53 protein-coding genes (2 of these 53 running past the window's edge) are annotated in these 57,671 nt (G+C 34.5%); 33 read left to right on the top strand and 20 right to left on the bottom strand.

Features of this window, described 5'->3' with window-relative positions:
- Nucleotides 1–350: the beginning of a patatin-like phospholipase family protein gene (locus H4O20_RS10500; protein ID WP_185099227.1), read on the bottom strand. The gene continues 1,885 nt to the left of window position 1, outside the view; the window shows 350 of its 2,235 coding nt (coding positions 1–350); it begins with the start codon at nt 348–350; its stop codon lies beyond the left edge, outside the window.
- 32 nt (nt 351–382) lie between these two features.
- Nucleotides 383–2,185: an excinuclease ABC subunit UvrC gene (uvrC, locus tag H4O20_RS10495; protein ID WP_185099226.1), complete on the bottom strand. Its 1,803-nt coding sequence runs from the start codon at nt 2,183–2,185 to the stop codon at nt 383–385.
- 131 nt (nt 2,186–2,316) lie between these two features.
- Here uvrC and H4O20_RS10490 point away from each other — a divergent pair, with 131 nt between their 5' ends.
- The 6 genes from H4O20_RS10490 to H4O20_RS10465 all read left to right on the top strand — a co-directional run bounded on the left by H4O20_RS10490 (nt 2,317) and on the right by H4O20_RS10465 (nt 7,087).
- Nucleotides 2,317–3,189, top strand: a complete 873-nt coding sequence (locus H4O20_RS10490; RefSeq protein WP_185099225.1) for a RimK family alpha-L-glutamate ligase — start codon at nt 2,317–2,319, stop codon at nt 3,187–3,189.
- Nucleotides 3,190–3,335: 146 nt separating this feature from the next.
- Nucleotides 3,336–3,761 carry a RimK/LysX family protein gene (locus H4O20_RS10485; RefSeq protein ID WP_139854078.1) on the top strand — a complete coding sequence of 142 codons (426 nt, stop codon included), beginning with the start codon at nt 3,336–3,338 and terminating at the stop codon, nt 3,759–3,761.
- Complete coding sequence (gene rimK, locus H4O20_RS10480; protein WP_139854077.1) at nt 3,758–4,630, top strand: 30S ribosomal protein S6--L-glutamate ligase; 873 nt, start codon at nt 3,758–3,760, stop codon at nt 4,628–4,630. Before H4O20_RS10485 ends, rimK begins: the two co-directional genes overlap by 4 nt.
- A 2-nt stretch (nt 4,631–4,632) precedes the next feature.
- The gene (locus H4O20_RS10475; RefSeq protein WP_185099224.1) at nt 4,633–5,646 is read left to right on the top strand and encodes a succinylglutamate desuccinylase/aspartoacylase family protein; all 1,014 of its coding nucleotides are present in this window, start codon (nt 4,633–4,635) and stop codon (nt 5,644–5,646) included.
- Nucleotides 5,647–5,876: 230 nt separating this feature from the next.
- The gene (locus tag H4O20_RS10470; RefSeq protein ID WP_139854075.1) at nt 5,877–6,332 is read left to right on the top strand and encodes a DUF4168 domain-containing protein; all 456 of its coding nucleotides are present in this window, start codon (nt 5,877–5,879) and stop codon (nt 6,330–6,332) included.
- A 188-nt stretch (nt 6,333–6,520) separates the two neighbouring features.
- Complete coding sequence (locus H4O20_RS10465) at nt 6,521–7,087, top strand: 5-formyltetrahydrofolate cyclo-ligase (RefSeq protein ID WP_139854074.1); 567 nt, start codon at nt 6,521–6,523, stop codon at nt 7,085–7,087.
- Between the two features lie 54 nt (nt 7,088–7,141).
- Here H4O20_RS10465 and H4O20_RS10460 read toward each other — a convergent pair whose 3' ends face one another.
- From H4O20_RS10460 to H4O20_RS10445, 4 genes are all read right to left on the bottom strand, one after another.
- A complete protein-coding gene (locus H4O20_RS10460) occupies nt 7,142–7,741 on the bottom strand; it encodes a lipoprotein signal peptidase (RefSeq protein ID WP_185099223.1) in 600 nt (199 codons plus the stop codon).
- A 305-nt stretch (nt 7,742–8,046) separates the two neighbouring features.
- Nucleotides 8,047–8,430 (bottom strand): TraR/DksA C4-type zinc finger protein, encoded by a 384-nt coding sequence (locus H4O20_RS10455; protein WP_139854072.1) that lies wholly within the window; start codon nt 8,428–8,430, stop codon nt 8,047–8,049.
- A 3-nt stretch (nt 8,431–8,433) separates the two neighbouring features.
- The gene (gene ileS, locus H4O20_RS10450; RefSeq protein ID WP_185099222.1) at nt 8,434–11,865 is read right to left on the bottom strand and encodes an isoleucine--tRNA ligase; all 3,432 of its coding nucleotides are present in this window, start codon (nt 11,863–11,865) and stop codon (nt 8,434–8,436) included.
- A gap of 219 nt (nt 11,866–12,084) precedes the next feature.
- Nucleotides 12,085–12,603 (bottom strand): hypothetical protein, encoded by a 519-nt coding sequence (locus tag H4O20_RS10445; protein ID WP_185099221.1) that lies wholly within the window; start codon nt 12,601–12,603, stop codon nt 12,085–12,087.
- 404 nt (nt 12,604–13,007) lie between these two features.
- On the opposite strand from H4O20_RS10445, the gene H4O20_RS10440 reads away from it, so the two are divergent.
- The 13 genes from H4O20_RS10440 (at nt 13,008) to H4O20_RS10380 (ending at nt 26,875) form a co-directional block, all read left to right on the top strand.
- Nucleotides 13,008–15,101 carry a thioredoxin family protein gene (locus tag H4O20_RS10440; RefSeq protein ID WP_185099220.1) on the top strand — a complete coding sequence of 698 codons (2,094 nt, stop codon included), beginning with the start codon at nt 13,008–13,010 and terminating at the stop codon, nt 15,099–15,101.
- Between the two features lie 20 nt (nt 15,102–15,121).
- Nucleotides 15,122–16,612: an aminotransferase class V-fold PLP-dependent enzyme gene (locus H4O20_RS10435; protein WP_185099219.1), complete on the top strand. Its 1,491-nt coding sequence runs from the start codon at nt 15,122–15,124 to the stop codon at nt 16,610–16,612.
- 58 nt (nt 16,613–16,670) lie between these two features.
- Nucleotides 16,671–17,561, top strand: coding sequence for a DUF6268 family outer membrane beta-barrel protein (locus tag H4O20_RS10430; RefSeq protein ID WP_185099218.1), 891 nt, complete (start codon nt 16,671–16,673; stop codon nt 17,559–17,561).
- Between the two features lie 107 nt (nt 17,562–17,668).
- A complete protein-coding gene (locus H4O20_RS10425; protein WP_139854065.1) occupies nt 17,669–18,022 on the top strand; it encodes a hypothetical protein in 354 nt (117 codons plus the stop codon).
- Nucleotides 18,023–18,146: 124 nt separating this feature from the next.
- On the top strand, nt 18,147–18,680 hold the full coding sequence (locus H4O20_RS10420; RefSeq protein ID WP_139854064.1) for a YSC84-related protein: 534 nt from the start codon (nt 18,147–18,149) through the stop codon (nt 18,678–18,680).
- A 165-nt stretch (nt 18,681–18,845) separates the two neighbouring features.
- Nucleotides 18,846–19,934, top strand: a complete 1,089-nt coding sequence (locus H4O20_RS10415) for a sensor histidine kinase (RefSeq protein WP_185099217.1) — start codon at nt 18,846–18,848, stop codon at nt 19,932–19,934.
- An 8-nt stretch (nt 19,935–19,942) separates the two neighbouring features.
- The gene (locus H4O20_RS10410) at nt 19,943–21,259 is read left to right on the top strand and encodes a sigma-54 dependent transcriptional regulator (protein WP_139854062.1); all 1,317 of its coding nucleotides are present in this window, start codon (nt 19,943–19,945) and stop codon (nt 21,257–21,259) included.
- Between the two features lie 400 nt (nt 21,260–21,659).
- Complete coding sequence (locus H4O20_RS10405) at nt 21,660–22,955, top strand: Glu/Leu/Phe/Val dehydrogenase (RefSeq protein WP_139854061.1); 1,296 nt, start codon at nt 21,660–21,662, stop codon at nt 22,953–22,955.
- A 114-nt stretch (nt 22,956–23,069) separates the two neighbouring features.
- Nucleotides 23,070–23,471 carry a GreA/GreB family elongation factor gene (locus H4O20_RS10400; protein ID WP_306785647.1) on the top strand — a complete coding sequence of 134 codons (402 nt, stop codon included), beginning with the start codon at nt 23,070–23,072 and terminating at the stop codon, nt 23,469–23,471.
- A gap of 93 nt (nt 23,472–23,564) precedes the next feature.
- Nucleotides 23,565–23,945: a hypothetical protein gene (locus H4O20_RS10395; protein WP_139854059.1), complete on the top strand. Its 381-nt coding sequence runs from the start codon at nt 23,565–23,567 to the stop codon at nt 23,943–23,945.
- Nucleotides 23,946–23,975: 30 nt separating this feature from the next.
- Nucleotides 23,976–25,109 carry an NAD(P) transhydrogenase subunit alpha gene (locus tag H4O20_RS10390; protein ID WP_185099216.1) on the top strand — a complete coding sequence of 378 codons (1,134 nt, stop codon included), beginning with the start codon at nt 23,976–23,978 and terminating at the stop codon, nt 25,107–25,109.
- A gap of 3 nt (nt 25,110–25,112) precedes the next feature.
- On the top strand, nt 25,113–25,421 hold the full coding sequence (locus H4O20_RS10385; protein ID WP_139854057.1) for an NAD(P) transhydrogenase subunit alpha: 309 nt from the start codon (nt 25,113–25,115) through the stop codon (nt 25,419–25,421).
- A 65-nt stretch (nt 25,422–25,486) separates the two neighbouring features.
- Nucleotides 25,487–26,875 (top strand): NAD(P)(+) transhydrogenase (Re/Si-specific) subunit beta, encoded by a 1,389-nt coding sequence (locus H4O20_RS10380; RefSeq protein ID WP_185099215.1) that lies wholly within the window; start codon nt 25,487–25,489, stop codon nt 26,873–26,875.
- Nucleotides 26,876–26,970: 95 nt separating this feature from the next.
- Here H4O20_RS10380 and H4O20_RS10375 read toward each other — a convergent pair whose 3' ends face one another.
- Both H4O20_RS10375 and H4O20_RS10370 read right to left on the bottom strand, forming a co-directional pair.
- A complete protein-coding gene (locus H4O20_RS10375) occupies nt 26,971–27,912 on the bottom strand; it encodes a YeiH family protein (RefSeq protein WP_139854055.1) in 942 nt (313 codons plus the stop codon).
- A 53-nt stretch (nt 27,913–27,965) separates the two neighbouring features.
- Nucleotides 27,966–29,072 (bottom strand): mechanosensitive ion channel family protein, encoded by a 1,107-nt coding sequence (locus H4O20_RS10370; RefSeq protein WP_185099214.1) that lies wholly within the window; start codon nt 29,070–29,072, stop codon nt 27,966–27,968.
- 265 nt (nt 29,073–29,337) lie between these two features.
- On the opposite strand from H4O20_RS10370, the gene H4O20_RS10365 reads away from it, so the two are divergent.
- Entirely contained in the window at nt 29,338–31,356 is a 2,019-nt protein-coding gene (locus tag H4O20_RS10365) for a cation:proton antiporter (protein WP_185099213.1), read from the top strand.
- A gap of 97 nt (nt 31,357–31,453) precedes the next feature.
- Nucleotides 31,454–32,278, top strand: coding sequence for an SDR family oxidoreductase (locus tag H4O20_RS10360; RefSeq protein WP_185099212.1), 825 nt, complete (start codon nt 31,454–31,456; stop codon nt 32,276–32,278).
- Nucleotides 32,279–32,497: 219 nt separating this feature from the next.
- On the opposite strand, the gene H4O20_RS10355 is transcribed toward H4O20_RS10360, so the two are convergent.
- Nucleotides 32,498–33,244, bottom strand: a complete 747-nt coding sequence (locus H4O20_RS10355) for an SDR family NAD(P)-dependent oxidoreductase (protein WP_185099211.1) — start codon at nt 33,242–33,244, stop codon at nt 32,498–32,500.
- Between the two features lie 287 nt (nt 33,245–33,531).
- Here H4O20_RS10355 and H4O20_RS10350 point away from each other — a divergent pair, with 287 nt between their 5' ends.
- Complete coding sequence (locus H4O20_RS10350; protein WP_185099210.1) at nt 33,532–35,625, top strand: amino acid carrier protein; 2,094 nt, start codon at nt 33,532–33,534, stop codon at nt 35,623–35,625.
- Nucleotides 35,626–35,757: 132 nt separating this feature from the next.
- Here H4O20_RS10350 and H4O20_RS10345 read toward each other — a convergent pair whose 3' ends face one another.
- From H4O20_RS10345 to H4O20_RS10320, 6 genes are all read right to left on the bottom strand, one after another.
- Nucleotides 35,758–36,948: an MFS transporter gene (locus tag H4O20_RS10345; RefSeq protein ID WP_185099209.1), complete on the bottom strand. Its 1,191-nt coding sequence runs from the start codon at nt 36,946–36,948 to the stop codon at nt 35,758–35,760.
- Between the two features lie 104 nt (nt 36,949–37,052).
- Nucleotides 37,053–37,691 carry an HdeD family acid-resistance protein gene (locus tag H4O20_RS10340; RefSeq protein WP_185099208.1) on the bottom strand — a complete coding sequence of 213 codons (639 nt, stop codon included), beginning with the start codon at nt 37,689–37,691 and terminating at the stop codon, nt 37,053–37,055.
- A 218-nt stretch (nt 37,692–37,909) separates the two neighbouring features.
- Nucleotides 37,910–39,301: an NAD(P)-binding domain-containing protein gene (locus H4O20_RS10335; RefSeq protein ID WP_185099207.1), complete on the bottom strand. Its 1,392-nt coding sequence runs from the start codon at nt 39,299–39,301 to the stop codon at nt 37,910–37,912.
- Nucleotides 39,302–39,569: 268 nt separating this feature from the next.
- On the bottom strand, nt 39,570–39,986 hold the full coding sequence (locus tag H4O20_RS10330) for a DUF2141 domain-containing protein (RefSeq protein ID WP_185099206.1): 417 nt from the start codon (nt 39,984–39,986) through the stop codon (nt 39,570–39,572).
- Between the two features lie 227 nt (nt 39,987–40,213).
- On the bottom strand, nt 40,214–41,020 hold the full coding sequence (locus H4O20_RS10325) for an META domain-containing protein (protein ID WP_185099205.1): 807 nt from the start codon (nt 41,018–41,020) through the stop codon (nt 40,214–40,216).
- Nucleotides 41,021–41,224: 204 nt separating this feature from the next.
- Complete coding sequence (locus tag H4O20_RS10320) at nt 41,225–41,635, bottom strand: hypothetical protein (RefSeq protein WP_185099204.1); 411 nt, start codon at nt 41,633–41,635, stop codon at nt 41,225–41,227.
- A 255-nt stretch (nt 41,636–41,890) separates the two neighbouring features.
- On the opposite strand from H4O20_RS10320, the gene H4O20_RS10315 reads away from it, so the two are divergent.
- Entirely contained in the window at nt 41,891–43,462 is a 1,572-nt protein-coding gene (locus tag H4O20_RS10315; protein WP_185099203.1) for a serine hydrolase, read from the top strand.
- Nucleotides 43,463–43,549: 87 nt separating this feature from the next.
- Complete coding sequence (locus tag H4O20_RS10310) at nt 43,550–44,002, top strand: Na(+)-translocating NADH-quinone reductase subunit F (RefSeq protein ID WP_185099202.1); 453 nt, start codon at nt 43,550–43,552, stop codon at nt 44,000–44,002.
- Between the two features lie 451 nt (nt 44,003–44,453).
- On the opposite strand, the gene H4O20_RS10305 is transcribed toward H4O20_RS10310, so the two are convergent.
- Nucleotides 44,454–45,851, bottom strand: coding sequence for an NAD-dependent succinate-semialdehyde dehydrogenase (locus H4O20_RS10305; protein ID WP_185099201.1), 1,398 nt, complete (start codon nt 45,849–45,851; stop codon nt 44,454–44,456).
- A gap of 119 nt (nt 45,852–45,970) precedes the next feature.
- Here H4O20_RS10305 and H4O20_RS10300 point away from each other — a divergent pair, with 119 nt between their 5' ends.
- Complete coding sequence (locus H4O20_RS10300; protein WP_185099200.1) at nt 45,971–46,549, top strand: GNAT family N-acetyltransferase; 579 nt, start codon at nt 45,971–45,973, stop codon at nt 46,547–46,549.
- A gap of 13 nt (nt 46,550–46,562) precedes the next feature.
- On the opposite strand, the gene recO is transcribed toward H4O20_RS10300, so the two are convergent.
- Nucleotides 46,563–47,282 carry a DNA repair protein RecO gene (recO, locus tag H4O20_RS10295; protein WP_185099199.1) on the bottom strand — a complete coding sequence of 240 codons (720 nt, stop codon included), beginning with the start codon at nt 47,280–47,282 and terminating at the stop codon, nt 46,563–46,565.
- Nucleotides 47,282–49,579: a two-component regulator propeller domain-containing protein gene (locus tag H4O20_RS10290; protein WP_185099198.1), complete on the bottom strand. Its 2,298-nt coding sequence runs from the start codon at nt 49,577–49,579 to the stop codon at nt 47,282–47,284. Before H4O20_RS10290 ends, recO begins: the two co-directional genes overlap by 1 nt.
- A gap of 296 nt (nt 49,580–49,875) precedes the next feature.
- Between H4O20_RS10290 and H4O20_RS10285 the strand changes: the two genes are divergently transcribed.
- A complete protein-coding gene (locus tag H4O20_RS10285) occupies nt 49,876–50,676 on the top strand; it encodes a glutamate dehydrogenase (RefSeq protein WP_185099197.1) in 801 nt (266 codons plus the stop codon).
- A gap of 21 nt (nt 50,677–50,697) precedes the next feature.
- Here H4O20_RS10285 and H4O20_RS10280 read toward each other — a convergent pair whose 3' ends face one another.
- Nucleotides 50,698–51,840 (bottom strand): cystathionine gamma-synthase, encoded by a 1,143-nt coding sequence (locus tag H4O20_RS10280; RefSeq protein ID WP_185099196.1) that lies wholly within the window; start codon nt 51,838–51,840, stop codon nt 50,698–50,700.
- 154 nt (nt 51,841–51,994) lie between these two features.
- On the opposite strand from H4O20_RS10280, the gene H4O20_RS10275 reads away from it, so the two are divergent.
- Both H4O20_RS10275 and H4O20_RS10270 read left to right on the top strand, forming a co-directional pair.
- Nucleotides 51,995–52,753, top strand: a complete 759-nt coding sequence (locus tag H4O20_RS10275) for a DUF3298 and DUF4163 domain-containing protein (RefSeq protein WP_185099195.1) — start codon at nt 51,995–51,997, stop codon at nt 52,751–52,753.
- A 9-nt stretch (nt 52,754–52,762) separates the two neighbouring features.
- Entirely contained in the window at nt 52,763–53,122 is a 360-nt protein-coding gene (locus tag H4O20_RS10270; protein ID WP_139854035.1) for an arsenate reductase family protein, read from the top strand.
- A gap of 163 nt (nt 53,123–53,285) precedes the next feature.
- On the opposite strand, the gene H4O20_RS10265 is transcribed toward H4O20_RS10270, so the two are convergent.
- The gene (locus H4O20_RS10265) at nt 53,286–53,771 is read right to left on the bottom strand and encodes a thioesterase family protein (RefSeq protein WP_246051385.1); all 486 of its coding nucleotides are present in this window, start codon (nt 53,769–53,771) and stop codon (nt 53,286–53,288) included.
- 85 nt (nt 53,772–53,856) lie between these two features.
- Here H4O20_RS10265 and H4O20_RS10260 point away from each other — a divergent pair, with 85 nt between their 5' ends.
- From H4O20_RS10260 to H4O20_RS10240, 5 genes are all read left to right on the top strand, one after another.
- Complete coding sequence (locus H4O20_RS10260) at nt 53,857–54,819, top strand: YheT family hydrolase (RefSeq protein WP_185099194.1); 963 nt, start codon at nt 53,857–53,859, stop codon at nt 54,817–54,819.
- 70 nt (nt 54,820–54,889) lie between these two features.
- A complete protein-coding gene (locus tag H4O20_RS10255) occupies nt 54,890–55,747 on the top strand; it encodes a YicC/YloC family endoribonuclease (protein ID WP_139854032.1) in 858 nt (285 codons plus the stop codon).
- A gap of 66 nt (nt 55,748–55,813) precedes the next feature.
- Nucleotides 55,814–56,401, top strand: coding sequence for a guanylate kinase (gene gmk / locus H4O20_RS10250; protein WP_139854031.1), 588 nt, complete (start codon nt 55,814–55,816; stop codon nt 56,399–56,401).
- Nucleotides 56,402–56,438: 37 nt separating this feature from the next.
- Nucleotides 56,439–57,029, top strand: a complete 591-nt coding sequence (nadD, locus tag H4O20_RS10245) for a nicotinate (nicotinamide) nucleotide adenylyltransferase (RefSeq protein ID WP_139854030.1) — start codon at nt 56,439–56,441, stop codon at nt 57,027–57,029.
- Between the two features lie 261 nt (nt 57,030–57,290).
- Nucleotides 57,291–57,671, top strand: partial view of an NAD(P)H-dependent glycerol-3-phosphate dehydrogenase gene (locus tag H4O20_RS10240; protein ID WP_185099193.1) — the 5' portion only. It continues 624 nt past the right edge of the window; 381 of the gene's 1,005 nt are visible here — the first part of the coding sequence; its start codon is at nt 57,291–57,293; the stop codon falls past the right edge of the window.

Below are 57,671 nucleotides of genomic sequence, written 5' to 3'. Positions count from 1 at the left end.
ATCAAGGAGTATTTTTCCGATTCTTGTTTCTCGTAAAATGTCTTCGCACTTCTCGGGATATTGTCGCGAATTAAAGTATTAAAGTCTGTTTTTTGAAAAATACTGTCAAGCTGGTTTGCCGAATATCCCGCTGCGTATAGAGCTCCAATAATTGCCCCCATACTTGTACCGCCAATATAATCTATACGAACCCCAGACTCTTCAATAACTTTAAGAGCTCCAATATGCGCAAGTCCTTTTGCACCTCCACCACTTAAAACAACGCCTACTTTTAAATCTTCCTTATCTTTTGTTTGTGACAATGAAAGCGTAGAAACTAGTATAAATAATATAAAAAGTGCTTTTTTCATTTATTAAATTTCGATTTTATTAATTAAATATATTAATCCGACTTAGTCTTTTGAAAATGGGTAACTATTTTCTTAGCTCTACTAGCCCCTACTACTTTTGAAAGCTCTTCGAAATTAGCTGAAGCAACACGTTTAGTGCTTTTGAAATGCTTCAATAATTCAACAATTGTTTTTTCTCCAATTCCCGGAATAGTTTCCAATTCTGTATTTAGCGCTTGCTTACTGCGTTTGCTTCGGTGGAAGGTGATTCCAAATCGGTGAGCTTCATTTCGTAATTGTTGTATAATTTTTAAGGTCTCACTTTTTTTATCTAAATATAAAGGAATAGGATCGTCTGGATAAAAAAGTTCTTCTAAACGCTTGGCGATTCCTATTATTGCTATTTTTCCACGTAAACCTAATCTGTCTAAGCTTTTTAACGATGATGAAAGTTGTCCTTTTCCTCCATCTATAATGATAAGTTGAGGTAAAGGTTGTTCTTCCTCCAACAATCTTTTATACCTGCGGTAAACAACTTCTTCCATTGAGGCGAAATCATCTGGTCCTACTACCGTTTTTATATTGAATTTTCGATAATCCTTTTTGCTTGGTTTTCCATTTTTAAAAACCACACAAGCAGCTACAGGATTGGTGCCTTGTATGTTACTATTGTCGAAACATTCAATATGGCGTGGTTCTACCGAAAGACGAAGGTCTTTTTTCATCTGCGCCATAATTCGCTTTTCGTGACGATCTGGGTCTACAATTTTAGCTTGTTTAAACTTCTCCATTCGAAAGTACTTTGCATTCCTTTCCGATAAGTCTAATATCGCTTTTTTGTCGCCTAATTTGGGTACGTGAACCTTTACCTCTTCTCCCAATTCCAATGCAAAAGGTACATAAATTTCTCTTGAAAGTGAATTGAATCGTTGGCGGAGTTCTATAATAGCTAGTTGAAGTAACTCCTCGTCGGTTTCATCCAACTTCTTCTTTATTTCTAGTGTATGCGACCGTATAATTGCTCCATGTGAAAGCTGTAAAAAATTAACGTAAGCATAGCCTTCATCAGAAATAATACTGAAAACATCAACATTGTTTATTTTAGGATTTACAACAGTAGATTTAGATTGATAGTTTTCTAAAATATCTATCTTCTCCTTTATGCGTTGAGCTTCTTCAAATCGTAATTCATCTGCATATTGCTTCATTAGCTTTTTGAACTTGTGCAAGGATTCTTTAAAATTTCCTTTTACAATATCTCTAATAGCTTCAATATTTTCGTGATATTCTTTTTCAGAATACAATCCTTCACAAGGCCCTAAGCAATTTCCGAGATGGTATTCTAGACAAACTTTGTATTTTCCGTCTTTAATTTTTTCTTCAGATAAATCGTAATTACAAGTACGTAGTGGATATAACCCTTTAATTAAATCTAGGAGGGTGTGTACGGTTTTCATATTTGTGTAAGGTCCGAAATACTCCGACCCATCTTTAATCATTCGTCTCGTTGGGAAAACTCTTGGGAAACGTTCGTTCTTTATACAAATCCACGGATAGCTTTTGTCGTCTTTCAGCAACACATTGTATCGTGGCTGATATTTCTTAATTAAGTTGTTTTCTAACAAAAGAGCATCCGTCTCTGTTTGAACAACAATATGTTTAATGTTGGCAATCTTTTTTACAAGAATTCGTGTTTTGCCGTTATCTTGTTGTTTGTTGAAATAAGAAGAAACTCTTTTTTTTAAATTTTTTGCCTTCCCAACGTAAAGTAACTTCCCGTCCCTATCGTAGTATTGATATACTCCAGGCGAATCGGGGAGTGTTGAAATTTGTAGTGTTAACGAAGCATTAGACATAACTCCAAAGATAATAGTTTGTAAATTTTAAATGATGCGTTTTCAGCTTCTAAATGTTAATAGTAATTTATTTTTTTGGACCATTAAATCTCGTTACCTTTTTGGTTAAATTGCACCGCTAACTGTTATCTATGAATATCGCCATTTTATCGCGTGGAGAGACGCTTTATTCTACTAAAAGTCTACTACATGCTGCTTCAGCCAGAAATCATAATGTAGAAGTTTTGGACCCTACTTATTGCAATCTCGAAATAGAAAACGGCAAGGCAGTGCTCTATTACGAAGGTGATCTTATTGAATACCTCGATGCAATTATTCCAAGAATTGGAGCTTCAAATACTTTTTATGGTACTAGTGTTGTCCGTCATTTTGAAGCCATGGGAGTTTTTACAGTGGTTTCTTCTTTGGGTATCACAAACAGCCGTGATAAATGGACGTGTTTTCAAGTATTAGCAAAACATCAAATTCCCATGCCGAGGACTATATTTGCGTCTTTCTATGATTTTGAAGAACAGTTAAAAACATTTAGGGGAAAACCAATCATCATAAAACTTTTAGAAGGCACTCACGGGGAAGGGGTTATTCTTACTGAAAGTCCACAAAATGCATTGGCAACTGTAGAAACTTTAAATGCCGCTGGAGTTAAGTTTTTATTGCAAGAATATATCGAAGAGGTAAAAGGCTCTGATGTACGTGCAATAGTGGTTGATGGAGTAGTGGTTGCTGCTATGAAACGAAAAAGTAAAGCCGGCGATTTCAGAAGTAATTTGCATCGCGGAGGTTCTTCAGAAATCATTGAGCTTTCTACAGCCGAAGAAAAACTAGCTATTAAAGCAGCAAAAGCAATGGGTCTTGGTTTTTGTGGGGTTGATATCTTACAATCCAAAAACGGACCGTTAGTTTTAGAAATAAATAGCACCCCAGGTTTAGAAGGTATTGAAAATACTTCTGGAAAAAATGTTTCTAAAAGTGTAATTGGTTATATTGAACGCAATATTAAATAGTTAATACCTTGAGGCGAATAGAAACTCGTCTCATATAATCAAAAAACATAAAACAATTAAAATATATCATCTGCTGTTGAGGTTTGGTTTCGATTTTAATATCAAATTCGTTTTCATACCTTGCATTTGTAAAAACCTAAAATACATTGAAAAGAAACATTGGTAGAATAGACAAAGCTGATTTTCCTTTACTCAATCTGTTTGATGTTGAAGTGAAAATTGACACAGGTGCATACACTTCATCCATTCATTGCAAAAATGTAAAGGTTGAAGATAATTACCTAAAATGCTTGTTTTTAGACGAAGAACATCCAAGCTATCACGAAAAGGAAATTATCTTTGACGAGTACGACGTAAAAGTTGTAAAAAGTAGTAACGGTCAATCTGAAGCCAGATATAGAATAAAAACGGAAATCCTTCTTTTCGGAAAAACTCAAGAAATTTATTTAACTCTAAGTGATCGTGAGGAAATGCGTTTTCCTGTGCTTTTAGGCAGAAGTTTTTTGAGCAATAAATATGTTGTAGACATCAACAAAACCAATCTTTCGTATAAATTAAAAACTAAAAAATGAAAATCAGAATACTATCCGCAAATGCAAACCTATATTCTACTAGGCGACTTGTGGAAGCCGCTAAAGCTAGAAATCACGAGGTTGAGGTTATCAATCATGCAAAGTGCGATATAGTTATTGAAAAGAAAAACCCTGTAATAATGTACAAGGGTCAAAAGCTGGATCATACCGATGCCATTATTCCTCGTATTGGTGCTTCAGTTACATTTTACGGAACTGCGGTGGTTCGTCAATTTGAAATGCAACGCGTTTTCACAACTACCGAGTCGCAAGCATTAGTGCGTTCGCGTGATAAATTAAGAAGTTTACAAATTTTATCTCGTGCAGGATTAGGACTTCCAAAAACCGTTTTTACAAACTATTCAAAAAACGTAAAGGAAATTGTTGATCAGGCAGGAGGTGCTCCCGTAATTATTAAGTTATTAGAGGGTACTCAAGGAATTGGCGTTATTCTAGTTGAAACTAGAAAAGCTGCTGAATCTGTAATTGAAGCCTTCAATAATTTACAAGCTCGTGTAATTGTGCAAGAATTTATTAAAGAAGCTGGAGGAGCCGATATTCGTGCATTTATTGTAGATGGTCAGATTGTCGGTGCGATGAAAAGACAAGGGAAAGAAGGTGAGTTTAGAAGTAATTTACACAGAGGTGGTTCGGCATCGGTTATAAAACTAACAGATGAAGAAGAAACTGCAGCTTTAAAAGCAGCAAAGGCTATGGGACTTGGTATTGCTGGAGTTGATATGCTTCAATCTGCACGCGGGCCACTTATTTTGGAAGTTAACTCCTCTCCTGGTTTAGAAGGAATTGAAACGGCTACTGGAAAAGATATTGCTAACTCAATTATAAAGTATATAGAGCGTAACGTGTAATTATGGCCAAAAAAGAAGAACGCGATATAGTTATTTTAAACGAACGCATTGCCCTAGGTGAAAGCCGTACAGTAGATTTTAGTATTGCAAAGCTTTACACATCTACGAAAGTAGAAATTCCAATAATCGTTGAACGATCGAAAATCCCAGGGCCAACGGTATTAATAACAGCAGCTCTTCACGGCGATGAAATTAACGGTGTAGAAATAGTAAGGCAGGTTATTGCTAAAAAGATAAACAAGCCAAAACGAGGTACAATAATTTGTATTCCAATTCTAAATGTTTTTGGATTCCTTAATGGCGATCGAAATTTTCCTGATGGACGTGACTTAAATCGTGTGTTTCCAGGAACTAAAACAGGTTCGTTAGCAAGTAGGGTAGCCTATCACTTTACTAAGAAGGTTTTGCCACACGCAGATTACTGTTTAGATTTTCATACAGGAGGGGCTAGTAGGTTTAATGCTCCACAAATACGCATAAAACCAGATGACGAAAAGTTATTAGAACTAGCCAAAGTTTTTAATGCGCCATTCACAGTTTATTCCAATACATTAGAGAAATCATATAGAAAAACTTGCCACAAAATGGGAATACCTTCATTGCTTTTTGAAGGTGGTAAAAGTTTGGATAGCAATAAAGATATAGCAAGAGAAGGTGTTGAAGGTATTATGAGGTTTTTAAAACATTTAGATATGTTAGGGCCTAGACATAGTGTTGCAGGTGCTGAATCTGAAACGGTAATTGTCGAAAAAAGTAAGTGGATTCGTGCCGTTAGAAGTGGCCTTTTACACGTAAAAATTGACTGTAATAAACACGTAAAAAAAGGAGAGTTTTTAGCTACCATTACAGATCCATATGGTAAAATGCGTTTCAAAGTTTTGTCTCCTAAGGAAGGGTATATTATAAATGTTAATCAATCGCCCATTGTAAATCAAGGGGATGCAATATTTCATATCTCTACAGCAATTACGCCAAGTACTTTAGAATCTGAAGAAGAAAATCTCGAAATAATTTAATAACAAGCAAATTTTTTATACTCAAATGGTTTCGTAATAAGCTATGATCCAGTCTTATGAATCATAAAATACTACTAAAATTAAGTTAATAAAGTGATTTTTATTGGCAGAATTTAATGATGCAGTTAGCTTTGAAGTTTTCGGAATTGACAATTGACATTGATTTCTCATTTAGACCTATCTTATTATTGAGTCAATTCTTCTAATCATTTTATCTTTAAATAACAATTATGTTAAAATCAGTAAAACTTAAAAGTGTATTTTTATTTGTAACAATGTTGGGGACTTTTGGTCTTTTTGCTCAAGATAACCAAGTTAGTGAGGCAGAGTTAACAAAATTTGCCAATGCTTACATCGAATTACAAGTTCAAAATCAAACGGCACAACAAAAGATGGTTCAAATTATTGAAGCAGAAGGAATAGATGTACAACGCTTTAGTGCAATTCAGCAAGCTAGTATGAATCCAGAGCTAAAGGTTGAAGCCACAGACGAAGAAATAAAAATGCATCAAAGTGCAATTGAAAAAATACAAAAATTGCAACCAGAATTAGAAAAGGAGGCAAGTCAGAGAATTATTGCTACTGGCTTAACGATGGAACGTTTTGAAGCACTTGCGGGATTAATTCAAAATGATAAAAGCTTGCAGCAACGTGTGGAAGCTATTTTAATGAAAAGTCAGGAATAATATAATATTCTATATTTATATAATAAGAGAGAGGTTTTAACCTCTCTTTTTTTATTCCCTAATTTCTATCTAAATATGAATAGAATAGAGAGACTCCAATCCTTATATTTGTGTAATGATGAATAATTACAGTAAATCTTAGAAATATGATTTCTAACTGAAGTTACTTTTATTATACAGCCTGAATTATGCTCGATAAACCCACATTGCGAAAAAAATACAAAGAATTACGACAAAGCCTTTCTGATGAAGCTATTGATGAAATGAGCTTGCAGATAGCAAACCAAGCCTTAAAACTGCCAATTTGGGATAAAACCAACTATCATATTTTTCTTACTATCACAGGGAAACAAGAGGTTAATACGGAGTACCTTTTGCATATATTACAAGGAAAGGATAAAAGCATTATCGTTCCCAAAGCTGAGTTTTCTTCAGGTGAAATGAAAAATATATTGTTACAGGAAAATACTGCTTTAAAAACTTCAGAATATGGGATTCCGGAACCTGTTTCAGGAATAGAAGTGCCGGCAGAATTAATAGATGTGGTATTTGTTCCTTTATTAGCTTACGATAAAAAAGGAAATAGGATAGGTTACGGAAAAGGTTTTTACGATAAGTTTTTGAATAAATGTAAGTCTACATCAGTATTTATTGGACTTTCATTTTTTGATGCTGAATCTGAAATTCCTTACGAAAACACAGATATTCCACTAGATTATTGTGTAACTCCTAAGGGTACTCAATCATTTATATAAATGTTACTTATAGTCGCTTGCGTAATGTAAGATGTATTATTATTCAGTAATCTGCTACTTTTTCGGAAACGCGGTTTTATTAAAAAGAAGTAATAAAATAACCCCAACGCTAATAGCAGAATCAGCAATATTGAATACAGGGTCGAAGAATGTAAAATACGTTCCTCCGAAAAAAGGAATCCACTCTGGTAGTGTTCCTCCGTATAATGGGAAATATAGCATATCCACTACTTTTCCGTGAAAAAGTGTTCCATATCCACCCTCTTCCGGGAATAAAGTTGCTACTTGTCCATAGCTGTCGTTAAAAATAATACCGTAAAATACCGAGTCTATTATATTACCTAATGCTCCAGCAAAAACCAAGGAGATGCATAAAATTAAAATATTAGGAGCGTTTTTTCTAACAGAGTCCCACAGCCAATACCCAATTCCGCCAATAGCTACAATCCTAAATAGCGTTAAAAAAAGTTTGCCGTATTCTCCAGGAATTTTAGCGCCCCAAGCCATACCTTCATTTTCTACAAAAAGTATTCGGAACCAATCGAAAACACGAATTTCTTCGCCTAACATAAAGTTAGTCTTGATGTAATATTTTGAAATTTGATCTATTAATAAGATCAAAATAATAATGAGAGAGGCTTTTTTAATACTCATAATTTTTTCGGCAATTGCTTTTCAGCTATACAGTTTTAGAGAACCATTGTTTCAAAATTTTTACTTTAAAAAACAGGGTTTTTCAATAGCATATCTTTTGAGAATGACGGCAAAAATAGTAATATTTATCTATACTTAGTACTGAAACACTTTGGTTATTTCTTTCAGTTTCAATAGGAAGTGATTTAAATGAACAATTGGCAATTATACTTTCTTCAATTGTTGATTTCTGAAACTGTATTCCATAAAAAAGCCCCGAATTTCTCGGGGCAATTGATGATTTTAAAATAAGTCAGCGGTCTAAATTACTTTTGTAAGTTTTTAGCCTCAATACTCAATGTAGCGTGTGGAACAAGTTTTAAACGCTCTTTGTTTATCAACTTACCTGTAACACGGCAAATTCCATAAGTTTTGTTTTCAATACGCACTAATGCATTTTTAAGGTCACGGATAAACTTTTCTTGGCGAATAGCCAACTGTGAAGAAGTTTCCTTGCTCATAACCTCACTTCCTTCATCAAAAGCTTTGAATGTAGGTGAAGTATCGTCTGTACCGTTATTGCTATCGTTTTTATAAGCACTTTGGATAAGTTCTAATTGTTCAGTTGCATTGGCAATTTTTTCATTTAAAAGTGCTCTAAACTCTTCTAGCTCAGCATCTGAATATCTGGTTTTTTCTGTGTCAGTCATAATCTAATGTTTTATAATACTAATAAGTGTTTCAATTTCATCAAATGCAATTTCCGTTCCGTCCTGTAAATTTGGTTGAAACTGCATAACCTCTGTTAGTGTTTCTTCTTTAATATACTGCATGTATTGTGTCACAGCAGTTTCTAATATTTCGTTGTTTTGAAGTGTAACTTTTATTTTGTCTGTAACTTCAAACCCGCTATCTTTTCTTAGATTTTGAATTCTGTTTACGAGCTCACGAGCTATACCTTCATTTTTTAAATCTGGTGTTATTGTAACGTCTAATGCTACTGTGATACCATTAGCATTTGCTACTAACCAGCCTTCTATATCTTGAGAGCTAATAATTACATCTTCAAGTGCCAATTTAGTATTTATTTCATTAATAAGTACAGTTATTTCCCCCTCTTTTTCAATTTCTGCAATCTGTTGTTGGTCAAATTTTGAAATTGCTGCTGCTACAGCTTTCATATCTTTCCCAAAACGTGGTCCTAGCACCTTAAAATTTGGTTTTATTTGTTTTACCAATATACCAGATCCTTCGTCAATAAGCTCTATCTCTTTTACATTTACTTCACTCTTTATTAAATCGGAAACAGCTAGTATTTCTTCTTTATCAGAATCATCCAATACAGGAATCATTATCTTCTGAAGTGGTTGACGTACCTTAATCTTCTCTCTTTGGCGCAACGATAATACCAATGATGATATTGTTTGCGCTTTTTGCATTTTGTGTTCTAGTTTCTTGTCAACGAACGCAGCATCGGCCTTTGGAAAATCGGTCAAATGTACTGAGGCTTTTTTATCTTTAGATGTCCCCTCTGTTAAGTCTTTGTAAAGCCTATCCATAAAAAACGGAGCTACAGGCGCACCTAATTTAGCAACGGTTTCAAGACAAGTGTAAAGCGTTTGGTAAGCCGAAAGTTTATCGATGTTACTAGTGCTTCCTCCATTTTGATTTGGTCGAGCTGTTTTCCAATATCTTCTTCTACTTAATCGCACAAACCAGTTGCTCAAGTTCTCTTGTACAAACTCTGAAATTGCACGTGTAGCCTTTGTAGGCTCATAATCTGAATAATATTCATCCACTTTTTGAATAAGTGTATGTAATTCAGAAAGTATCCAACGGTCAATTTCAGGTCTTTCCTCTAAGGCAACGTCTTCTTCAAGATACTTAAAATTATCGAGATTAGCATATAAACTAAAAAAACTGTACGTATTATATAGTGTTCCGAAGAATTTATTTCGTATTTCTGAAATGCCGTCTTGGTCAAACTTTAAATTATCCCAAGGGTTGGCATTGCTTATCATATACCAGCGTGTAGCGTCTGGACCGTAAGTATCTAAAGTCTCGAATGGGTCTACAGCATTTCCTAAACGCTTACTCATTTTCTGACCGTTTTTATCCAATACAAGTCCGTTTGAAACTACGTTTTTATATGCTACATCATCAAAAATCATTGTAGCAATTGCGTGAAGTGTGTAGAACCAACCACGAGTTTGGTCAACTCCTTCCGCAATAAAATCTGCTTGGCGCCAAGTTTTTTCAACTTTTTCTTTGTTTTCGAAAGGATAGTGCCACTGTGAGTAAGGCATACTTCCACTATCAAACCAAACATCAATTAAATCTGATTCGCGCTTCATTGGCTTTCCACTTGGAGATACAAGTGTAATTCCATCAACTATGTTTTTATGAAGGTCAACCTTATCATAGTTTTCTTTTGAGAAATCTCCAACTTTGAAATTTTCAAAAATGTCCTTCTCCATCAATCCTGCAGAAACCGCTTTTTGCATTTCGGCCTTCAGTTCTTCAATTGACCCAATTATGATTTCCTCTTTTCCGTCTTCGGTTCTCCAAATTGGCAAAGGAATTCCCCAATAGCGTGATCGTGAAAGGTTCCAATCGTTAGCATTTGCAAGCCAATTACCAAAACGGCCTTCACCTGTGGCTTTTGGTTTCCAATTTATTTCTTTGTTTAATTCGTGCATTCTATCGCGGAACTCGGTTACTTTAATAAACCAAGAATCCAATGGATAGTATAAAATAGGTTTGTCTGTTCTCCAGCAGTTAGGATAGCTGTGAAGGTATTTCTCTACTTTAAATGCCTTGTTTTCAATTTTTAATTTAATGGCGATTTCAACGTCAACAGACTTTTCTGGCACATCAGCATCGTCATAATATTCATTTTTTACATATTTACCAGCAAACTCTTTCATTTCTGGACGGAATTTTCCTTGAAGGTCAACTAGTGGTACAAGGTTTCCGTTTTCGTCTTGCACCAGCATTGGTGGTACTTCGGGAACTGCTTCTTTTGCAACTTTCGCATCATCCGCACCAAAAGTTGGAGCTGTATGTACTATCCCTGTCCCGTCTTCTGTGGTAACGAAATCTCCTGAAATTATTCTAAAAGCATTTTCGGGATTGTCGTGAGGTTGAGCATAATCTAATAACTGCTCATATTTAATACCCACTAATTCCGATCCTTTAAATTCCTTTACAACAAAATATGGAATGTTTTTATCTTCTTTATTGTATGCGTCTAACGCTTCTGCATTTGTTACTTTCTCGTATTTATTAGAGAATTGGTTAGCAACTAGATTTTTAGCCAAGATTACGTTTATAGGCTCAAACGTGTATTGGTTAAATGTTTTTACTAATACATAATCAATTTTTGGACCTACAGTTAGCGCTGTGTTACTTGGCAGTGTCCAAGGAGTTGTAGTCCAAGCTATAAACCAAATATCTTTTGACTCTTCCGATAGAAAGCTTGGTAGGGTTTCAGAGATTGCTTTAAACTGAGCAACAACGGTTGTATCTGTAACGTCTTGGTAAGTTCCAGGTTGGTTAAGCTCGTGTGAACTTAATCCTGTTCCCGCTTTCGGTGAATACGGCTGAATTGTATAGCCTTTATAAATTAAGTTTTTGTTGTAGATTTCCTTTAAAAGCCACCAAACAGTTTCCATGTATTTTGGTTCATAGGTAATGTATGGATCTTCCATATCTACCCAATAACCTGCGCGTTCGGTAAGGTTGTTCCAAACATCTGTATATCGCATCACGGCTTTTTTACAAGCAGCGTTGTATTCTTCAACAGAAATCTTTTTGCCGATATCTTCTTTGGTAATTCCTAATTCTTTTTCTACTCCCAACTCAATAGGTAAACCGTGAGTATCCCACCCAGCTTTTCTATCTACTTTATATCCTTTTTGGGTTTTATAACGACAGAAGATATCTTTTATAGCTCGCGCCATAACGTGGTGTATTCCTGGAAGACCATTGGCAGATGGTGGTCCTTCAAAAAATACAAATGGTTTTGCTCCTTCACGAATGGAAATACTCTGTTCAAAAATGTTTTCATCTTTCCAGAAATCGAGTACTTCTTCCGCCAGTTTAGGGAGGTCTAGCCCTTTGTATTCTTTAAATTTTGTGCTCATAAGTTGGGTGTTGTAATAGTTTTTATGCCCTTTTTGTAGACAGGGTGCAAAAATAAGCAATTTTACAGAATTGAGTAGCAGAGACTAAAGGCAAAATTTGAAGTAGAAGCGTTACTAATTCAATTAGTGTTTGTAAAGAGGTGTCTTTAAAAATTATTCAATAAAAAAAGTCGTCTAAAACTTAATTTTAGACGACTTTTTAATAAGGTCAATCAATTCTTAGATGCGCTCATAGTTTACTTTGAAAGTACCTACAGTAGGAACATCATTAATTGTTTCGTTAATTTCTCTTTTTAAGTTCAATTTTGTTTCATTGAAAAGAGAAACATCAAAAGTTTCAGCATCCCCGTCAATTGTAATAGTCAATCTCTTTTTATCTGGACTAATAGAATACGTACCTTCATCTTCCACAACGATAATTTCAGAATCGGTAGTAGTATTCCCAGCTGTTGTGATTTTAGTTTCAATACGGTATTGCCCTGATGCACTATAAGAACCATTAGCTCCAAATACTGTAGTCATTTGAAAAGTATCTCCAACAATTTTAGTAACAGATTTTACTTCTGTTCCATTTACAGTGTAAGTCTGCTCAATATCGCCTGTTAATAATGTTGTTTTGTAGTTACCCGATAGGTTATCATTACTAAATACGTAAGGTCCTGGCCCATCATCATCACTACTACAGCTAATTGTTGCAAGCGCAAGTGTAAAAAGAAAAATTAATTTTTTAAAATTCATAGTTGTGGTTTTAAATTAAATTGTTTTATAAACAAAGTTGAGATATAATACTTTCATCAAAACTTAGATTTATATATTTTATTGTAAAGGCGGCGAAAGTAATGCGTATAATCCAAATAGTAAAGTGATTAACAGATTTTTTGCAGATCTAGTATTTATGAAATTTGACCCTGAAAAAAATCAAAATCCTCATTTCAAATTTGAGATTAAATATTGTTAAGTTAATGTGCTAATGTTAATACTGTAGAATATTTAAATTTTAGTAATTGAAAACGGAAGTTATCAATATATTTGTGGATTACCTTTTTAGGGTTTAAAATTTTAGTGACTTGTAAAAAAACTCCCCAATAAAAATACGTAGTTCATTGGCTATCGGTTTTTTGGGAAAAATTCAAAAATTTAAAATGAACAAATTTTTTCTCTACCTCCTCTTAACTATTGTTTCGCTTTCTACAGTTCAATCTCAAATATTAGACCCAGTAAAATGGTCTACTAGCGTAAAAAAAATATCAGAAACTGAATACGATTTAATTTCAAAAGCTACTATTGAAGGTGGTTGGCATCTTTATTCACAAGTAGTTCCAGAGGGAGGTCCGCTACCAACTGTTTTTACTTTTGAAGAAAATAATGCTTACAAAACTATAGGAAAAGTAAAAGAAGGGAAGGGAGTTACAGAACTTGACCCTGTGTTTGATATGATAATTACTTTCTTCTCAAACACTGCTACATTTACTCAACGTGTACAATTAACAGGGGATAAAGGAACGACTGTAAAAGGTGAAGTTGAATTCATGGTGTGTGACGACACTCGTTGTTTGCCACCAAACTATGTAGATCTTATTTTTAAAATTCCAGACCCTAAAAAAGATTCAGATTCAGCAATAGCAGCTGTGGATACAGATGATTCTAAATCTGATGACGTAAAAGTGGAAGAAAAAAATGTTGAAGAAATTGTTCCTTCCACTACCGATTTTCTAGAAAATGTAACTACTACAGATACAATTCAAGGAGCGGCAAAAACATCAGACTCTTCTAAGGCTGCGGTTGAGCAAACTAAAAAACAAGAGAGTAAAGGGCTTTGGACAATATTTGTTGTTGCTTTCCTTTTTGGGTTTACTGCATTGCTTACACCTTGTGTATTCCCAATGATCCCGATGACTGTTAGCTTTTTTACAAAACAAAGTAAATCTAGAGCAGCGGGAATTAAAAATGCTATTATTTACGGTATTGCAATTATTGTAATTTATGTATTCTTAGGTGCAATTGTTACTTGGTTTTTTGGAGCTGATGCGCTTAATGCTTTGTCAACAAACGTGTGGTTTAACTTCTTTTTCTTCATATTACTAGTAATATTCGCACTTTCATTTTTAGGTGCTTTTGAAATAATGCTTCCTAACTCTTGGGCAAATAAAGTAGACAGACAAGCAGATAGAGGAGGTATAATCGGGATTTTCTTTATGGCACTGGCATTAGCCATTGTTTCTTTTTCATGTACAGGTCCTATTATTGGAACATTGCTAGTAGAAGCTGCCTCTAAAGGTGGAATTGCTCCTTTTGTTGGGATGTTCGGATTCTCATTAGCGTTAGCCATGCCATTTGCATTGTTCGCAGCTTTCCCAGGGTGGATGAATTCACTTCCAAAATCTGGTGGATGGTTAAACACAGTAAAAGTGTTTTTAGGATTCTTAGAATTGGCATTAGCATTTAAATTCCTTTCAAACGCAGACTTAGTTCTTCAACTACATTGGTTAGAAAGAGAGGTATTCTTAGCAATTTGGATTGCTGTTTTTGGAGCTTTAACGCTTTACTTATTCGGAAAATTCCAATTACCACACGATTCGCCTATCGACAAATTATCCGTAGGGCGTCTAAGCATAGGATTAATTGTCGCAGCATTTACTATTTATCTAATACCAGGATTGTGGGGTGCTCCTCTAAAATTAATTAGTGGTTTCCCACCTCCAATGCAGTACAGCGAATCTCCTTATGGTGTAGGTTACACAAAATTAGGTAGCGGTGGAAGCGCTACTACAGCTGAATTCCCTGAAGGAGCTCACCTTGGACCACACGATATTTTGGCATTCCACGATTATGAAACCGGATTGGCATATGCCAAAAAAGTTGGAAAACCTGTATTGGTAGATTTCACGGGGCACGCTTGTGTAAACTGTCGTAAAATGGAAGAACGCGTTTGGAGTGAACCTAAAATATTAAAGTTATTGAATAATGACGTAGTTCTTATTTCGCTATATGTTGATGATAAAAGACCATTGCCGGAAGGCGAAAAGTACATTTCGGAAATATCTGGAAAAGAGTTGAAGTATATCGGTCAAAAATGGAGTGAATTCCAAATTTTAAGATATAAAGCAAATGCTCAGCCATTCTATGTTTTAATGGATCACAACGAAGAAAACTTGATAGATCCAGTAGGTTATACTCCAGATATTGAGGAGTATTACGATTGGCTTCAAAATGGTGTAGGTGCCTTCGATAAATAATAACATTTAAATTTTAGATAGTGATAACTTCTGAAAAAAATATAGAGGCTAGCGCGCTGGAAAAGTATTTTGAGACTTTCAGAAATAATATTGTTGGTATCAATCAAAGCTTTACTTCGCCATTCGGAAGCAAAAAGATAATTTATACCGACTGGACGGCAAGTGGTCGTTTGTACGGGCCCATTGAAGAAAAACTTCTAAACGACTTTGGACCTTTTGTGGCTAATACGCATACCGAAACATCCGTAACGGGAACGGCGATGACTAGAGCTTACCACGAGGCTAGAAACATTATTAAAAGGCACGTTAATGCCAACCAAAATGATGTGTTAATTACCTCTGGTAGCGGAATGACGGGAGCTGTAAATAAGTTTCAACGTATTCTTGGACTGAAAATTCCTGAGAATATTAAAAAGTACACTAAGATTCCTGATGAAATAAGACCTGTGGTTTTTGTCACCCATATGGAGCACCACAGCAATCAGACTTCATGGTTAGAAACTATAGCAGATGTTGTTGTAATTCCACCAAATGATGATGTTTTAGTTTGTCTAAAAACTTTTGAAGAAATTCTAAAAAAACATGCAGATCGACCTATAAAGATTGCTGCAGTTACCGCTTGCTCTAACGTAACAGGAATTCAGACGCCATACCACGAAATTGCAAAATTGATGCACGCGCAAGGAGGCCTTTGTTTTGTAGATTTTGCTTGTTCTGCGCCGTATATTTCAATTGATATGCACCCAGAAGAAGAAGGTGCTCACCTGGATGCGATATTCTTTTCGCCGCATAAATTTTTGGGAGGTCCTGGAAGTAGTGGTGTGCTAATTTTTAATAATAATCTTTATAAAAATACTATTCCTGATAACCCAGGAGGAGGAACTGTATCGTGGACAAACCCTTGGGGGAATCATAAATATATTGACGATATCGAAACTCGTGAAGATGGCGGTACCCCAGGATTTTTACAAACTATTCGCACGGCGCTTTCAATTCGTTTGAAAGAAAAAATGGGAGTTGAAAATATTCTAAAACGCGAACACGAAATTTTAGATTTAGTTTTTGAAAAACTCAATAAAATCCCAAACCTAAACATACTCGCGCCAAATATTCAAGATAGATTGGCGGTAATCAGCTTTTATATAGATGATTTACACTTCAATCTTGGTGTGAAAATTTTAAATGATTATTTCGGAATTCAAACTCGTGGAGGTTGTTCTTGCGCAGGCACTTATGGTCATTATTTGCTTCACGTAGATCAAGAAACTTCAAATAGTATTACTTGCGAAATAGACTCTGGCGATTTATCGCATAAACCAGGGTGGATAAGGATGTCTTTTAGTCCTACAACAACTAATGCTGAAGTTTTATACGTTTGTGAGGCATTAAAACAATTAGCAGAAAACTTTCCAACTTGGAGTAAAGACTATAAGTATAATTCAAATAGCAACGAATATATTCATATCAATGAAGTTGTAGACAATAAAATGGAGGACTGGTTTACGTTCTAGTAAAAATTTATTTTATCTTTAAAACGATAAACTTGCTTACCATTTTATTCTACATATATTGAAAAAACTATTACTTCTCGTTTTTCTGTTTCCGCTTTCAATTTCTGCACAAGAATATGTGGATCTATTCCGAATAGGATATGGGCAAACTTTAAATAATAATTTTAAAGATTCCGACAGTGATACAAATGTTGAATTTTTTAATGTTGGCTTCACATTTCCTTTAGTTTTAAACGAAAACCACGCATTAATTACAGGAGCAGATTTTAGCTTTAATAATGTTCAATTATTTCCCAAATCAGAATTTTCAAATCTTTACAGTACGAATTTGAAATTAGGAATGGCCTCTACATGGTCCGAAAAATGGAGTACAACAATAGTTTTGTTGCCTAAAGTTGCTTCAGATTACCATGATATTTCTAGTGATGACTTTTTTCTTGGAGCCTTTGCTTTGTTAAAATTAAAAAAGAATGAAAACCTTACCTATCGCTTCGGGTTTTATGGATCTCAAGAAGCTTTTGGGTTGTTCACTACTCCTATTTTAGGATGGTATTATCTAAGCCCAAACAAACGATTTGAAATGGATATGAGTCTGCCAATTGCAGCCGATGTTAGTTACAAGCTAGGTGCTACAACCGTTGGAATTGATTACTTTGGAATTGGACGCAGTTATAATGTTCATTATGAAAACATCAAAACACTTTACGCCGATTTAAGTTCATTAGAATTTGCGAGTTATTTACAATTTAATGCTTTACAAGAAAGTGTTTTGCTACGTGCCAAGATTGGATATTCTACCAATAAATATGAAATGTATGCAGATGGCGAAAAGATTGATTTAGGTCTTTCTGCCTTTAGTTTTGGCGATAATAGAACACAATTAAACCCTACTTTAAGTGGCGGAGTATTTTTGAAATTGGAAGCTATTTATAGATTTCATATTAAGTGATGATTAATCACAATTAAAACCTATAGATTGAGAAATAAATTTTTAAAATAACTGACTTTCAGATTTTTAAATTGGAAATTGATCCTTGAATTTTTTATATTTAGACTATGGAGCGAAAATGTCCAGAATGCGGGGGTAAAATTATAGGACGCGCAGATAAGAAATTCTGCAGCGACGCTTGTCGTAATTCCTATAATAACTCTCTTAATAAGGACAGTAAAAACTTAGTTAGAAATATAAATAACCGACTCCGTAAAAACTATCGTATTCTCGAAGAATTAAATAAGGAAGATAAAACCAAAACCACAAAAAGTACACTTCAAAGAAATGGGTTTAGTTTTGAATACTTCACAAGCACCTATACCACAAAATCAGGTTCTACCTATTATTATTTATACGACCAAGGATATCTTCCATTAGACAATGACTTTTATCTTTTAGTAAAAAAAGATCTCAAATAAATATTGCTGCCCCTTCCTTTTTAATAGCCTATTGGCATATAATTATATTTAATCTAACACTCTTTTAACCTATCCTTTTTTGTGAAAGAAGTAATTTTAGACTTAAATAATAAAAATTAAGATTATGAAAACTAAAAACATATTAATGGTAATGATGCTATTTTTTAGTGTATCATTATTTGCGCAAGCCGTCGATGATAAAAGAGTGGTTGCAGATGCTGAAAATGCGAAAGCTGCTTTTCTAGAAGTCAACCCAAAACTTCAACGCTATTTTGATGATGCAAAAGCCTATGTGATTTTTCCAAATGTAGGTAAAGGAGCTGTGATTATTGGCGCCGCATCTGGTAATGGAGCAGTTTATGAACAAGGTCAACTTGTAGGTATGGCCAGTATGAAACAACTTGATGTGGGAGCACAAATTGGAGGAAAAGCCTTTAGCGAAATTATTTTCTTAAAAACAGACAAAGCTGTTGAAGACTTCATGAGTAATAAATTTCGTTTTGGATCAAATTTATCGGCCATTGCTGTAAACCAAAGTCCACCTTCATTTGATGTAACATATACTGATGGTGTAGCCGTATTTACACTTCCGAAAGAAGGATTAATGGCAGAGGTTTCCGTTGGAGGACAAAAATTTGAATTTAGACCTTTCGATTAATCTATTTTCATAATAGATATAAAGCTTAAGGCATTTTATAAAAACTGTTTAAGACGTATTTGAGGTCTTAAACAGTTTTTTTATTCGGTTTTTTCAAGTGAAACTACTACTAAAACCCTACGAAGCTTTTATTTTGATACCTTTGAAAAAGATCTATTATCTTTTATGACACCAGAAGAAAATCTTACCGAGCGTCTCAAAGAACTCACCTGTTTGTATGAGGTTTCATCTATAATTGTAAACAACGATTATAACGAATTAGATAAAACTCTATACTCGATTGTATTGAGTCTTAGGAAGTCTTTTCAATTTAATAAGCACACTACTGTTGAAATAAACTCGCATCCATTTCATCTTATTTCAAATGCGCTGCCTAAAACCAGTGTTACCATTGAAAGCAATATTAAAGTTTTTAACGAGCCGAATGGGTATATTAAGGTGCATTATCCGTCGAATAAATATTCTAAAGAAGATTTTTTAAAAGAAGAAAAACAGTTGTTGGATACTGTGGCAATTCATGTTGGTGATTTGTTAGAGCGCGTATCAATTCGAGAAAATGAAACGGTTCTAAAGCGAAAAATGGAACACGCAGACCGATTGAGTATTTTGGGTGAAATTACTGCGGGAATTGCTCACGAACTCAATACCCCTCTTGCTAATATTCTTGGTTTTGCAGAATTACTAAAAAGTAAAGAGACTGAAAACACTCAAACGAGCAAAGACCTCGATAAAATAATTAATAGCGCAATTTTCTCAAGAGAAGTGGTTAAAAAACTAATGTTTTTTGCTTGTGAAATGCCACAAAATCTGGATCAAACAGATATTGTTCCTGTAATTAGAGATGCCGTAAACTTACTTGATCCTACTTTTAAAAAGAACGAAGTTAGGTGTAAGGTGATACTTCCTGATGAGGCAGTTATGCTTAAAGCCGATACTATTCAGCTTACTCAAGTAATTTTTAATTTAACTTTAAATGCCATTTACTTTTCTCCTCAAGATGGGTTGATTACAATTTCATTGGAACAGGAAAATAAAAGTATAATCTTAAAAATTTCTGATGAAGGACCTGGTGTTCCAGATGAGAATGTCGATAAAATTTTTCAACCATTTTACACGACAAAATCTGTTGGAGATGGTTCAGGACTTGGGTTGAGTGTTGTACACGGGATTATAAGAAGTCATCGTGCTACCATAGACTATCAGGATAATAATCCTAGAGGTGCTATTTTTGTAATTACATTTCAAAAACATTAAAAAAACAGATGCTGCAAAAGGAAAACATATTGATAGTTGATGATGATATAAATATCCTTGAGCTTATTCAGCGGCATCTACATTCGTTAGGATATCATACGTATAAAGCAGTTTCGGTAAAAGAAGCAGTAGCTATCTTGCGCGACACGGAAATAGACTTACTTATTACCGATTTAAAAATGCCTGAAGTTGATGGATTCCAACTTATTCAATTTGTTTCAGAACACTATCCTAATATGCCCAAATTGGTGGTTACAGGCTACCCTTCCATTCAAGATGCCCTTTCAGCTATTAAGTCTGGTGCGGTGGATTATTTGGTAAAACCTTTTACCAAAGAAGAATTAAAACAAGGGGTTCTAAAATCCCTTTCAACCAAGTCTAAACGAAAGAAAACTCCAGAATCAGTTGACACAAAAAGGTATAATGAAATTATCGGGGAGAGTCAGTTAATAAAGAACGTACTTCAGATAATTGATAGGGTAAAAGACAACAAGGCCACAATATTTATAAGTGGTGAAAGTGGAACAGGAAAGGAGTTGGTAGCTCGTTCTATTCACTATAATGGTAAATTTTCTCGTGCGCCGTTTATTGCCGTGAACTGTGGAGGAATCCCTGAAAACCTGTTAGAATCAGAACTTTTTGGATATGTAAAAGGAGCCTTTACAGGAGCTAATGAAGACCGCGATGGTTTTTTTCAAGCTGCAGAAGGTGGTACTATTTTTTTAGATGAAATTGGAAATGCGCCTTTATCTGTTCAAACCCGACTTTTAAGAGTTTTACAAGAGAAGGAGGTGATGAAAGTAGGTGAAAGAAAATCAGAAAAAATTGATGTACGTGTAATTGCAGCAACAAATAGCGATTTAAAAGAAATGATTGGGAAGGAGACTTTTAGAGAAGATCTTTTTTATCGATTAACAGTTGTAGAAATAAATGTACCACCACTTCGCGAGCGAAAAGAGGACATTCCATTATTAGCAGATAAGTTTTTGTTTAAATATGGAAATGAATACAAAGATCGTTACGTTACACTAGATTCTGATGCGCAAGCCTTATTGCAACGGTATGATTGGCCAGGAAATATTCGTGAATTGGAAAATGTAATCCAGCGTGCGGTAATTATGTGCGATCGAACAATTGGCGTAAAAGACTTACCTGAAACACTTAAATATCAGATAGACTTTCCAGACAGCGATTTACTTTCTTTAAAAGAAATGGAGAAGATTTATATCCAAAAAGTGCTAGAGGCCACAAATAATAATCAAACCAAAGCTGCCGAAATTCTCAATATCGACCGAAAGACACTTCGTGGTAAAATTAAAGAATAGCAGTTAGAGTCTTTTAAAAAACTTCAGACCTTTCTTATTCATCCTTTATTTTAGGATGGGGAATTTCTCCCCACCTGAGAAAATTTTCCCCAGAGTATAGCCTAACTTTTTTAATGTAAAAAATCGTCTAAAGGCCTGTTGTTTCAAATGTTTGTGTAAATTTATGACTATAAAATAATAGATGGCACGCGCCTTGCCGATAAAATGTTTAAGTAATATATAAGCAGGAGAAAGCATAAAAAATTTGTGTTATCAAACGTTCATACGTTACTTGTTTTGTGTTTACGCATAATCCAAGCTTGGTGTTTATCTGTGGCGATTTTGAGAAATTTCAGCAAAACGCACCGAAGCCTTTATTAAAAAGGAAGCCAGAAATGGCAGCTAATTAAAATTATTTAAAATGATAAACGAACAAACAGTGGAAAAACCAAAGCCATTAAAAAGAGGGATGTTGGACAATGTGTTGGAGCAATTCAACCACGCAGCAGATATAATAAATCTGAATCCAAATGTTCGCAAAATCCTCAGTATTACTAACACCGAAATTATTATAAATTTTCCAGTTCGTATGGATAATGGCGACGTGGAAATATTTACAGGGTATCGAGTTCAGCATAATAATGCACTTGGGCCATACAAAGGAGGTCTTCGTTACCATCCTACTGTAGATATTGATGCTGCACGTGCATTAGCGATGTGGATGACTTGGAAAACTTCGTTGGCAGGTTTGCCTTATGGAGGTGCAAAAGGAGGGATTCAAATAGATCCTTCAAAGTATTCTAAGAATGAATTAGAGCGTATTACCCGTAGGTTTACTTATGCTTTAGGTGAAAACATAGGACCTGAGCACGATATTCCTGCTCCAGATGTAAATACTAACGCTCAAACAATGGCGTGGATTGCCGATACTTATATGAGTACTAAAAGTACTAGTGAGCGTTCAAAAAACCAGCACGTTGTTACAGGAAAGCCAACAGGAAGTGGTGGTTTAGAAGGTCGTGACCGAGCTACAGGTTATGGTGTTTTCTTAACTATTAAATTCTGGGCAGAAAAGAATAATATTAGTTTAGCAGGTAAAAAGTACATCGTTCAAGGCTTCGGTAATGTGGGCTATTGGGCTTCACATTTCCTAGAAATAGAAGGCGCCAAATTGGTAGGTGTACAAGATGCTTTTGGAAGTGTTCAAAATCAAGAAGGTATTTCTACAGAAGATCTTTTTAACTATAGTATTTCAAACAATGGAAGCATTTTAGGTTTCCCAGAAGCCAAACCGTTTGAAAGTAAAGATTTTTTCAGTATAGATTGCGATATCTGTATTCCGGCGGCATTAGGAAATCAAATTACTAAGCATAACGCACATACCGTAAAAGCAACTTTAATTGCTGAAGGAGCAAATGGTCCTACAGATGTTGAAGGAGAAAAAATATTAATGGAACGTGGAATAACTATTATTCCAGACATTCTATGTAATTCAGGAGGTGTAATAGGAAGTTATTTTGAATGGCTTCAAAACCGTAACGGAGAGCTTTGGCAAATGGATGAGATTCTAGAAAAGCTTGAGAAGAAACTTCGTACTTCATTTGAAAAAGTCGTTAAATACACAGAAGAAAATAAAACAGATATGAGAACAGCAGCTTTTAGTATAGCCATTGAGCGTATTGAAAAAGCTTATATACTTAGAGGTATATTTCCATAATCTTTTACCAACTTGTAAAAGATAGTTCATCCTCCTCACATATTGTTTTTTATAAAGCACTGTGATGAACTATCTTTTTTTAAAACAGACAAAGGAACCATGAAATATGGAAATTTGATATTAGAAAAAAAGGAATACGTCTTTTTAAAGCGTCTATTAAATGTTTCCGGCTATTATAAAGACGAAAACACAAAAGAATCGTTGAAAAAATTGAGCACAGAAATGACTGTTGCTCGTATTTGCGATAACGATGAAATGCCTGATGATGTAATTCGCTTTAACAGTGTAGTTACGGTTAAATCTGGTACTTGGGAAAATCAATTTCAGTTGGTAATTCCTACCGAACGTGATATAGCAGCAAATAAAATTTCGATTTTGGCTCCAATGGGTGCAGCTGTAATGGGCTATGCGCAAGGCGATTCTGTAATTTGGAAATTTCCTAATGGTTCAAAAGAATTGCTAATTACAAGCGTTAAACAAGCAGAAAAACCAATAGATATAGACGTATTGTTATAATAAAAGGCAAGACCTTTAAATAATTTAAGAGTGGTTAGTTGCAAATGAGTTTTTGTAATTAAGTGCTTTAATAAACTTAAAAAAAAGAGTATCATGCAGATTTACAATCACGATTCCCCTGAATCAATAGCTTATAAAAACAATTATGTTGAGCTTGAAAACTGGTTAGATCATTTAAATTACATTGGGAAAGAAATTACTAATCTAGTAGATCTAGGTAAAGCACAACTTACAACCAAAGAAGAATCACAAGCTGTGCTAGAGAAATTCTTAAAGGAAAAAGAAGTAAACAATTTAAAAATAATAGAGTTTCAAAAGTACCAAGATGGTTTACCTAGAGCTGCTGAGTGTGAAGATGTTGAATGTGATATGTTTTTTGTGTCTGAACACGAAAAATTTAGAAAAAACTATATGCAACATTTAGAAAACTATAGAAAAGTAAAAGAAGAGTATTTTAGCGTTTTATTAAAGTAATTTTTTTAAAACCGAAAACTCAATTCACATATGAGCGAAAACACTCAAGCCAAAACTATAGGTATTTTAAAAACCCCTAATGATAATCGGGTTTGTTTATTGCCTAAAGAAGTAAAACGCCTAACGGCAGAGTTAAAATATAATATTCTTTTTGAGTCAGGACTTGGCGACTCGCTTCAGATTAAAGATGAAGAATACGAACAAGCTGGAGCAACTTGTGCGAAGCGAGAAAGTATTTTCGAAAAGTCGGATACAATTGTATCTATCAACCATACTTTTAGTGAAGTTGAAATAAAGGAAAATACTTGTTTTATCGGTATTTTTAATCCATTATTTTACGATACTAAATTTGAAAATTATAAAAATAACCAAGCAACCGTCTATAGTTTGGATTTATTGCCTCGTACCACTTTGGCGCAATCTATGGACGTTCTTTCGTCTATGGCTTCATTGGCCGGCTACAGAGCGGTTATAAAATCATCTGAAATTTACAATGGAGTTTTTCCAATGTTTACTACAGCAGCGGGAACACTTACTCCTGCTAAAGTATTAATTTTGGGTGCTGGAGTTGCAGGACTACAGGCTATTGCAACAGCGCGTCGTTTAGGTGCGGTAGTAGAAGCTTTTGATGTCCGCAAATCTGCAGGAGAAGAAGTGCGAAGTCTTGGTGCAACTTTTATAGAAGTTGAAGGTTATACTGAATCCTCTAGTGCTGGTGGTTATGCTGTAGAACAGAGTGAAGAATATCAGAAAAAGCAAAAAGAGCTTATCCACAATCATATTCGTACTGCAAATATTGTAATTAGTACTGCAAATATTCCTGGGAGAAAAGCACCTTTACTAATTGAAACTCGTTCAGTAGATGCAATGATGCCTGGAAGTGTAATAGTAGATCTTGCAGCAGAGCAAGGAGGTAACTGCGAACTTTCTAGGAACAAGGAAACAATTCAGCATAACGGTGTTACAATTATAGGGAATTCAAATCTATCTGCCGATATACCTGCAGCAGCGTCTAGGTTACTATCCAACAACTTTTTCTCTTTCTTAAAATATAAACAAAAAGCTGAAAATTCAGTAGATGATCCATTGTTATCAGGTTCTAAGATATTGGACAATGGAGAATGGATACACCCACATTTCATCAATAAATTCCAACCAGCCTAAATTATGGATTTCATCAACCAACACATTCAAGAAATTTATTTTGTTATTTTTTGTGTCTTTATTGGCATTGAAGTAATTTCAAACGTTCCTGCTATTTTACACACCCCACTTATGTCTGGTGCAAATGCTATTAGTGGGGTTATTTTAGTAGGAGCTATTATAGTAATGCTAAACGTGCCAGAAGACGATTACCTCAATCTCACTTTAGGAGGTATTGCAGTCTTTCTTGGAACACTAAATATTTCTGGGGGCTTCTTTGTAACCGGACGTATGCTTAAAATGTTTAGTCCTAAAAAAGAAAATAATAAATAGAAGGATTACTCTTAATCCTTAAATCCGATTTCTTTCCAACTAATTTCCAAATCTTAATAAAACCAATGCAAGCAATCATTGAAATAGGTTATTTATTAGCAACTCTTTCCTTCTTAGGTGGATTAAAATTTATGAGTTCTCCTAAAAATGCAAAAACCGGTAACCTTATAGCTGCCTCGGGGATGACCCTAGCCGTGGTAATAACATTTATTTCGGCTGTTACAGAAACTGTTCCATATACTAACCTAATAATATTGTTTTTAGCTATTGCTGTCGGAACTGTAGTAGGTAAAAGACTTTCAGATAAAGTTGAAATGACAGGTATGCCGCAATTAGTATCGCTGTTTAATGCTACTGGGGGTGGGTGTGCTATGTTACTAGGTTTAGTGGAAGCCAACCAAATGGATGCTGCAACAGCTATATTAGGAAATAAAATCCTTCTTATTTCAGGGTTAATTACAGGGGCTGTGGCTCTTACTGGTAGTATTATTGCCGAGCGTAAACTGGCAGGTAAAGTAAAAGACAGACGTACTAAGTTGGTAATATTTTCAGCAAGATTTCTTTTACTATTAATGTTCTTGCTTCCAGTGTTTTATTTTATCGGATTTATCCCTGTTGAATTTACTGTGTTTATGTACATCTTAGCTGTTATTGCAATGGTTTATGGTGTGCTTTTCGTTTTGCCAATTGGCGGTGCAGATATGCCGGTAGTTATATCACTTTTAAATAGTATTACGGGTATTGCAACAGCTTTCGCCGGATTTGTTTACGGCAATAAAGTGATGATTGCAGGTGGTATTTTTGTTGGAGCTGCAGGGATTTTACTTACATTGTTAATGTGTAAGGCGATGAACCGCTCTTTAATGAAAGTGCTTGCTGGGACTTTTAAAAAGAGCAAAGGAGGAGCTGCAGAAGAAGAGCAGGAAATTAAAGATATAAGTGTTTCAGAAACGGCATTGGCACTTTCGTTTGCTCAAAGAGTAGCAATCGTTCCGGGTTATGGTTTGGCTGTTGCTCAAGCTCAACACACCTGCGGGCAACTGCAACAGATGTTAGAAAAAAGAAATTGTGAAGTAGATTATATTATTCACCCAGTAGCAGGTAGAATGCCAGGGCATATGAATGTTTTACTTGCAGAAGCAAACGTTGAGTATTCTCGTTTAAAAGAAATGGATGAGGGTAACGAAAATATGTCGCAATACGATATGGTTTTAGTTATTGGAGCTAACGATGTTGTAAACCCAGCTGCCGAAAATAATCCAGATAGCCCCGTTTACGGAATGCCAATTATACGAGCTCATGAAAGTAAGCAAGTTGTGGTTATGAAACGAAGCATGGGGAAAGGTTATGCAGGAGTTCAAAACGATTTATTTGGACTTGACAATTGTAGTATTCTCTTTGGCGATGCGAAGGTTTCTTTACAAGAGATAATAAATCAGCTTAAGTTAATTTAATACTACATATTAATTAAACATAATTCTCTGCGTCTTTGCGATTTAATTAATTGCAAAGGCGCAGAGTCTATTTATAAGACTTTTTGATGTTGAGGTTACAAACTAAGGATTGCTAATAAAGCACTAACCGAAATAAAAACCCATAAGGTAAAGCCTAGTATCATGGGCTTCCATCCAGCAGACTTGATTTTATCTATAGAAAGTCCAGCCCCAATTAAGAACAAGGTAAGTACTAATAGTGATTTTGAAATACTTGTGATGCTAGTAGTAATTGTTTCCGGTATTGGTAAATAACTATTCAAGATAATAGCCAAGACGAATAAGAAGATAAAATAAGGAATTTTTACGCTCTTCCCTTTTCCTTTGAACAAATAAACCGATAGTAATGCCAGCGGAATAATCCAAAGGGCTCTAGCAAGTTTTACTGTTGTAGCCACTTTTAAGGCTTCATCCCCAAAAGCATAAGCAGCTCCTACAACAGAGCTTGTATCGTGTATAGCAATAGCGCACCAAAGTCCGAATTGATGCTGGCTAAGGCCAAGCAAATGTCCTAAAGGAGGAAAAACGATTAAAGCAATAGAGTTTAATAAGAAAATCACTCCCAATGAAATAGAGATGTCTTTTTCTGAAGCATTTATTACAGGTGAAACCGCAGCAATTGCACTTCCACCACATATTGCCGTACCTGAACTAATTAAGTGACTAGTTTTACGATTCATTTTTAAGAGTTTCCCCACTAAATAGCCTGCAAATAAAGTGGCGATGATAGAGAAAACAGTCAATAAAAAACCGTCCTTTCCGGCAGCTAAAGTTTCTTTAAGATTCATTCCAAACCCTAATCCGACTACGGCAATTTTTAAAAGCCAGTTAACTGCTTTGCTGTTTAATGTTAAAAATGGATGGCCTAAAAAGTAAGAGAATAGAAATCCTCCAACCAAAGCTAATGGACTGCTTACATATCCTGAAATACACAGCACCATGATAATTATAAAAGCAACTTTTACAATAGTCTTTGATTCGTTATTATCTTTTTCCATTACAGGTAAAATGAAATTTACATTTAAGTTTCTGAAGTATGAAAATTGAAGTATTAGCTCTCCGGTTTTTTGTTTTTAAACAATTCTTCATCTTTAAAAACAACGGTGGTATGTGGATAGGCTAGGTCTATCCCTTCAACATCGAAACGTTTTTTTACTTGTTCTAGAATGTCACATCTTAAATTAAAGGAGTCACTATAATTTCTAGCCCAGCACCAAGCTCGAACAGACAAGGTAGAAGCGTTAATAGAAACTAATGCAGTACGTACAATAGGTTTTCCGTCCAAAACATCTATTTCCGACCTGTTGTCTAGAATTAATGGATGTGATTCACATACCTCTTGCATAATCTTCTTAGCTAAACCTAGGTCGCTTTCATAGGATATTTCAAACTCTATACGTTCACAGATTTTAAGATCGCCGATATCATAATTGATAATTTTTTCTTTATTTATGATTGCATTCGGAATAACAATCATTTTGTTTTCGAAGTTTCGAAGTACAGTGTGCCTTAATGTAATATCGGTAACGGTACCAACCATAGAATCGGTGATTTTTATTATATCGCCAATTCTAAACGGTTTAAACGAAATAATAAAAACTCCACCTACAAGGTTTGCCAAAGCTTCTTGCGAGGCTACACCTGCAATTAAAGCAATAACACCAGCACCACCCAGAGCAGTTTGTGCAACACCTTTTAAGGAAGGAAACGCTAATAAAGCAATTAATAAACCAAGTATATAAACGGAAAAAACTACCACATAACGTAGGAACTTGAATGCCGTCGGGTCTTCATTTTCGATAGTTTTTCGTTCTATAGCTCGTCTAAACCATAGGTTTACAGATGAGGCAGCAACAATGGTAATAACGGCTACAATTCCTATGTAAATAACTATTCTAAAATCGTCTTGAAGTTTTTTGTAAGCTTCCCCAAAAAACAAGAAAATTAAAGCCATAAAACCCAATACCAACCAAAGTGAATTTAAAATCCTTTTAATTAGATTTATAGCATTAGACTTCATTCCTGGAAATCTTTTCTGCTCGGCGATGATTACTCGTTTATGAAGAATTCCTGTTAAGAAACGCAATATAAAAACACCGATAATAACTATAACCGCGTAGATAAGTTGGATTTTATTGGCTTCAAAAAATTCAGTCATAACAATTCTATATTTTCAATTTATTACAAATACGTTGTGTGAAATATGCAGATAACAAATTTATGCCTTTTATTGTTAGGGTTTGAATTCAATAAGACAATAAGTAACTACTTAATTTAAATATAACTGCATAACAATGTTGAATAGTAACATAACAATTGCCTTTCACAAAGTATATTTATTATTTTTACGATATACCTTAGGAGCGAATAATGCTGATTTAGAAAATTAGAGATTGCTTTTAGGAAAACAAAACCAACACCCTATGGATGCTATTCTCAACGAGCTCACTGAACATTTTCAGCTGCCTCTTCACAATCCGGTATTGATATTTTCATTGGTGCTTTTTATTATTTTATTAGCACCTGTTGTATTAAACAGAATTAGAATCCCTGGAATTATCGGCTTGATTGTATCTGGGATTATTATTGGCCCTGAAGGTCTAAATCTATTAGAAGATAGTCTGTTTGTAGATGTATTTTCAACTATTGGGCTTTTATATATTATGTTTATTGCTGGATTGGAATTGGATTTAAACGAGTTTAAAGCCACCAAGAATAAAAGTATAATTTTTGGGTTCCTCACCTTTTCAATTCCACTTGCGCTTGGCTTTCCAGTATGTCATTACCTTTTAGGTTTCGATGTAAATGCTAGTCTGCTTACGGCAAGTATGTTTGCTACTCATACTTTAGTGACTTATCCAATTGTTAGTAAACTTGGAGTTTCTAAAAATATCGCAGTTGCCATTACCGTAGGCGGAACAATTTTAACAGATACTGCTGTGCTTATTTTACTAGCGGTAATTTTAGGTTCGCACACAGGCGGACTTACTCAAGAGTTCTGGATTAGATTGGGAGTCTCTCTTATTTTGTTTTCAGCTTTTATGTTTCTTGTTATTCCAAGGATTGCAAAATGGTTTTTTAAAACCTTAGAAAGCGAAAAGCATTCGCATTATATCTTCGTGCTTTCAGTTGTTTTCTTTTCTGCCTTCTTAGCAGAACTTGCAGGGCTCGAATCTATTATTGGTGCCTTCGTAGCGGGATTAGCTCTTAACAAACTTATTCCGAATTCCTCCGCTTTGATGAACCGCATTGAGTTTATTGGTAACTCTCTTTTTATCCCTTTTTTCCTAATTAGCGTGGGAATGGTAGTAGATGTTAGTGTGATTTTAAGCGGACCTATGGCGCTTATTATTGCTGCAACCTTAACTGTAGTTGCTATTACTGGAAAGTGGATTGCAGCTTTTTTCACACAGCTTATTTTTAAATTTTCAAAAGGACAACGAAAACTGATTTTCGGATTAAGTAGTGCTCATGCTGCCGCTACTCTAGCTGTGATTTTAGTTGGGTATAATGCCGGAATTCTTGATTCAAATATTCTTAACGGCACCGTACTCCTAATATTAATAACATGTATAGTTGCTTCCTTCGCAACTGAAAGCGCTGCAAAAATGATTATCCGCGATGGAGATGATGAAGTCTCTGCTATTTCTGCAACAAATAGCGAACAGATTCTAATACCTATCGCCAATATGACTAATATTGATAAGATTTTAGAGTTTGCTGTTTTAATAAAGGATAAAAAATCTACGCATCCACTCTCATTGTTAACTGTAGTTCCAAATACTACAGAAGCCGAAATTAAAATAGTAAAAGCTAAACAAGGACTTGAAAAGTTTATCGCAGAAACTACCGCTTCAGAAACAAATGTTACAATTAATGCTACTATCGATCACAATGCTGCTAGTGGAATATCGAGAACCGCTAAAGAAATTACCGCCGATCTTATTTTATTAGGTTGGCCTCAGAAAACAGGGTTTTTAGATATTTTGATTGGAGATAAAGTTGAAAGTATATTAGAAAACACTGAAAAGACGCTAATTATATGTCAGTTTGCTGTGCCTATGGTGGATCACAAAAGATTATTTGTGGTAGTGCCTCCAAATGCTGAATTTGAAGAAGGTTTTGAATCTTGGGTTAACAAATTAATTAAACTTTCGGTTGAACTCTCTATTCCAATTAATCTAAATTGTACTGAAGATACACATCAAGAGATTTTAAACTTCGCAAAACGCAATAAGATTAACTTAGCTTTAAATTTTCATCCATTTAGTAAATGGGAAGATTTCCGTAAGTTGTTAGAACAGGTTAATTCTACAGATTTTATAATCTTAGTCTCTGCTAGAAGAGGATACGTTTCACACTTTGGGCAATTAGATAGATTACCTGCTAAGTTAGAAAGACGTTTCCCAGATTTAAGTAAAGTAGTAATTTATCCACGATAGAAAGCCAATTTTCAGTTGTTGCTTAGTGATTTATATCATTTCAAAGCAAAGTGATAAGTGGTAACTTTGAGGTTGTTGAAAATTTAATTTTAGATATATGGAAGCTATAAATAAGAAAAAAATAATAGTAATTACTGGTGGTGCAGGAGGGATTGGAACTGCTTGTGCGAAAGTATTGAAAGACCATAAATTAGTAATTACCGATTATTCCAATGATGCTGTTGATGAAGCAGTAAAGAGCCTCACAAAAGAAGGTTATGATGCGGTGGGGATAGCTTGTGATATTACTAAAAAAGATGATGTTGTAAAGTTGATGAAGTTCTCTCTTAGTCAGGGAGATTTTGGTGGAATAATCCATACAGCGGGAGTTAGCGGTAGCGGACAAAAGCCTGAAAATGTATTCAATATAGATTTAGTGGGAACAGATATTGTTATAGACGAATTCTATAAAATAGCGACTAAAAATTCAGTGTTAGTATTGTTTTCATCCATTATGGGGCATACTATTCCGCCAAATGAGGAGTATGATGCTGCTTTGTTAAACCCTCAAAAGGAAGATTCATTTTCTACAGTAGCAAAATTCGTAAATGACGATGCCGATATGATGTATAATTTCGCCAAGCGAGGGGTATTGCTACTTCTTAAAGAGAATGCTTTTAGAATAGGTCAAAAAGGTGCGCGAATTGTCTCAGTATCGCCAGGAGTGATTATGACTCCTATGGGACTTAAAGCAGCGGAAGAACATGCAGACAGAATTAATAAAATGATAGAGCTAACACCACTTGGAAAAACAGGAACTCCAGAGGATATTGCTGAGGTTGTAAAATTCCTTATCAGTGACAAAGCAAACTTTATAACTGGTAGCGATATTTTAATAGATGGTGGAATTCTAACTTCTTTATTGAAGGAAGGGAAGGAATAACCTTCAGTATTCAAAATATCTGTCTAGTCCTAAATAACTGATACAGATTATTAAAGGATTAAATTTATTAATTAAAGCTGAACAATGACGTCATTGTTCAGCTTTTTTGATTTGTACCGTTTTCTTTTCAATTCATTTTGTCCGTGCATTTGTATAGGGGGTCCCCATTTATTATTTCCTTCTAAATTGAATATTTCTTTTGGGTTCATATGTTTTACTCTATCTCAATTTTATATCTCCACCATCTGCCATCAAAGTTTGGCCGGTCATATATTGACTATCTTCACTCAATAAAAATGCAATAATTGGAGCTACATCTTTTTGGGGGTCTCCAAAACGATGCATTGGGTTTTTACTGATAATCTCTTCGTATTGATCTGGGAATGCTTCTTTCCACTGTTTAACTCCATCTGTAAACGCAAGCGGGCAAACTACATTTACTCTAATCCCATCTTCTGCCCATTCATTAGCAGCAACTCGAGATAAGCCTCTAATAGCTTCCTTTGCAGCAGCATAACTTCCTTGATTTTTTTGCCCTAACAATCCTGCGCCAGAACCAAAGTTTACAATAGAACCTTTGTGTTTTTTAAGTTCAGGGTATGCGGCTTTCATAAAGTTTAAAGTGCCTTTTAAACCTGTATTCATAGATAAAGCCCAATCCTCTTCGGTAAGTTCTAAAAGTGGTTTTTGGCGAGAGGCATGAGCGTTATTTACCAAACTCGTAAGTTTTCCAAATTGAGAAACAGCTAATTCAACAGCTTCCTTTGCAATAGACTCTTTAGAGATATCTCCTTTTAAAAAGGCTATTTTCTCTGGGTTAGATGCTACTTTTTCTCTTCCTGCCTCTTCATTTAAATCTACAGCAACTACACTGGCACCTCTTTCTGTTAGTTCTGTGGTCATGGCACCACCAATTCCTGCTGCGCCACCTGTTATAATTATTACTTTTCCTTCTAAATTTTTCATATTTTATAATTATGGTTTTGAGAATTCGAGTTTTTCTAATTCACTCAAATATAACGAATAGAAGGTCGAAAATTTCTCTAACCGGAGAAACTTAAATATTATTTAACAGAGTGTTTTCTTTATTCAAATGAGTTAAAAGCATTTCATAAATAAAAATTTTTATAGTAGAAAACACCTCATTTATAATTAATGAATTTTGAGAAAGGGTGGGAATTTCTTGGGTAGACTTCTCTTTATCATTAAATTGCAAAATTCAACAATTTAAATCCAAAAAAGCCCAAAAATTGATGATTAGAGCACTGTGTATTCTATTTCTTTCATTTATTCTAATGTCGAGCAGTTATGCCCAAAGTCAAATTGATGCCAATGGTGATTTGGAAATCAGTCTTGACCTAAACAACCCTTCCTCCGAAATAAATAACGGAACCGCTCAAATAAAAGTTAAAGGTGGTACACCTCCTTATCAGTATAAATGGAGTAATAAAAACACTTCATTAATCTCGAAACGATCAAAAGGTTTAATTGAAGGAATGGATCATTCGGTAACGGTAACCGACTCTGAGGGAAATACAGCTTCGAAATCCTTTAAAATTCCAGCAGAATCAATCACCGAAATCTTTAACAGTAAAGTTCAGCCCGCAGTTGATTTTCTAGGGGCTATCCTATTTTGGGATCCATTTGCGACCTTAGGCGTATATGACCCTACAGTTTATATTTCTCACGAAAATATATCGCCACCAGATACAGATATTGAGCAAAATAACTATTTAGTAAAAAAATGGTTGGTTGAAGATGGTGATGAAGTAAAGAAAAAACAACAGCTTGCTATACTTGATATTGATGGTGAGGAAACTATATTACAAGCAAATTATAACGGAACCCTACATCAAATAATAAAGGAAGGTACACTTATAACGCCGACTTCTTTAGCCTCTTCTGCGGAGGAGCTTACCGTGGGTAGAATAGATTTTAAAAGTGAACAACATCTATTACATCCTAATGGCGACATAGTGACCAACACTATCCCATTTATTGTAATTTGGTTAATCTTTGGAAGTATCTTTTTTACACTTCGTTTAAAGTTTATAAACATCCGAGGGTTTAAACATTCTATTGATTTAGCACGAGGAAAGTATGACGATCCTAGTGCTCCAGGAAGTATTACGCATTTTCAGGCTATGGCTACTGCTGTTTCTGCAACTGTTGGTTTAGGGAATATCGCAGGAGTTGCTGTTGCTATTTCATTGGGAGGAGCTGGTGCTACCTTTTGGATGTTTATGGCTGGGTTCTTCGGGATGTCTATGAAGTTTGCCGAATGTGCTATGGGGGTGAAATATCGTGTTATCGACTCTGATGGACGTGTTTTTGGTGGGCCGATGAATTATTTGCGATATGGTCTTGAAAAGCGCAACCTTAAAGGTTTAGGGAAATTTCTAGCTGCGTTTTTTGCAATTTTGGGAGTGGGAGCTTCTTTTGGTGGTGGAAATATGCTACAATCAAACCAAGCTTTTAAAATTGTTTCGGAGCAGATTCCAATATTACAAGGTCAAGGTTTTTGGTTTGGCGTTGGATTCGCAATTCTTGTTGGAATTGTAATTATTGGAGGAATAAAAAGTATAGCCAAGGTTACAGAAAAAGTAGTGCCATTTATGGCTCTGCTTTATATAGTGGGTTGTTTAGTAGTAATTGGATCTAATATTGAAGGTCTAGGAGGAGCGTTTTTAGCGATTTTCGACGGTGCTTTTTCAGCCGATGCACTTAAAGGTGGATTTATAGGTGTGCTTATAGTAGGATTACAACGTGCAGCATTTTCTAGTGAAGCGGGAGTTGGTTCTGCTGCCATTGCTCATAGCCCTGCAAAGACGAATCACCCTATCGCTGATGGTTTTACTTCTATTGTTGAACCATTTATCGACACTATGGTAGTTTGTACAATGACCGCCTTAGTATTAATCTTTACAGGGAAACACGAAGGAAATAGTGGAATGGGAGGTGTTGAACTTACAGCCGATGCTTTTGGAAGTGTGGTGTCTTGGTTCCCAGTTGTATTAGCAATTGCAGTTTTTCTATTTGCTTTCTCTACCATGGTTTCGTGGTCTTATTACGGAATGCGTTCTTGGACTTACTTATTCGGAAGAAGTAAAAAGGGAGAGTTGCTTTACAAGTTTATGTATCTAGGTTTTGTTGTTCTTGGAGCTTCGGTAAGTCTTGGAGCGGTATTAAGTTTTGCCGATATGATGATTTTAGCAATGTCATTTCCAAACATAGCAGGTTTGTACATTCTAGCTCCAGAGATCTATGCGGATATGAATAATTACCTAGACAAGTTGAAAAAAGGGAAATTGTACCTCAATCCTAAGTTTGTTAAAAGTTCTTCTTAGGCTTAAGAGGGCAGTTTTAAGTTAGGAGTGAGCAGGTTTTCAAAGAAAATTGAAAACATCAAGATTGTTTTTTATTCAAAAAGTAAAGAGAATTAATATTTTATTGGGCAATGCTAAACTGTATGAAGGTTTTTATACCTTTTGAGCTTTGCCTGCTTGTAGTCCCGCAATTAGCTTGTAAATAGCGACTAATACTAATAGTCCTAAAGAGTACATCCATTCCTTTGTAAAATCTTGAATTACTCCAATAAGAAAAGGTCCTATGGCAGCTAGAAAATACCCTATAGATTGCACAAGCCCAGAAAGTTCTGCCGCTGTTTCGGAGTCTGGAGCGCGTAGAACAATTAGAAGAAGTGCCAGACTGAAAGCACCCCCAAGAACAAACCCAAGGATAGAAACCCAAATGTAAATTGGGATAAAAGCAGGTAACATTAATCCTATGAAGCTTATAATTTCGAATAAAATTAAAAATGCAACTACTGCACGTTGATCTTTTCGTGAGGCTGCCCATATTGGAATGATAAGTGCTCCGAGAATTCCAGTAGCTTGAGATAAGGAAAGCATCCAACCCCCAAATTCTGCATTGTAGCCGTAATCTATTAAAATACTAGGTAGCCAAGCTAACATCACGTAGAATGCAAAAGACTGTAATCCCATATAAATTGCAATCTGCCATACTAGTCTAGAACTGCTGAGTTTTTTCATAGCTTCTTTAAGACCTCTAGTCGGGGTGGTATTCTTTATTTTTTTAATCTGAGGAATCCATATAAAAAATGCCATAACAGCAAGTGCTGCCCATACCGAAAGTGAGCCCCGCCATCCAAGATTTAAATTTTTTGCTAGTGGGACACTCAATCCTGCAGCCAATCCTGCGCCTAAAGACATTGAAGCTGAATGTAAACTTGTTACTAATCCTGCCTTATTCGGGAAATTGCTTTTTGTTATCGCTGGAATTAAAACGTTACCAAAGGCAATAGCAATTCCTAAAAGCATAGTTCCAAAATACAACGCAAAAACACCACCACTTGAGCGGATGAGTATCCCTAGTGTAAGAAGGACCATGGATGCTAGTAAGGTTCTTCCTAGACCGAATTTTTTAGTAAAAAAAGGCGTAATTGTAGATATAAAACCAAAAGCCAAAAGTGGCAAAGTAGTTAATAAGCCTAATAAACTTTCTGTTAGGTTTAAGTCGCGGCCAATATCATCTATTAAAGGTCCAATACTAGAGAGGGCGGGACGAAGGTTGATTGCTAGGAAAAGTATTCCGAACAATAACCAGATACGGGCGGTTTTAGACAATATGGCTTTAGTGTTATTAGACATTGAAAAATGTGCAAAATTAGGCTATTCCTATGAATATAAACGTCGAAAAATGGCCTAAAATAATTTCAGAAATACATCTAAAACCTCCCGAGAAGTTCTTGATATTAACTATCCCATTCTTTGCGAATATCTTCCATTAGGATTGCATAACGATTTTTTAAATCGTCGGAAATTTCCTTAGTTGCCTTATGTATCTTTCTTAATTGGAGTGCTAATAGAATGCTGAAAATTCCAGCAAATAGAAAACTTAAAGCAACTAATACAACCACGCTTAATCCTGCAACAAGTGGATTCCAAATTAATAAGAAGGAAACAATTGCTCCTAAAATTCCAAAAACAAGTAATCCTCCCCAATTTTTACTGCCATATTTTTTGAGGTCTAAAGCAAAACTTATAGATGAAATAGAGCGGAAAAGAAGTAAAAAACCAATATAAAATGCCAGTACTGTTATTGAAAGTGCTGGATGACTTAATAATGAAATTCCCACAATAAATGTGATAATTCCAAAAGCTAAGGACCATCCCCAGTTGTCTAATCGGTCTCTATTGGCAATAGAGAAAATAATTTCGGACAGACCACTAAATAAAAATGATAGCGAAAAAAATATCGACAGTGTTAACATTGATCCTAAAGGAGATGAAAACACTACTATACTTAGTATTACAAACAATACCCCAACAAATAATGGGATGTACCAATGCTTAATAGTATCCTTAATAGATTGTAAAAATGAAGTTTGCATGATTTTAAATTTTGGTTAATTATTGATATTTTGATACATTTTTCTTGAGTGATAAGATGCATCCATCTAACGACAAAACAAAATTACGATTAGTTCGGTGTTTTGCGAACTAAAATAAATTAATCTATTGTTAAATATTTAAGGACAACCTTTTGTATAAAAAAAACTACCCATTAAAATGTTTTAATGGGTAGTTCTGTTTATGAAATAAGAAAACTTTAAATGTTTTCTGGAATAGCCTCTTCCTCTTCAGGTTCGTATAAATAGCGTTCCTTACTGTCGTCAAGTTCATCCATCCAATCGGTATGATGTTCTGCAGCCATTGTTCCAGTAACCACACTTCTATATGTTTTATCACGATAGGTTAAGATGTTTTCTTCTTTGTCTTTCAACCAAGATTTAAACATTTCACCTACAGTATCTACATTAAAATCTGGATAGTCTGAAAGTGCTAACAAGTCTTTTATATAATCAGATTGGAAATCTACGTGATCGAAAGATGTTTCTAATTTGTCATTTCTTTCCAACCATTTATCCATATCTAATCTTCTTTCATTTTCCTCAGGAAGCTTATAAGTTCCCATCATAAAGTCGCGTGCAACCCATGCTTGAGCATCAAACATATTGAAAGTATAATACTGATCTTGCATTCCCAAGTAAATTAATTGAGGAAGCTTGTTAAAGAAAATCCCCTTGTAAAGGTGATCAGGATAAAGATTGTTTTTTGTTTTTAATCTAAGTTCATCTGGTAAAAATGGGAATTTGTGTTGGTATCCAGTACACATAATTACAGCGTCAAACTTTTCGGTAGTCCCATCTTTAAAGTAAGCAGTATCATCTTCGAAGTGCGTTACGAGTGGAAGTTCTTTTATCCCTTCTGGCCATGCAACCCCAATAGGGTTACTTCTGTAGCTAAGTGTAACCGATTTTGCTCCGTGTTTATGGCATTGTACTCCAATATCTTCAGCGGAATAACTACTACCAATCAATAGTAAATTTTGATCCTTAAACTGATCGGCACCTCTAAAATCGTGAGCGTGTATTACTGTTCCAGGGAAGTTTTCTATTCCTTTAAAGTAAGGCATGTTAGGAGTAGAGAAATGTCCAGATGCAACAATTAGATAATCAAATTCTTCTGAATAAGTTTTATCAATTTTTAAGTCGTCGAGAACAAGGGTAAACTTCTTTGTTTTTTCGTCATAACTTACCCAACGCGCTGTAGTATCAAAACGAATGTATTCGCGGGCTTTACTTTTTTTAATTCTTCCTTGAATATAATCGAATAAAACGGGTCTTGGTGGATATGATGAAATAGGCTTTTTGAAATGCTCATCAAACGAATAATCAGAAAACTCTAAGCATTCTTTAGGTCCATTAGACCATAAGTATTTATACATACTACCGTGAATCGGCTCCCCGTATTTACCAACACCAGTTCTCCATGTGTAATTCCACATTCCTCCCCAGTTGCTCTGCTTTTCAAAACATACTATCTCTGGAACTTCTTCGCCTTTGTTTTGCAATGCTTCAAAAGCTCTAAGTTGCGCTAAACCACTAGGTCCAGCACCAATAATACCAACTCTTTTCTTGTTCGTGCGTTTCTTATTCATAAAATAATATAATTATTCAAGCACATTACTTTAAGTAAATGCTTAATGTTAATAATCGATTGTGAAAACGTTGCGATGGGCAACTAGAAAGTCTAATTACTAGACTTAAAATAAGTGGTGGTTAGCTAAAGAATATGCTAAAAATAACCTCTTAATATGATAATTTTAAAACACAATGGCGCGAATATACCATTTTATTGTGTAATTAGCAATTCTTGGTATGTAGGGTATTGGTTTTAAGAGAGTTGTGGTTGTAAAATACTACTCCCTAATTTAACAGAGATATTCTAACCGATTTATTCGAATTCAATTCAAATTGACAATCTTCAAAAGTAGGGGCAGAAAACTTCGGTCTTATGTTGTTAGAGAAGGCATAAGGTTCTTTAGGAATACCAAAAAAGTTTTGGTTACAAATTTTATCATCATTAAGATCTTGAAACAGTGAAATTGCATATGTCCCTTTTGGAATATTTTCTATAGTAATAGTTTCCGAGCTATTATTTACAGCAATTGAAATACTTTTATAAGCTTGACCTTTTTCTAGGAATCGATCACCATTGTTAAAAAGGCCTATTTCAATAGTACCATTTACTTCTTTAATATTATCAACGGTTAAAGTAAGCGTAAAAGTATCGGTTTGTGGTTGAGAAATGAAAAAGTAAAAAAATAGAAGTAAGTAATTCATATTGGTGTTTTAATTGAAATCACACACTAAGTTGTTGATTATCAAATTCAAATACTAAATATAATAAATAGTATGAAATAGAAGAAATTAAAAATATTGATGGAAAACCACAATTTTAAAAATCGTTAGTTTTCCATCATTTTGATTTATTTTCTGTAATGATTATATTAAAAAAGCGTCAATTAAAATCACTTTTGTAATTCGGCATAACGGGCAGACGATAAAAATTAGTTGAAATAAACAGCCTCAAAAACGGCTAGAGGAGCTCTTCTTCCAACATTTAATGTAAGCGTATCTCCATCGATTGTGTAATTATCTGCTATTTGAAAGATTTTCAGAAAATCAGCCTCATTAAAATCAACATCTGGACAAGCCATCATTGTAGATCCCATATTTGAAAAACGAATTCTATTTCCTTCTTCTAGCTTGTAAGACCCTAAGATTGTGTTACAACCTGCAAAACCAGTTACTCGGTTGTCATCAGTTTTTAACATAAAGTATATTTCTTTTTCTTGATTTTTAACCATCTTGATATCCTTACCATCAAGCTTTTTCAGTTTCCAATATTTCTCTACAATAGGTTCTGCAGAAGTTTTAGCTTTTTTAAATACAGCTAAAGGTGCTCTTTTACCTACATTTAATTCCAATCTATCTCCATTAATTGTATAATTATCGGCTAGGTTAAAAATCTCTAAAAAATCATTTTCATTAATAGCGCCTTCAGGACAAGCCATTCTTGTTGCACCTAAAGCCGAAAATCTAATTCTATTTCCTTCTTCTAGATTATAAATCCCAAAAAAGCTGTTACAACCAGAGAAACCATTAATGCGGTTTTCTTCAGTGTCTAATGTAAAACTTATCTCTTTTCCGTTTTGAAAAGCATCAACCTTTTGTCCTTCCAGTGTTTCAAGAACCCATTTGGTATTTGTGATTTCTACTTGGTCGCTATTAGCTGACATACTTTTGTTTTGATTTACACCACAACTGAATAATGTTAGTGCGGCAAATGCAATGGTAAATAATTGAAATTTCATAATTTATAAATTTTTTGGAAAACTACCTTTTAAATTTCACATTGGTACTTATTAAAATCCTAAACTAATGTGAAGATTATGGTAATCTGTGGACGTGCATTTCATAAAGCGAGCCATAAATTTGAAATGCCGCAAAAACTGAAGATTTTATGATAAGTTTCACTTTTTACAGTTAACATGAAATATTGCTATAAAAAGAGGTATTTAGTTATTCCACTCTCTTTTATTATAAACTAATTGAATAATTTTCTTAAAACTATCTTCGTGAATTTTGTAATCGTGAGGGTTTAAAAGTTCTTTCATTTCCTTGTTTAATTTCACTACGAGTTCATCAAATTTAATTTTTCTTTCAGAATCGGTATAATTGTATTTGGATGAGCCAAGGCTAGACATTTTGTATGTATAGTAGTTTAGCAATGAAAGATAACCGTCTCGTTCATCTTCAGTTAGGTCCATTTGCAAAATTTGCTCGTAATGCCAATACTGCAAATAATCCTTATCTTTTGATGAAAAAATTTCTTCATTTTTATCGTTTTCATTCGCAACTTCAGCATTTTGAGCCAAATTTGTGAAATTGATTAATAATGAAATGCCAATTATTAGAAGTGATTTCATATTTTAAATTTTGGTTAGAGTTTTAAATATATTCACCTTAAAAATAATGTTTTAATAGATATAGATGCGCTATAAGTCTTTAATTATCAAATATTATTCTTAAAATATTTTTGATTTCGTTTTTAATTTTTAGAAACCCATATGCAATTTTAATACTCTTACGTAGGAATTTACTAGGGTTCGACTTAGAAAATGGCGGAGAAATTAAGGAAAGATTACCTACTTTTAAGCTTTAATTTCAAAATATCATTTTATATGAATCCAATTGCCATTAAGACTTCTCTTCTTTTTATTTTCTTATTGTCTTTTAATCTTTCTGTAACCTCACAGGAATTGAGTAGTTCCCAAATTGATAGTTTGGTAAATAAAACCATGAAAACTTTTGACGTTCCAGGTATGGCTGTAGCGGTATTAAAAGATGGAAAAATCTATCATAAAAACACTTATGGGGTTCGTTCACTAAAAACCAACGAAAAGGTTAATGAAAACACACTTTTTGGAGTTGCTTCAAATACTAAAGCATTTACAACTGCTGCGCTTGCTCAATTAATAGATCAAGGGAAATTGGAGTGGGATACAAAAGTAACTGATATTATTCCAGAGTTTAAATTACACGACTCTTACGTAACGGCTGAATTTACTGTACGCGATTTGGTGACGCACAGAAGTGGTCTGGGTTTAGGCGCGGGTGATTTAATGGTTTTTCCAGCAAAAAACACCACCACTATGGAAGAAATGATTCATAACCTGAGGTATTTAAAACCAGTATCTTCTTTCCGTTCAAAATATGATTATGACAACCTTCTATACATTGTGGCGGGGGAGATTGTAGCACGTGTTTCTAACAAAGATTTCGACACTTATATAGAAGATAACTTCTTTAAGCCATTGGAGATGAATCGCTCCTTACTTTCAATTCCTGAAATTGATGCCGATAATAACCGTATAGATGGACATGCTCCAGTAGATGGAAAATTAGAAATAACAGGTTATACATTTACACAAATAGCTACGCCTGCAGCAGGAATCTACGCTTCTATTAACGATATGAGCAAATGGGTTCAAGCGCAAATAAACGAAGGGAAATACGGCGAAAAACTTCAAGACAGCCTATTTAGCAAAAAGATGCATCGTGAAATGTGGACGCCACAAACTTTAGTTAGAAGAGGGAGAGGACATTATAATACTCATTTTTCAGCTTATGGTTTAGGTTGGTTTTTAAGTGATGTAAATGGCTATTTTCAAGCTACACACACAGGTGGTTTATTAGGAATCGTTAGTCAAGTTACCATAATTCCAGAATTAGAATTAGGGATTATTGTACTTACCAATCAACAAAGTGGCGCTGCTTTTTCAGCAATTACTAATTCTATTAAAGACGGATATTTTGGAATAAAAGGCGAAGACAGAATTAAGGACTACAACGAACGCCGATTAAAAGGAGAGCGAGCTGAGGATAGCATTAATGCTCAAATAGCATCAGATTTAAAAATTCAATTAAAAAGTAAAGCACCAAAACCAGACTCTTCTAATATATTAGGGACATATAAAGACCCGTGGTTTGGGAAAGTGGAAATCAGCAATCAAAACGGAAAAATTCGATTTAAAGCTGAAAAGGCAATAGACCTAGTTGGTTCTTTGACTTTTTATAAGGGAACTACTTATATAGTACGTTGGGATGACACCTCACTTAAAGCAGATGCCTTTGTAAATTTTAACCTTGATACCGAAGGAAATGCCAATGGTTTTAAAATGAGTCCAATTTCACCATTAACCGATTTTAGTTATAACTATCAAGATTTGGATTTTCACAGAGTAAAAAAATAAAACTGCTGTAACCTGTAAAAAAGAACCAATATTTTTGAAGGTTTTTTTTAAATTGCTTAATTTCATAGTGTTGTAAACTAGGTAATTATGAAATTAACCAAAAGATTGGATGATGCTTTAGATAAGCTATATACTGCTTTTCATAATGGCACTTTAAACGCTGAGTGTTGCAAGAGTTGTGCTGTTGGCACTATTTGTAACAATACTGATAGTTGGAAGCATTTAAGCGATTATCACGGTTCGTTGCAGTTAAACTATGTAGGTTTGGTGCATCAAAGGCTAGGAAGAAGATTCTTTGGATATACGCCATTAGAGCTTTTAAAAATAGAGACAGAATTTCTTAAAGGCTGTGGTTATGTATTACCATTGCATCACAAAAACGCTAAACCTGAATTTGCTACTTCTAAAGAAACACTTTTTAAAGGACTATGTGCTGCGGTAAATTTTTTATGCCGTCTTGATAATGTAGAAAACGTTATGGAATTCTATCCAGTTTTTGAGAATGTAATGGAATGTCAAAAGCTTGAAGTTGTAAAATAAACTCCCTCTGTTTTTGAGAATTCTGAAATAGAGCGGATATTATTACTTAAAAATCATACCATCAGATTTCCCTAAGTGAAAAAAATAATTTTATTACTGCCGTTTGCATATATAAGAGAAATAAATTTTCCATGTCTGTTACAGAACAATTGAGTGTATTATGTCGATATCAAAAGAGTATTCGATAGATTTTTCCTTGTTTATAACAGGATGCTATCGGTTTCATTTTATTGCTTCTTACTGCCTCTAACAAATCAACACTTAACTCGTTACAATCTTCGCCAATTGCACGGTCTAAATTTGATATACTGGGAAAAATATATAAATCTTATTTTAGTGTTTTTGCTAAAGTAAACCATATCTATGGCTTATCTCCTCATAATGCTAAAGATTAAGATTTATTGTTTATTAAAAATGTGAGCTTTTATGAAATCTTATAACAGCGTTAGCTTTATTTATTCTTTAATTTCATTACTGCTTTATGATTTACGAATTCCATCATTCCGAAGCCTCCGTGTTCACGGCCATAACCAGAGTTTTTTACACCGCCAAATGGCATATTGGGCTGTGCAAGTCCGAATCCGTTAATGAAAACCATGCCGGTATCGAAATGTTTTCTCGCAAGTTCAATAGCGTTCTTTTCGTTTTTAGAAAAAATTCCACCACCAAGACCGAATTCACTATCATTGGCTATTCGCATAGCGTCATCTTGATCTTTTGCTCGTATTAGAGAAGCAACCGGGCCAAATAACTCATCATCATAAGCAGGTTGTCCAGGTTTTACATTATCAAGCACTGTAGCTGGATAGTAAAAACCTTCACCTTCAGGTATTTCACCACCACACAATAGTTTCGCTCCGTTCTTAACACTTTCTTCAACTTGTTCGTGTAGCGTTTTGCGTAGGTCTTCCCTTGCCATTGGTCCAATTTTAGAATCTTTGTCTGTTGGATCCCCGTGTTTTATTCTCTTCATTTGCTCAACAAATGCATCACGAAATTCATCATAAAGCTTATCTACTACAATAAAGCGTTTGGCGGCTACGCAAGTTTCTCCATTATTGTAAATACGGCCTTGAACACAAGTTTTAACTGCCAGTTCTAGATCTGCATCTTCCAAAACAATGTAAGCATCATTACTTCCTAATTCCATAACCGTTTTCTTTAATGCTGCTCCAGCTTTTTTAGCAATTACTCTTCCTGCAGCAGGACTACCAGTAAGTGTTACTCCTCTAATAAGCTCGTGCTCTATAATACTATCGCTTTGGTCGTGAGAAATTTTTAGTACAGTAAATAGATTTTTTGGCAACCCTGCATCTTCATAAATTTTCTGAAGCATTATTCCTGTACCAGTAACATTTTCGGCGTGTTTTAGTAATATCGCATTTCCTGCCATTAGATTGGCAATAGAATATCGTATCACTTGATAAACTGGAAAATTCCACGGTTGAATTCCGTAAATTATCCCTAGAGGTGAATGAGTAATTATTCCCTTTCCGCCATTTGGTAATTCTCGTTCTTCATCTTTAAATTTGTCGGGACCATTGGTAGCTGTCCAATCGCATATGCTCGCACAAAGTTCTATTTCTTGTTTGCTTTGTTTTAGCAACTTCCCCATTTCCTGGGTCATCAATTTAGATAACTCTTCTGAATTTTCTTTTAAACCCTCACCGATAGCACTTATTATTTTTCCTCTCTCTAAATGTGAAACTAGACGCCAATCTAGAAATGCTTCTTGACATTTAGTAAGTGCATTTTCAACTTCTCCATCACTCATTAAAGGGTATCTCTTAATTTCTTTACCTGTGGTCGGGTTTATTGTAACTAATTCCTTCTTATCTTCTTTTTTCATAACTTATGTTTTCGTTGAATATATTATTTTAAGTAGGAATTCTATCTTAAGAAATTGTTATTCTTTTGAGAACCGTAAAGAGTTTGACTTACTTTGACGGTTGAAAATTTGTTTTTGATATGAAAAATGTGGAAACTTTAAATATTCGAACAGCCAAACCTCAAGATTGTAACGACGTTGTACCCTTAATGGTTCAAGCAATGGAAGAATTAGCTTGTGCGTTCGCTAATACTAATAAGGTTGAAGATACTTACGAATTGTTTGCACATTTCTTTCAGAAAAAAGAAAATCAATACAGTTTCGATCATACTCTTGTTTATGAAGAAGACGGTGTGGTAATGGGTTCTATTACCACTTATGCCGGGAATTTACTGCCAATATATAGAAAACCATTTATGGAATATATTGCAGAAAAGTATGGAGTGAATGACTTAGTGATAGAGGATGAAACTGCCCCTGGGGAAATATATATCGATACAGTAAGTGTTTCTCCAAATTACCAAGGAAAAGGAATTGGTAAAAAACTAATTGCTGCTGCAATGAATAAAGCAAGAGTAGAAGGTCATGAAAAAATAGGACTTCTAGTAGATTTAAATAATCCAAATGCAAAGAAGCTGTATTTAAAATTAGGCTTTCAAAGTGTTGGAAGAAAACAACTTGGCGATGGCGATTACGAACATCTTCAGCTTAAACTATAAGGAATAACAAGCTTTAATTAAATAACTGGTTTAATATAGCCAGGGATTTTGGTTTGTGATAACCTTGCACGTGGAAGCTATAGTAAGTTAAGATTAATTCTAACACTAGTTTTCTATCGTCTTTGGTGAGTTTAATGTCATTTAAATTTTTAGCATTTACACTGAAAAACTTTTTAAAGTCTTCAACTTGTGGCCCCTCAAAACAAATGTTTTCAAAATCTGTTGATTGGAAAACGCCTGCTTCAATGTTGAAATGTTTTCCTTCAATGCTAGAGGTGTCAGGATAAAAACCTAAATACATACTTAATTTTAGTAGGAAGTAAATATGAAAGTTGGCAACATCATCATTCTGATCGAGCCATATAAACGAGTTTTCTAGAAAAGAATAAAGTTCCTCGTTTACTTCCTCTTCGCGAATACAGTTTTTAAGCATTTCAGATAAAAACATCACAAGACTAGACTTCACTATATCTGTGTGTAATGTTTGATATGGATAAAATACTTTGGCATCCTTGATATATTCTAAGCTGCCTTTATTTTTGTGGTCGGCTATTATTTCCAATTGAGTAAGAGGCTGAAAGAATGAAGTTCTTAATTTCCCTTTTTTCGACTTAAGAATGTTGCGTAACAGATAGGTTTTAATGCCTGCTGCTTCAGTATAACAAACAGCAATTAAATCGGCTTCAGAATATTTTATAGCTGAAAATACAATGGCTTTTGTTGCGACAACCATTATCGAATTATCATTATTTTAGAAACTTTAGTTTCGGCATAATCGTCTGTGGTCACAAGCACAAAGTAAACTCCAGACCTCACCTTATATTTTCCGAATGCAGTAGTGTCCCAAAGAATGCTTCCCCCTTCAGAAGTTTGTTCGAATACAAGGCTTCCGTTAATATCTGTGATTTTAACATTAGCTCCAGCAGTAAGTCCATCTATAGTAACATTTCCATTGAACCCTGGGCGTACTGGATTAGGAAAGGCCCGTAACTTATCTAAGTTTTCACTTGGCGCAGTTGCACTTCCTTTGTAGGCTAATAAGCCTTGAGAAGTTGCGAAGTAAACAACTCCGCTATTTGGATCGATGGCTATATCTTGAACGTTATTTGTTGGTAATGGTGAATTATCCTTGTTAAATCGCAACAAGGTTTCTTGTCCATTTGGAGAAAGATAAAACACTCCTGAAGTGGCAGTTGAAATCCATTTATTATTTGATCCATCAACTTCAATATCTGTTATGGATTGTTCGTAAAGCAATTCTTGAGGAACTCCGTTTTCTAAAATAATTATAGCTTGAGACTGTGGAATTGATCCTTCATCAAAAAAACTTCCTGGACTGTATAGCACTCTAAGTCCTTTTAATGTGCCAATCCATAGTCTATTTTGGCTATCTAAAGCTAATGCTCTAACGCTTAAGTTGGGTAAGTTTCCAGAGCCTGTACCCTCGCCAATTTTGTTGAATTTATTTGTTGATGGATTGTAACCTACCATCCCACTGCCATAAGTTCCGAAGAAAATGTTGTTAGCTCGATCAACAACTAATTTTGTCATTGCAAAATCAGATACAGGATCAATAATACTTGAAATATCTATTTTTTGAAATTGTCCTCCAGAAGATAGCTTTACAAGCGCATCATCTGTTCTACTTTGCACAAACCAAAGATTACCTTGACGATCATAATCTGACCCATATATTCTAATCCCTGCGTCACTTCCATTTAGTATGGCTTTGTCTAGAGTGCTGTTGTTTTCGTTGTATAATATTGAGGGTGCGCCTTCAATCATTTTAAGCAAACCGAATTGAAAACTACTCATAAATACCTCGTTGGGGTCTTGTGGATTTATAGTTACGTTTATTAAATCTGTAGGTTCGCCATTTACAGCAGTGCTTAATTCTTCATAAGAAGTATTAATCCAAACGGAATCTTTAAGTTGACTAACACCATATCTAGATAATGGGTATGGGTTAAAGTGTACCGTAACATCTCCAAAAGTAACCCAAAGTTGATTTTCACTTGCATCTAATGCAAAAGGCCTATTTCTTATAGGGCCATTTGGTAATACTTGAGTAGCTTGATTACTTCCTATTGGCACTATAAGTAAGCCGTCTTCTGTGGTTCCTAAGTAAACGTTGTTTCCAAAAACGAGACCGGATTGAAGCTTTAAATCAAAATCAATAACGTTGTTTACCATTGCTTCTTCAATAAAACCATCGGAGAACGCTTGCACAGAATTACTTGTTGTTATGGTAAGCAAGTTATCTGCTTTTCGAAAACTTTGAATAGAAGTACTGAAATTACGTACTGTCGTAGTCCCGCCTTGAGGAGTAACCTTTAAAACAGCATTTGAAGCGTTGGCGGCATAAATGCTTGAACCTAAAGTTTCTATTGCTTTAAATCCACCGCCAACAATAGTAGTCCACTGTCTGTAATCTATTAAATCGTCGTTATCAACTAATGCTCTTTTTATCCCATCGGTAGATGAAGCAGCATAAATATAAGGCTCTTGAATAGTGGTTTGTACAATATCAATTTGGGTGCCCAAATCTCCAATAAAATAAGAATCTCCAAATTCTAAACGCGAAAGGTCATACACTGAAACTCCATATTGAGTAGATAAATAGAGCTGACCATTGTGTTCTCGAATGTTATTAATTCGTTTTTTATTAGGAGGGATGGATTGTTTTTCAACTATATCTACCACTTTTAATACATTCTGATCATCTTTTTTTACGATTTCAATAAGTCCATTTTCGTATCCAATAACCAACAAGTCGAAATCATCGCTGTAGTGAATTGTTGATATAGAGTTTCCTGAAAGACCATTTATTGAAGAAATAGTTTTTAATTCTTGTGTATTAAGATTGTAGGTAAATACAGCATTTTCAGCACCGACAAAAATAGTATTATCGCCTTGGGAAATATCTTTTACTGAAACATAAGAAAAATGACCAGTCCATTGATCTTCATAGTTCTGAGCAGTTGCCAGAATAGGTATTAACAATAGGAAAGCAATAGCCCACCACTTCATAAAATAGGTTTTGTATATTAACTTGCTAAAATACCATTTATTGCAGTATCAAAATAAATACAAGTATAAAGTTTTCTCAAACTTTTAAAATTCGGCATTCAGAAAATATAGACAAATTGGCCATTCTTTAAATTTTGTAACAATCAAAAAACACAGCTAAAAAACTTGATTTTTATTCATTTAAATAAAAACATATCACTTGAATAATTATTAATTAACTAATTAGTAGAATAAAATTCAGACCTTTAACAAGTTTTTATATATTTGTTATAGTACAATTTAATCCCATATACATAATGCATATAAGAACTTGGCTTTTGGTAATTTCCTTTTTGGGGCTATTCCAACAAGCAGTATATGGTCAATTTGGCTTTTCTAATGAAGTAGGGATTATTGCTGGTCCGGTAGCGTTTTACTCAGATTTCGGTCAACGTCACGATTTTGAAACAAACTCAGGTAATATTGGTTTTGGAGTAGGTATCGTTCATTATCTAAATTTCGCCTATAGGGGTGATTTTAATATCTACACAAGATATACTTATTTTAACGATCACTTCAAAGTAAGGTCTGAGCTTGATTACCACGTAACAAAACTTGAACATTATGGCGAGTGGGTAGCTCCAGATAAAACATCATTATTTGCTGATCAGCTCCGCGCTATGTCTGGTGAAGTTACAGTTATAGATATTGGGTCTCGATTAGAATATTACCCATTAAGCATTAGGGCTTTTCAGGCAAATGGCTATAAACTTATGCCGTATATAGGATTAGGAATTCACTGGGTGCATTACAAACCAGAAGTTCGATCTTCATTGGGAGATTTAAATAGCCCGATAACAACTCCTGTTAAATACTTTAATGCATTTCAGCAGCAAGCTGGTTCAACTTTTTCGGTAGTTGGAAGTGTGGGTGTTAGATATAAAATTGGTCAATTTAGCGACATTATGTTAGATAGCCGTTGGCAACAATACTTTACAGATTGGGCGGATGGATTAAACCCTTCTTTAGAAAATAATGGAGAACGGCCAGTTCCGGAAAACAAATCGAATGATTGGATTTATTGGTTAAATGTGGGATACATTTATTATATAAATTAATTGACATCACATTTCAAAACCTTAACCAATAGCTTGTTTTAAATCTGCAATTAAATCTTCTACATCTTCAATTCCCACAGAAAGACGTATTAACGAATCCACAACACCTAATTTTTCTCGCTCCTCTTTTGGAATACTAGCGTGTGTCATGCTTGCAGGATGTCCCGCCAGACTTTCTACACCACCCAAACTTTCAGCTAATGTGAAAATTTTTAGGTTTTCAACTATTCTAATTGCCTCATTATAATTGTTGCCCTTGGTTACAAATGAAATCATTCCTCCAAAATCTTTCATTTGCCCTTTTGCTATTGCATGATTTGGGTGCGTTTCAAATCCTGGCCAATAAACTTTTTCAATTTTTGGGTGTTGCGCTAGAAATTCAGCGATAGCTTTTCCATTTTCACAATGGCGTTGCATACGAACATGGAGTGTTTTTAAACCACGTAAAACCAAAAAGCTATCTTGTGGGCCACATATTGCACCATTAGCGTTTTGTATAAAATACAATTTGTCTGCTAATTTCTTGTCTTTTACAATTAAACCACCCATTACCACATCACTATGACCTCCTAAGTATTTAGTAGCGCTGTGCATAACGATATCTGCTCCTAATTCTAATGGTTGCTGAAGATAAGGTGATGCAAAAGTATTATCAACTGCTAAAAGCAATTTGTATTTTTTAGCAATTGATGCAACTTTTTTAATATCTACAATATTTAAAAGTGGGTTTGTTGGGGTTTCTACCCAAATAAGTTTGGTGTTATTGTTTATATATTTTTCAATAGTGTCGGCATTGTTCATTCCAACAAAATGAAAGGTAATACCAAATCCTTCAAAAATCTTTGTAAATAGTCGATAAGTGCCACCGTAAAGATCGTTTGTTGTGATTACTTCATCTCCAGGTTTAAAAAGCTTCATCACAGCATCTATTGCAGCAAGTCCACTTCCAAAGGCTAGACCAAATTTTCCATTTTCAATACTCGCAAATGCAGCTTCCAAAGCAGCGCGCGTAGGATTTGCACTACGCGAATACTCGAAACCTTTATGTCCACCAGGTGTAGTTTGCGAATATGTTGAGGTTTGATAAATTGGAGGCATTACAGACCCGTAAGCTGGGTCGATATTTTCTTGTCCGCCGTGAATGGTTTTTGTGTTAAATTTCATAGTATATTTTAAAACTTGAAAACGTAATTTAATATTCTGAAATAATTATATATCATTTAATAAAAATTTCACAATAGCTGATTTTAAAGTTATTACTTTTGAAAGAATAAATCTACCCCATTGGGGAAACAAATTAACCAATTCTTAAAATAGTATGTATAAAAAATACGCGGTAGTAATTTTAGTTTTAATTGCTCTAACAAGTTGTACCCAAGATAAAAGTATAGAGTTCTCGTCTCAAAGTTTAACCGAAAAAGAACTATCGTATTGTAAGGACAAAGACTGTCCTGAAGTTACAATAAACTATGTTGAGGTTTTTGGAAATGAAAGTATTGCAGGAAAGATTAACAACAAAATAAAATCATTCATCTATCAGTCGCTTTTATTAGGTGAAGATACAACTCCAACAGCCAAAACCATTGAGGAGGCAGCAACTGGATTTATAGAGGTGTACTATGCCGACAAAGAACAGTTTCCTGATATGGCTGGTGAATATTTTGCTGAGATTTCGGTAAATGAAATATACAACACTGAAAACCATATTTGTTTTGAACTGCGCCAATATCTTTATACTGGTGGTGCTCACGGATATGGAACTACAACATTCTTAAATATCGACCCAAGAACTGGAGAAGAGCTTTCTGCAAATGAGCTTTTTAAAAACAAGAATGAATTTGTCGATTTCGCGGAAGAAAAGTTTCGTGCACAGCAAGAAATTGATAAAAATGAATCAATAAATGCTACGGGATTTACCTTTGAAAATGATAAGTTTAGTCTTCCTGAAAGTTTCGGTTTTATACAAGACAGTTTAATTTTTGTTTACAATCAGTACGAAATTGCAAGTTACGCCGATGGTCCAATCGAGCTAAAAATTGCTTTAAAGGAAGCAAAACCATTTTTAAAGATTGATTAAATTTGAATTATGCAGAAAGTATATTATTTATCCACTTGTGACACGTGTAAGCGTGTAATGAATGAAATTGAAATTCCTTCGTCGTTTATAAAGCAAGACATAAAAGTTCAGGGGATTTCAGAAGAAGAATTAACAGAGCTTTTTAACCTTACCAACAGCTACGAAGATCTTTTTAGTAGAAGAGCAAAACTCTATCAAGAGCGTAACTTGAAAAACGAAGAACTTCTAGAGGAGGATTTTAAAAACTTAATTCTAGAGCATTATACGTTTTTAAAGCGACCTGTAATTGTTAATAACGACAAGATATTTATTGGCAGTAGTAAAAAAACTGTTGCAGCAGCTAAAGAGTCTATTCACTCTAATAAATAAACACTTTACATTATACCCTAATATAATAGGTGCATTTACTTTTTTAAATATTGTAGATATTATAATATAATTTATTTAATCAGATAAATGCACCTATGTTTATATAGCTTAATGAATACTTTTTTAAAAGTAATTCAACAAGTAAAATCAAAGGGGTTTAATTTTAAGCTTGTAATTCTAAGTCTCTTGGACGTATGTTGTTTTTACGTGTATCTTCTTTAGTAATTACTTCGAAGTCATCTGTTTTTTCAAAAGCGTTGAATTTCTCCAAAATTTCTTCTGGAAGTCCTGTGAGTTTACGAGCATTTAGGTCTATCCAACCGCCCATCATTTCACAGCTTGCAAAGTTTTTACCGTTTTCATCATAAAAGTTGTGAAGGAATTTAAAATACATTCCATCTTCTGAAAGTCCTTTTAGTTGAAGAGAAACCGAAACAGGTTTCCCAGGAAAAACTTCTCTGAAATAATACATATGTTCATAAAATGCCACTGGACCTAGATTGTACTTCACTAAATGCTTTTGGTCTAAGCCGTTTTCAATCATAAAAGCCATTCGAGTGTGGCTCATGTAATCTATATAAGCACTGTTACGTAAGTGACGATTAGCGTCCACATCACTCCAACGTATTTCAAATTGTTTTATATACATCTGTAATTTTTTCTGCAAATTTAAAGTACTTTTACTATGCAAGCATAATAAATTTGTTTAGATTGTGTTAAATCTTCATTAGCAAATGCCTATTCTAAAAAGTTCATATAACCCTAAATTTCCTTTTAAAAACGGACATTTTTCGACTATTTACTCTTCGAAGTTTCGCCCCATACCTCAATTGTTGCAGCATCGTGAAAGGTTAGTGTTACCCGATGCCGATTTTTTAGATATTGATTGGTCTTATTCAAAAGGTAATTCTAGTAAAGTAGCAATTCTACTACACGGATTAGAGGGAAACGCACAACGCACTTACATAGTAGCACAAGCAAAACACTTAGTTGATGATGGGTGGGATGTGGCGGCTGTAAATTTTCGAGGTTGTAGCGGGGAGCCAAACCTTTCATTTCAATCTTATAACGCTGGAAAAACAGACGACTTGGAAGCTGTTTTAGAATTAGTTTTAGACAAGAATAAATACAATGAAATAGCCTTAATCGGATTTAGTCTTGGAGGTAATTTACTTTTGAAATATTTAGGGGAGCGCGATACTTTTCCGAAAGAAATTAAAAAAGCAGTTTCAATTTCAACTCCTATTAGTTTAAGAGGATCATTAGAGTCGTTAAATAAGCTTTCCAACTGGATGTATAGAAAATCTTTCTTGATAAAACTTCGAGAAAAGTATAAAGTGAAAATGAATGATTTCCCTGAAAAAATGAGTTATTCAGAATACAAGAAAATCACCACTTTATTAGAGTTCGACAATGTTTATACCGCTCCAGCACATGGGTTTAAGGATGCTTACGACTATTATGAAAAAAACAGTAGTCTTCAATTTCTGCCGAATATTACTATTCCAGTATTTCTTTTAAACGCCCAAAATGATAGTTTTCTCTCTTCAGAATGTTACCCGATTCAGTTAGCAACAGAAATGAAAAACCTTTATTTAGAAATTCCCAAATATGGGGGTCACGTGGGTTTTCATCAATCTAATTTACGCTATTACAGTGAAGAGAGATCTTTAAAATTTTTAAATGAAGATTTTTAAAAACAGCTGCACTTTAACGACTATCCGCTAAAGACTATTTTATTACCTTTGCCGTCAATAAATTAAGTATATGATTCAATCAATGACGGGCTATGGCAAGGAAGTTGTCCAATTGCCTTCAAAAACTATTACTATAGAAATCAAGTCGCTTAACAGCAAAGGTCTAGATCTTAACACACGTGTGCCTTCAGCATACCGCGAAAAAGAATTAGAAATACGCGATATTCTTGCAAAATCTTTACAAAGAGGAAAAGTAGATTTTTCTCTTTACATTGAAGTTACTGGACAAGAAGTTGCTACTCAAATTAATGAGGATGCTGTAAAACAATACATCAAGCAATTAGCAAACGTAGTAAATGGCGATCCAGTTGAGCTATTAAAAATGGCAGTTCGCATGCCAGATGCTTTAAAAACTGAACGTGAAGAGATTGACGAGAAGGAATATGAAGAAATTTTAATAGGTATTAATAAATCTTTAGAAGCAATCAATAAATATAGATCGGATGAAGGGTTAGTACTTGAAAACGATTTTATTGAGCGTTCAAAAAATATATCGAAGTTACTCGATGACGTTGTGGCAATAGACCCAGAACGAATAGATGGAGTTAAAGAAAGATTGCGAAAAGCAGTAGCAGATATCAAAGAGAAAGTGGATGAAAATCGTTTTGAACAAGAACTTATCTACTATTTAGAAAAATACGATATCACTGAAGAAAAGGTTCGACTTAAAAACCACTTAGATTATTTCAATGAAACTCTAAAATCAAGCGATTCTAATGGTAAAAAACTTGGCTTTATTACTCAGGAGCTAGGTAGAGAGATTAATACTATTGGAAGTAAGGCAAACTACGCACCTATGCAGCAGATTGTTGTACAGATGAAAGATGAGTTAGAGAAAATTAAAGAACAAGCATTAAACGTACTTTAATACTTAGAGTTTAAAAAATAACTACAAAGCGTTCTACGCAAATAAGTTTTAAGTCAATACAGTTTTATGAATTCAGAAAAAGGGGGTAAATTAATAGTGTTTTCGGCACCTTCAGGAAGTGGAAAAACCACTATAGTTCAACATTTGTTAAAGCAAGAAGATCTCAACTTAAAATTTTCGGTTTCTTGTACTTCACGAGATCCAAGAGGTGATGAAAAGCACGGTGAAAACTACTATTTCATTTCGTTGAAAGAATTCAAACAACACATAAAAAACGATGATTTTCTTGAATGGGAGGAAGTTTACCGAGATAACTTTTACGGAACTTTAAAATCTGAAGTAGAACGTATTTGGGGAGAAGGAAAAAATGTGATTTTCGATATTGATGTTGCAGGAGGGCTTCGTATTAAAAAGAAATTTCCAGACCGTACCCTTGCTGTTTTTGTAAAACCACCAAGTATAGACGAATTAAAAATTCGTTTAAAAAAGCGAAAAACTGAGAGCGATGACCGTATCAATATGCGAATTGCAAAAGCCTCTGTAGAGCTTGCAACGGCCCCTCAGTTTGATAAAATTATAAAAAATCACGATTTGGAAACTGCTTTAAATGAAGCTCACGATTTAGTAAAAAACTTTATCGTTTCCAACAAATAACATACGTAAGAGCATTGCCTAGCAAGGTCTCAGCAATATGAAAAAACAAAAAAAAATAGGACTCTACTTCGGAACTTTCAACCCCATACATATGGGTCATCTGATTATTGCCAACCACATGGTAGAGTTTAGTGATTTAGATGAAGTTTGGTTTGTAATTACACCTCATAATCCGCACAAAAAGAAGAAGAATCTTTTGGAAGATTACCACCGTATGGCAATGGTGGAATTAGCGATTGATAATTATGATAAATTGCAAGCTAGTAATATTGAGTTTGGTTTACCGCAACCCAATTATACCGTTAATACATTAGCTCATTTAGAAGAAAAATATCCTTCAAGAGATTTTTGTTTGATAATGGGAGAAGACAACTTAAAGAGTCTTCATAAATGGAAAAACTATGAAGTAATATTAGAACGTTATTCTATCTATGTTTACCCACGTATTTCTGAAGGAGTAGTAGAAACACAATTTAACAATCACGAAAAAATTATTAAAGTTGATGCACCTATCATCGAATTATCTTCAACATTCATTAGAAAAGGTGTAAAAGACAATAAAAATATTCGTCCAATGCTTTCACCAGAAGTTTGGAAATATTTAGACGAGATGAATTTTTATAGATAAAAAAAACCGCCCCATTTAATTAAGATGGGACGGTTCTCAACTAAATAACCAACCAATAATTTTTCAAACTATCTCCATTATTTGGAGCTCTCATTTTAAAAATCACAACTATAACGCAGGACCTTCATTAAAGATTGCAATGGCTTTATTAAGGTAGTGTTAAAAGTTTCGATTGTAATTATGTACTTTTGACTTAAGAGTATCGATAGAAGATAAAATCTCTTAAGGTTGTAAAACCAAATCAATTTCTAAAACAAGAAAATGTCAGATAAACCAAAATTTGCAGTCTTTGGTGGCGGAAGTTGGGCCACAGCAATTGTAAAAATGCTAAGCGAAAACCTTGATGAAATCGGTTGGTATATGCGAAGCGAACAGGCTATCGAACACATAAAAGAACACGGTCATAACCCAAACTACTTGAGTTCAGTTGAGTTCCGTTTGGAGCAACTTAAACTCACCAATGACATAAACCAGGCTGTTGAAGATGCAGACTACTTAGTTTTTGTAATACCCTCTGCTTTTCTTCATCAGGAATTACAGAAACTAACGGCTTCATTAGAAGATAAAGTAGTGTTTTCAGCAATTAAAGGTATTGTTCCTGAAACAAGCTTGATTGTTGGCGATCATTTTAATACACATTAT

This window comes from Aequorivita sp. 609 (assembly GCF_014212065.1).
GTDB classification, from domain to species: Bacteria; Bacteroidota; Bacteroidia; order Flavobacteriales; family Flavobacteriaceae; genus Aequorivita; species Aequorivita sinensis.
This window is presented reverse-complemented; position numbering and strand designations above follow the sequence as displayed.

Coding starts and splice junctions, on each gene's coding strand:
- uvrC (WP_185099226.1), bottom strand. CDS start 2,185: ATGTCTAATGCTTCGTTAACACTACAAATTTCAACACTCCCCGATTCG.
- H4O20_RS10490 (WP_185099225.1), top strand. CDS start 2,317: ATGAATATCGCCATTTTATCGCGTGGAGAGACGCTTTATTCTACTAAA.
- rimK (WP_139854077.1), top strand. CDS start 3,758: ATGAAAATCAGAATACTATCCGCAAATGCAAACCTATATTCTACTAGG.
- H4O20_RS10475 (WP_185099224.1), top strand. CDS start 4,633: ATGGCCAAAAAAGAAGAACGCGATATAGTTATTTTAAACGAACGCATT.
- H4O20_RS10470 (WP_139854075.1), top strand. CDS start 5,877: ATGTTAAAATCAGTAAAACTTAAAAGTGTATTTTTATTTGTAACAATG.
- H4O20_RS10465 (WP_139854074.1), top strand. CDS start 6,521: ATGCTCGATAAACCCACATTGCGAAAAAAATACAAAGAATTACGACAA.
- H4O20_RS10460 (WP_185099223.1), bottom strand. CDS start 7,741: ATGAGTATTAAAAAAGCCTCTCTCATTATTATTTTGATCTTATTAATA.
- H4O20_RS10455 (WP_139854072.1), bottom strand. CDS start 8,430: ATGACTGACACAGAAAAAACCAGATATTCAGATGCTGAGCTAGAAGAG.
- ileS (WP_185099222.1), bottom strand. CDS start 11,865: ATGAGCACAAAATTTAAAGAATACAAAGGGCTAGACCTCCCTAAACTG.
- H4O20_RS10445 (WP_185099221.1), bottom strand. CDS start 12,603: ATGAATTTTAAAAAATTAATTTTTCTTTTTACACTTGCGCTTGCAACA.
- H4O20_RS10440 (WP_185099220.1), top strand. CDS start 13,008: ATGAACAAATTTTTTCTCTACCTCCTCTTAACTATTGTTTCGCTTTCT.
- H4O20_RS10425 (WP_139854065.1), top strand. CDS start 17,669: ATGGAGCGAAAATGTCCAGAATGCGGGGGTAAAATTATAGGACGCGCA.
- H4O20_RS10420 (WP_139854064.1), top strand. CDS start 18,147: ATGAAAACTAAAAACATATTAATGGTAATGATGCTATTTTTTAGTGTA.
- H4O20_RS10415 (WP_185099217.1), top strand. CDS start 18,846: ATGACACCAGAAGAAAATCTTACCGAGCGTCTCAAAGAACTCACCTGT.
- H4O20_RS10410 (WP_139854062.1), top strand. CDS start 19,943: ATGCTGCAAAAGGAAAACATATTGATAGTTGATGATGATATAAATATC.
- H4O20_RS10405 (WP_139854061.1), top strand. CDS start 21,660: ATGATAAACGAACAAACAGTGGAAAAACCAAAGCCATTAAAAAGAGGG.
- H4O20_RS10395 (WP_139854059.1), top strand. CDS start 23,565: ATGCAGATTTACAATCACGATTCCCCTGAATCAATAGCTTATAAAAAC.
- H4O20_RS10390 (WP_185099216.1), top strand. CDS start 23,976: ATGAGCGAAAACACTCAAGCCAAAACTATAGGTATTTTAAAAACCCCT.
- H4O20_RS10385 (WP_139854057.1), top strand. CDS start 25,113: ATGGATTTCATCAACCAACACATTCAAGAAATTTATTTTGTTATTTTT.
- H4O20_RS10380 (WP_185099215.1), top strand. CDS start 25,487: ATGCAAGCAATCATTGAAATAGGTTATTTATTAGCAACTCTTTCCTTC.
- H4O20_RS10375 (WP_139854055.1), bottom strand. CDS start 27,912: ATGGAAAAAGATAATAACGAATCAAAGACTATTGTAAAAGTTGCTTTT.
- H4O20_RS10370 (WP_185099214.1), bottom strand. CDS start 29,072: ATGACTGAATTTTTTGAAGCCAATAAAATCCAACTTATCTACGCGGTT.
- H4O20_RS10365 (WP_185099213.1), top strand. CDS start 29,338: ATGGATGCTATTCTCAACGAGCTCACTGAACATTTTCAGCTGCCTCTT.
- H4O20_RS10360 (WP_185099212.1), top strand. CDS start 31,454: ATGGAAGCTATAAATAAGAAAAAAATAATAGTAATTACTGGTGGTGCA.
- H4O20_RS10355 (WP_185099211.1), bottom strand. CDS start 33,244: ATGAAAAATTTAGAAGGAAAAGTAATAATTATAACAGGTGGCGCAGCA.
- H4O20_RS10350 (WP_185099210.1), top strand. CDS start 33,532: ATGATTAGAGCACTGTGTATTCTATTTCTTTCATTTATTCTAATGTCG.
- H4O20_RS10345 (WP_185099209.1), bottom strand. CDS start 36,948: ATGTCTAATAACACTAAAGCCATATTGTCTAAAACCGCCCGTATCTGG.
- H4O20_RS10340 (WP_185099208.1), bottom strand. CDS start 37,691: ATGCAAACTTCATTTTTACAATCTATTAAGGATACTATTAAGCATTGG.
- H4O20_RS10335 (WP_185099207.1), bottom strand. CDS start 39,301: ATGAATAAGAAACGCACGAACAAGAAAAGAGTTGGTATTATTGGTGCT.
- H4O20_RS10330 (WP_185099206.1), bottom strand. CDS start 39,986: ATGAATTACTTACTTCTATTTTTTTACTTTTTCATTTCTCAACCACAA.
- H4O20_RS10325 (WP_185099205.1), bottom strand. CDS start 41,020: ATGAAATTTCAATTATTTACCATTGCATTTGCCGCACTAACATTATTC.
- H4O20_RS10320 (WP_185099204.1), bottom strand. CDS start 41,635: ATGAAATCACTTCTAATAATTGGCATTTCATTATTAATCAATTTCACA.
- H4O20_RS10315 (WP_185099203.1), top strand. CDS start 41,891: ATGAATCCAATTGCCATTAAGACTTCTCTTCTTTTTATTTTCTTATTG.
- H4O20_RS10310 (WP_185099202.1), top strand. CDS start 43,550: ATGAAATTAACCAAAAGATTGGATGATGCTTTAGATAAGCTATATACT.
- H4O20_RS10305 (WP_185099201.1), bottom strand. CDS start 45,851: ATGAAAAAAGAAGATAAGAAGGAATTAGTTACAATAAACCCGACCACA.
- H4O20_RS10300 (WP_185099200.1), top strand. CDS start 45,971: ATGAAAAATGTGGAAACTTTAAATATTCGAACAGCCAAACCTCAAGAT.
- recO (WP_185099199.1), bottom strand. CDS start 47,282: ATGGTTGTCGCAACAAAAGCCATTGTATTTTCAGCTATAAAATATTCT.
- H4O20_RS10290 (WP_185099198.1), bottom strand. CDS start 49,579: ATGAAGTGGTGGGCTATTGCTTTCCTATTGTTAATACCTATTCTGGCA.
- H4O20_RS10285 (WP_185099197.1), top strand. CDS start 49,876: ATGCATATAAGAACTTGGCTTTTGGTAATTTCCTTTTTGGGGCTATTC.
- H4O20_RS10280 (WP_185099196.1), bottom strand. CDS start 51,840: ATGAAATTTAACACAAAAACCATTCACGGCGGACAAGAAAATATCGAC.
- H4O20_RS10275 (WP_185099195.1), top strand. CDS start 51,995: ATGTATAAAAAATACGCGGTAGTAATTTTAGTTTTAATTGCTCTAACA.
- H4O20_RS10270 (WP_139854035.1), top strand. CDS start 52,763: ATGCAGAAAGTATATTATTTATCCACTTGTGACACGTGTAAGCGTGTA.
- H4O20_RS10265 (WP_246051385.1), bottom strand. CDS start 53,771: ATGTATATAAAACAATTTGAAATACGTTGGAGTGATGTGGACGCTAAT.
- H4O20_RS10260 (WP_185099194.1), top strand. CDS start 53,857: ATGCCTATTCTAAAAAGTTCATATAACCCTAAATTTCCTTTTAAAAAC.
- H4O20_RS10255 (WP_139854032.1), top strand. CDS start 54,890: ATGATTCAATCAATGACGGGCTATGGCAAGGAAGTTGTCCAATTGCCT.
- gmk (WP_139854031.1), top strand. CDS start 55,814: ATGAATTCAGAAAAAGGGGGTAAATTAATAGTGTTTTCGGCACCTTCA.
- nadD (WP_139854030.1), top strand. CDS start 56,439: ATGAAAAAACAAAAAAAAATAGGACTCTACTTCGGAACTTTCAACCCC.